Source organism: Pseudoalteromonas sp. S3260, from assembly GCF_005886925.1.
In the GTDB taxonomy this organism is placed as follows: domain Bacteria; phylum Pseudomonadota; class Gammaproteobacteria; order Enterobacterales; family Alteromonadaceae; genus Pseudoalteromonas; species Pseudoalteromonas tetraodonis.
Window position 1 is genome coordinate 1 of sequence record NZ_PNCV01000040.1, and the last position, 45,927, is coordinate 45,927.

Consider the following 45,927-nt stretch of genomic DNA (forward strand, 5'->3'; position numbering starts at 1 on the left):
TGGTTGGCCGGACGCTTACAACCGACTTAATGTCGGCTTATGTATGAAAGTGGTGGGCGCAGGACGTATCTTCTAAGAGTGAACCTCCGACCGCCTGGTTCGTAGCTTGCTACTTTCTCTTATTCACTTTATTTCAGACACAAAAAAACCGACTTTTGTCGGTTTCTTTTCTATTAACTTTAATTGTAATAGAAAGTGGTGGGCGCAGGAGGATTCGAACCTCCGACCGCCTGGTTCGTAGCCAGGTACTCTATCCAGCTGAGCTATGCGCCCACTTTCATATTTACTTATTTATACTCTAAGTGAGAGTTAAAAGTGGTGGGCGTAGGACGTATCTAATAAGAATGAACCTCCGACCGCTTGGCGTTAGCCAACACTTTACTTATTTATACTCTTAGCAGGAGTTGCAATGAAAGTGGTGGGCGCAGGAGGATTCGAACCTCCGACCGCCTGGTTCGTAGCCAGGTACTCTATCCAGCTGAGCTATGCGCCCACTTTCATTTTGCTTGTTTTAACTCTAAGCAGAGCGTTCTCTAAAAGAGAGTAAAGTATGGTGGGCGCAGGAGGATTCGAACCTCCGACCGCCTGGTTCGTAGCCAGGTACTCTATCCAGCTGAGCTATGCGCCCATACTTTATTTTACAAGATGCGCCATTTAAAAAATGGTGGAGAGGGAGGGATTCGAACCCTCGATAGAGCTACAAACTCTATACTCCCTTAGCAGGGGAGCTCCTTCGGCCACTCGGACACCTCTCCGTCTTGTGGGGCGTATAATAAAGATTTCAGAAAATATGTCAAACACTTTTCTGACAAAAGTGACTATATGGCTATAGATTGCACATATGTTTAGTTTTACAGTGAAATTAGTTCGAAATTTAATCGGGTTAGGCATTTGGCGTGCTTGAGTTTACACCCATCACTGGCACTAGTTCATCCGTAAGTTCAGCAAGGTATTGCTCTTGATAGCCTAACTTCTGAAACTCAGCAATACACGCACGATAATATGCTTGTCGCTGTTGTTCAGTGGTGTTTTCATCAGATAAAGGTTCTACTTGTTTAACTTTCATATTATTTTTCTAAGTCCTTTAGAAATTTTTATTTTTACGACTAAGAATGACAGCATATAAATTTCCGCCACATTTTAGCTAAAAAATTTACATAAATACAACACAATGTTTAAAAAACAACCATACCAAAAAGTTATATCACTGCTGTAATGTTGCTAAGCAGTGGAGTAACCATATGCGAGTGAAACTGAATTAAAGGTTAATTGCTCTTTATACCTAGACTTCATTATTAATGTGAAAACAATTAATTAAAAGACTTAATGAGCAGTTTAGGCAATGTCTCACAAACAATAGGGCAAAAAAAACGCCGCTAGTTAGCGGCGTTGATAATTTTTTAGTTTATTCCTTCAAGCTTAGTCTGCTTGTGGGCGCATATGTGGGAATAAAATAACATCTTTGATAGTTGATGAGTCAGTAAACAACATGACTAAACGGTCAATACCAATCCCTTCACCCGCTGTTGGTGGTAAACCATACTCTAACGCGCGAATGTAGTCTTCGTCGTAGTGCATTGCTTCATCATCACCTGCGTCTTTTTCTTCAACTTGGCGAGAAAAACGCTCAGCTTGATCTTGTGCATCATTAAGTTCAGAGAAACCATTTGCTAGTTCACGGCCACCAACAAAGAATTCAAAGCGGTCAGTTACAAATGGGTTTTCGTCGTTACGACGTGCAAGTGGAGACACTTCCCACGGATACCCTGTGATAAATGTAGGTTGGATAAGCATATGCTCAGCCGTTTCTTCAAATATTTCACATAAAAACTTACCCGGGCCCCATACGCAGTTTTCAGGAATTTTAACATGCACTTGTTTAGCGTACGCTTTTAATTCTTCAAAGTGGTTTTCTGGGTCGTTAAATACCGCAGCATCAAACTCAGGGTTATATTTTAAGATTGCGTCGCTCATGCTTAAACGTGTGAACGGTTGACCAAAGTCATACTCTACTGAATCAATCACTTCACCGTTTTCATCTTTAGTGGTGTTAACAACGATTGGGCTACCCAATACGTTAGTTGCAACTGTACGTAACATGTCTTCGGTGATGTTCATTAAATCAATGTAGTCAGCGTATGCTTGGTAGAACTCAATCATGGTGAATTCTGGGTTGTGACGCGTTGATAACCCTTCGTTACGGAAGTTACGGTTAATTTCGAATACACGGTCAAAACCACCTACTACTAAACGCTTTAAGTAAAGCTCAGGCGCAATACGTAAGTACATGTCGATATCAAGCGCATTATGATGAGTCACAAACGGACGCGCAGATGCACCACCAGGAATAACCTGTAGCATTGGCGTTTCTACTTCCATAAAATCGCGGTCTGCTAAAAAGCGACGAATACCTTCAACCACTTGTGAACGAATACGGAATGTTTCACGCGTTGCTTCGTTAGTAATTAAATCAACATAACGCTGACGGTATTTCGTTTCTTGATCCGACAGACCATGGAATTTTTCAGGAAGTGGACGAAGTGACTTAGTCAGTAGTTCGTACTCAGCCATATCTACGTATAAATCACCTTTACCCGATTTATTAAGTGGCCCTTTAACACCAATAATATCGCCAATATCAAGCTGGCCATATTTTGCTTTTAAATCTTTTTGAACGTCTTTTGATGCATAAACTTGTACACGGCCTTTCATATCTTGAATAGACATAAACGGACCACGCTTAGCAAGAATACGACCTGCAATCGATACTACGTGCTGTAATTCGATTAATTCTTCTTTACTCTTATCACCAAACTCAGCCTGCAAATCTGCCGTGTAATGCTCACGACGGAATTGGTTTGGATGACCGTTGGCTGGGCAATTTGCGCGAATAGCGTCTAATTTGCCGCGACGCTCAGCGATTAACTTATTTTCGTCTTGGATTTGATCAGTCATTTTTTAGCTCTTTTTTAGCTTGGTGGTTATAAGCCAGATTTTAAGCTGGCTTCAATAAATTTGTCTAAGTCGCCATCGAGTACCGCTTGAGTATTACGGTTTTCAACGCCGGTACGTAAATCTTTAATACGCGAGTCATCAAGTACGTAAGAACGAATTTGACTTCCCCAGCCAATATCAGACTTGTTGTCTTCTTGGCTTTGCTTTTCTGCATTTTGCTGTTGTAGCTCAAGCTCAAATAATTTCGCTTTTAACTGCTTCATTGCTTGGGCTTTATTTTTATGCTGCGAGCGCTCGTTTTGACACTGCACCACAGTATTAGTTGGCACGTGAGTAATACGTACCGCTGATTCAGTGGTATTTACGTGCTGACCACCCGCGCCTGATGCACGGTAAACGTCTATACGCAAGTCAGACGGATTAATGTCAATTTCAATATTGTCATCAACTTCTGGGTAAACAAACGCAGAAGCAAACGAGGTATGACGACGACCACTTGAGTCAAATGGACTTTTACGAACGAGGCGGTGTACGCCTGTTTCAGTGCGTAACCAACCATAAGCGTATTCCCCAGAAAAACGCACCGTTGCGCCTTTAATACCGGCAACATCACCATCGGTCGCTTCAACAAGCTCTACTTTAAAGCCTTTTGCTTCACCCCAGCGTAAATACATGCGAAGTAAAATATTACACCAGTCTTGCGCTTCAGTACCGCCAGAACCTGACTGTAAATCAAGGTAGGCATCGTTTGAATCGTGAGAACCTGAAAACATACGACGAAACTCAAGCCCTTCAAGCTGCTGATTTAAATCAGCCAGTTCACTTTGTGCTTCATCAAAGGTGTCTTGATCTTCGGCTTCAACAGCAAGCTCTACTAACCCTTCAACGTCGTCAGTACCCGCCACTAAGGTGTCAATGGTTTCAACAACGGCTTCTAGTGCTGACTTTTCACGACCAAGGGCTTGTGCGCGCTCAGGTTCATTCCATACGGCTGAATCTTCAAGTTCGGCGTTAACTTCTTCTAAACGTTCTTGTTTAAGAGCGTAGTCAAAGGTACCCCCGAAGCAGTTCAGTACGTTCGCGAATTTCCTTGATTTGATTAATCACAGGATTCACTTCAAACATGTACATTACTCCAAAATGGCTAGGTTATTGCGCACTTAAAAAAGAGACTGAGCGCAATTAAAAATCATCAAATAATAAAAACGCCCGATTTTAACAAAAAACCGCGCGTTTTATTAGCCTTTTATGCATGGTTTGAAGATATTTTTTAGCCCACTTTTTCAAGCTCTCTTACAATCAGTTGTAAGCTAAATTTACCTCTAAATTCATTTATATCGAGCTGGTACGCTACTTTAACAAACTGCGCCTCGGTATCTGGCCACGCTTTTACATCAATGCCAAAAGCTATGGCGTCAACTAAACGTGCAGATTGGTGTTTAAGGACTAACTTTAGGTGTTTTTCACCCACAATGCGCTGCTGTATCACTTCAAAGGTGTGTTCAAATATCGGCTCAGGAAATTGCTGCCCCCACGGGCCTGATTGCTTTAATAATTGTGCAAAATCCATGCTAAAGCAGTCGTTAGGTAGCTCACCATCGGTAAACACAATGCAACGTTTACTTTCTTCACTTAGTTGAGCGCTGACCGCACTTTCAAACGCACGTTTAAACTCAGTAAATTGCTGCTCGTTAATACTTAACCCTGCCGCCATTGCGTGGCCGCCAAATTTATTAATTAAACCAGGCTGCGCGGTGTTTAATCCCTCAAGTAAGTCGCGCATATGCAAGCCTTCAATAGAGCGACATGAGCCTTTTATTTCACCGTTTTCACCACCGGCAAATATCACCGTTGGGCGGTGGTACTTTTCTTTTAAGCGCCCAGCTAAAATACCAATTACCCCTTGGTGCCAATCGTCTTGGTACAAACAAATAGCATCAGGCACACTGTCTTCTTTAAAGGCGAGCCTATCGAGCACCGCTTGCGCTTCTACTTGCATACCTTGCTCTATTTCACGTCTGGCAAAGTTTAAACTATCAAGCTCGCCAGCTATGCGCCTAGCTTGATTTATGTCGGTACTGAGTAAGCAGGCTATACCTAAACTCATGTCATCTAAACGCCCTGCGGCATTTAAACGTGGCGCCAATGAAAAGCCAAAATCGCTGGCACTTAAACGAGCCGCATTGCGATTAGCTACTTCAATCAGTGCGGTAATGCCTGGGCGAGTTTTTCCACTGCGAATACGTGCCAAGCCTTGATGTACTAACGTACGGTTATTTGCATCCAGTGCCACCACATCGGCCACCGTACCTAGCGCTACAATATCAAGCAAATCAGCAATATTCGGCATAGGATGTTGGTTAAAGTAGCCTTGTTCACGCAGCGCACTTCTCAGTGCGATAAGTAAATAAAACGCCACACCAACACCGGCTATCGACTTAGAGGGAAAATCACAGTCATGGCGGTTAGGATTAACAATAGCATCGGCATTAGGCAGTTGCTCGCCTTGTAAATGATGATCTGTAACCAGCACTTTTATGCCTGCGGCTTTAACAATATCAATCCCTGCAACACACGAAATCCCGTTATCTACGGTGATCACTAAATCAGGCTGCATAGTGACTATTTGCTCAGCCAATGCTGGGCTTAAGCCATAACCTAAACTAAAGCGGTCTGGCACTAAGTAATCTAAGTGGGTAAAGCCAAACATGGCCAGCCCTTGCATTAAGGTGGCGGTGCTGGTTGCGCCATCGGCGTCAAAGTCGCCCACAATAAGTATTTTGCTTTGTGCGTGTAGGGCTTCAATTAACAGTTGGCTGGCTTTGTCTATATCTTTAAAAAGTTTGAAGTCGTGGAGTGTAGCGGCGCTATTGTTTAGCTCATCGGCATGGGAAACATTTCGCGTGGCATAAATTTGCTTAATAACAGGGTGAAGATGGCTCGGCAGATGAGAGTCGTCAACGGGTTCTCGCGCGATGATCATTTTTTTCATGCTGGTTTTTAACTTATGATGTTCATAACAAAAAGACAAAAAAAGGCCATAAAGGCCTTTTTAAACAGTTACTCAGGTTTTTAATTAACCTGCTTTGTTGGCCTCAAGCGCAGCGCTTAATGCGGCTGCTGGTTGGTAGCCTGGGATCATGGTGCCATCTTCTAAAATAATAGCCGGTGTACCACTAATACCAAAACTTTGGCCTAATTGGTAATGCTCTGCTACAGGGGCGCTACAGCCTTTTACAATTTGTGTATCTGCACCCGATTTAGCTTCAGTAAGTGCTCCTTGCTGATCTTTAGCACACCATACATTCATTAAATCAGCATAACCTGACCCTTGTAGGCCACCACGTGGAAACGCTAGGTATTTAACCGTAATGCCCGATTCAAGTAGGTCATCAAGCTCACGGTGTAATTTACGACAGTAACCACAGCTAATATCGGTAAACACGGTAATGCTGTGTTTTTCTTCTGGCGCTTTATACACGATCATTGAATCTTCGTATTCTTTTAACCCTGATTGGCGCACACCGTTAAGTGCTTGCTCGGTCAAATTACTACGGTTGTTTAAATCGATTAGTGTACCTTGCATTAAAAATTGACCGTCTGGGCTTGCATATAGTACCCCTTTATTAGTGATCAATTCTTTTAAGCCTGCAACTGGGCTTGGGTTAATTTGTTTAACAGTTACCCCTAGCGCGGCAAATTTTGTCACAATAGGATCATTGGCATCGGGTGTTACTGCAACGCCATTAGCAAAGGCGCTCAAACTAGTGCACAACATGGCACCTGCTAACATTAATTTTTTCATAACGGGTTCTCTATCTTAAAAATACTTATCTTATCGTGTCTATATGACCGGCTTAGTGACAAAAAAATTCGCTTAAGCACGAGGATGATGCTCAGCATGTACCGATTTTAATCGTTCATTCGCTACATGCGTATAAATTTGGGTAGTTGATAGGTCGCTGTGGCCAAGCATCATCTGCACCACACGCAAGTCAGCCCCATGATTTAATAAATGCGTTGCAAATGCATGTCGCAAGGTATGGGGTGATAACGGCGACTCAACGGATGCCAAAATAGCATAGTGTTTGATCCGATGCCAAAAAGTTTGTCGTGTCATGCCTACCCCTCGTTTAGAAGGAAACACAAAATCGGTGGCATGTTTTATCATTTGTGCTCGCCCAAGCTTTAAAAATTGCTCGAGCCAGTACATGGCCTCTTCACCTAATGGCACTAATCGCTCTTTGTTACCTTTACCTTTTACAAACACCACAGCTTGGCGCAAATTTATTTGCTCCATTCTAAGCCCCACCAGCTCGGTTACCCGCAGCCCTGTTGCATACAGTAACTCCAGCATGGCTTTGTCGCGCAGACCCATTGGCTCTTCAATGTTAGGCGCACTTAATAGCGCCTCTACTTCGGCCTCAGAAAGCGTTTTTGGTAACGACTGCCCCGCTTTAGGCTGAGCAATATTAACCATAGGTGAGTCGCTAATTATTTTTTCACGCACAAAATACTGATAAAAACGTTTTAATGCACTAATACTGCGCGCAGTACTGCGTGGTTTTAACCCCAAATCAACACGGTGCGCTAAGTAACTTTCAACGTCGAGGCTGGTTACCGTCATTAAGTTTTCGCCTTTTAAAAATTGGCAAAACTTATCTAAGTCACTGCGATAAGCGCTCAGTGTGTTTTCACTTACGCCTTGCTCTAAATAGAGGCTATCAAGAAAGGTTTCTAAAAAGTCGCTATTGCTGCTTAGCTCAGTATTTTGTTCAGGTAAATCGTCAGATAGCGTTGTCACGTTGTGATCTCATGTTGGTAATACCACGGGAGAAGGTATCAATTAAAAATACCTTACGGTAAACTTGAGCCTATCATAACAGGCAATTACACAGTGATAAATACGATGCAGATTGGTTTATTTTTTGGTTCTACTACCTGCTATACCGAAATGGCGGCAGAAAAAATACGCGATATTATTGGCGCCGACATTGTCAGCTTACATAATATTAAAGACGAGCCGCTTAAAAACGCTGAGCAATATGACTTTATCATTTTTGGTATTTCTACGTGGGACTTTGGGGAAATTCAAGAAGATTGGGAATCAAAGTGGGACGACATAAAAGACGTTGACCTAAATGGTAAAACTATCGCATTATTTGGCATGGGCGATCAGCAAGGATATGGCCAGTGGTTTCAAGATGCGTTAGGTATGTTGCACGATGAAATAAATGCTCAAGCCATTACTCAACTTGGCTTTTGGCCTAACGACAGTAATTACGAATTTGAAGCGTCTAAAGCCCTTACCGAAGACGGTAAACAATTTGTAGGTTTAGCATTAGACGAAGACAGTCAGTACGAGCTAAGCGACGAGCGTATTGCCACTTGGGTAGAACAAGTGATGACAGAGTACGCTGAAACCCTATAACTCAGCGTGCAAACAGCGCTGCCATGCAGCGCTTTTTAATCCTTAACTACTCTACTTTTAACCAGTATTGGTTACGGTAAAAAAAGCCCACATAACCACGCACTTCTAACTGTTCACCATTTTGCTGCAAAGTTAGGCGCACACTGTAGGTTTTACCATTATTTGGGTCGAGTATTTCACCGTCTTCCCAACTACCGTCACCCGCATAGATCACATCTTCAATAATGGTCATACCCAACATAGGCTGATTCTTTTTATCACCATCACACTCGCTGCAAAGTGCATATTGCTTATTTTTATTGAGTATTGTTTCAATTTTGCCAGTCAGTACGCCATCTTGCTCAGTAATACGTACGTACGACTTTGCTTCTTTGGTGTCTTCATTAATGGTTTTCCAAAGCCCAACCGGTGTGGGGTTAGCTAATAACTTAAATGAGGCAAAAATACTGCCGACCAAAAATCCCATCAACAGCGAGTTAGCTCTTTTTTTATTCAATAAATTCATTGCGTTACTATATTAGCGATTAATTAAGCCATAGTAACAATAAACAACCAGATGCAAAACTGTTTAAACACCCAGAACGCGCTACATTTTTAAATAAAATTCGCGGCATAACGCCTGATACTGTGAGGTATAGCTATTATCATCGGCTCTTATACATAACTGAGTTGTACTTATTTCGCTCTGCTCATAGCTAAAGGTCATTAAGCTGCGAGTAAAAGGTTTATGCGCCGTTGCTTGTACTTGGCAAAGGCGATTTAAATACAGCCCTTGCTGCTGCGCCAAGGTTATAAATAACTGCGCCTCTTCACTTGGCAAAATTAAATTAAAACGTGCTTGTTTATGCGTTAAGCGTATAAACGCAGCAATGAGTTCTGCAAAGCTTAAACCATCAGTATGGCGAGCGGCATTTCGCGCTGCATTATCACTTTTTAAACTGTGATTAAAATAAGGCGGATTAGCTATAACGCAATCAAACTTAGTCTCAGGCGCAAACTGCTGAACGCACTGGTGATAAATATTAATGTCTGGCCAAGGGCTTTGCTGGCAGTTTTGTAAAGCTTGCTGGTAGGCGGCTTCATCAACCTCAACCGCACTCACTTTTAAATGTGGCGCTCGTTGCTTACACATTAACGCCAGTAACCCCGTGCCTGTGCCAATATCTAATAACGAACTTGCACCGTTTAAATCAGCCCATGCCCCGAGTAAAATACCATCGGTAGAGACCTTCATGGCGCACTGGTCGTGCTCAACCTTAAATTGTTTAAATGCAAAACCAGACATTTTTTCACCTTTTCATTCACCAAGTAGGTTTAAGTGCGTATAATTAACGGCAATTGTCCCCTATTTTTGACACTCTATGCAATTTTCTGAATTTGATCTTGATGATAAGCTACTTAATGCTATTAATAAAATGGGTTTTGAAACCCCCACTAGCATTCAACAACAAGCCATTCCTGAGGCGTTGCAAGGGCGCGATATTTTAGCGTCTGCACCAACAGGTACGGGTAAAACGGCGGCATTTTTAATTCCAGCAATTCAATATTTAATGGATTTCCCGCGTCGTGATCCGGGCTTTGCACGGGTATTAATTATGACCCCAACTCGCGAGCTTGCTTATCAAATTCATGAACAATGTGAGTTACTTGCAAAACAAACCCAGTTAAAAATTGGGGTGGTTACCGGCGGTATAAACTACGGTACACACAAAGAAATTTTTGAAAATAATAACGACATTTTAATCGCCACACCTGGGCGTTTAATGGAATATTTAGAAACCGAAAACTTCCACGCAGAAAACGTAGAAATGCTCATTCTTGATGAAGCCGACCGCATGCTCGACATGGGCTTTCGTAAAGAAATGCTGCGTATTTGTGATGAAGCTAAAAATCGTCGTCAGTGCTTTTTATTCTCAGCTACTCTTGAAGGTGACAGCGTAGAATTATTTGCAGAGCGTATTTTAAACGACCCGGCTCTGCTTGAAGCCGAATCATCACGCAAAGAAAAAGCTAAAATACATCAATGGGTTCATTTGGCTGACGATTACCATCACAAGCTTGAGCTATTAGTTAACACCTTAAACGGCCCTGATGTTAGTAAAGCGATTGTGTTTGTAAAAACTCGTGAGCGCCTTGAAACCCTTATTGGTGAACTAACCAATAACGGCGTTAAAGCTGCGTGGTTACGTGGTGAAATGCCACAAGACAAACGCATGAAAGCCATGGAAAACTTCCACAGTGGCAAAACCCGTATTTTAGTCGCTACCGATGTGGCGGCCCGCGGTATTGATGTAGCTGATATAAGCCACGTAATTAATTTTGATATGCCACGTACTGCAGATGTATACGTACACCGTATTGGCCGTACGGGTCGTGCGGGTAAAAAAGGTATTGCGATTTCACTCATTGAAGCGCACGACATTGGCATACTTTACAAAGTAGAACGTTACATAGAGCAAAAGCTAAAACGCCGTGTATTTAAAGGATTAGAGCCAAAGCATAAAGAAGCCAAGCCACCGGTTAAAAAACGTAAAGATCCAGTAAAAATGAAAGCGAAGAAAAAAGCCAAAGCTAAAAAGAAAAAATAGCTTTAGCTTTAACACATTTAATTGAGCCGACGTTTGTCGGCTTTTTTGTGACTTAAAAACAGTGAGTAAGCTATTCATAGTAATATGTAAAAAATACTTAGCTGAATAACCAATTAATAAAATAGTAATTTATTTCAAATAGTTAATCTTGGAATGAAACTTGTAACCCTATCGAATATACGAGTATTAAAACGCCGAGTAATGGCGTTGTTTTTTAGTAACACACTAAGGATATAGTTATGAGTCGCATTAAATTTACTATCGGTTTTATTTCGTTTTGTTGTTTATTTTTATTAGTCTCTGCTTTTAAAGTCAGTGCAGCAACGCATTTAGCTGTAGTTAGCAGTGTGGCTACACAACCTAATTTACAACAATCTATTACTCATGAGTTGCGCACTAACCCAAATTTAAAGTTAGAAAAACTAAACGTACACGTTAATGACGGTAACGTTGAACTTAAAGGTGAAGCCAATAACGGTTTTGAACGCGCTCTCGCACAAAAGTTTTTAGAAAATATGGATGGGGTTAAAATCATTCATAACAAAATTAGTGTCATTTAATATAACTTTTTCTTAACTAATACACTTAACTTATCCCTCAGCGCTGCTTGTTTCTCCAACACAAGCGGCGCTTTTTTATAGTTTGCACAATATAATTCACTGCAGAGCATATTCCCAAGCCAGTTTAAATACTTAATTAAATGCCTTTTAGTTTACGCACCAATCGCGACGCTCATTGCAGCTGCTTATACTTTTGAAACCTTTGTTTATAAACACTTATTATAAAGCGCTTACATCAAGCTTGTGCTCTAGTTCGGTTGATTAAATAATCTATTTTGAGATGAGAAACCTTATCGATATAGTTTTCTAATTGAGGCGTTTTTAAGGCAGTTAGCGCAAGGCTTTAATTACTTCAGGTTATCAATTGGGTCTGTTGTTCTTTCAAGGTTGAATTTGCAGCAGTCTGTTTGGTATTTAGCCAAAGGTTCTGCCCAGGGACATTTACTCTTTGTTGTCTATATGAATGGTGGTAAGGAGTGTGAGCTGGACACGGAAGCTTTGCTCGGTTTTTACTTATTCTTACATGGATGTAAGCCGTAGAATAACGCAGGAGCAGTTATCGAGCCCACTAGGCAACAAACCTCGCGTCACGATTAAATAGCTCTTAGTTTGAACTAATTTTAATCCGCAAAGGTCAACAGACCCTTATATTATTTATTATAAAAAGCGCGTTTTAATTTGTAAAAACGCGCTGATAGTCAGTAACTATTTCCCAATGCTTTTACCTTCGGGGTTTTAAATTATTTACTCACCTTGGCTTGCATCAGTATTATTGTCACCCTCTTTATTTGCTGACTGCTGATTTATTTTATCGCTTATCATGGCATCGAGTTTTTCACCGCCCTTAATACCAAAATCAAGGGTACGAATAGGAAACGGAATACTTATATCAGCGGCATCAAGTGCTTGCTTTACGGCCACAACTCCTTTGTGACGCACAGTCATAAAATCAGGCTCACCGGGGTATTTGATCCAAAACCACACTAACAAGTTTATACTGCTATCACCAAAGCCTTCGGCATAAACAGCGGTTTCATTTTTGCGGATCACAAAGTCAAATTGGTTAATTTTGTCGACGATGACCTCACTGGCTTTTTCTATGTCGTCAGCGTAAGAAATACCCACCGGCACTTCTATTCGTCTTACTCCTAAGGTGCTGTAATTACGCAGTACATTTCTAAATAGTATTTTATTAGGAACCAGTATCAACTGCCCGTAAAAGCTCTCTATTAGTGTGTTGCGCAAGTTTATTGAATGCACTGAACCAAATACGTTATCGGTCTCGATAACATCACCCGCTTTGAACGGTTTACGAATACCCATAGCAATACCCGCAATTAGGTTTTCGGTCATATCTTGAAAAGCAAAACCAATGGCAAGACCAACAATACCTGCACCCGCAAGCAGTGACGTAACGGTACTTTTTAAGCCCATAAAATCAAGGGCAATAAAGACCCCCACACTCAGTACAATAACTTTAAAAATGGAGGCCATTAAGTCAGCAATTTGAGTAGAATCGAGCGAGCGACGCAATACTTTTTTCATTCCTTTGCCTGCAAGGCGGGCAATAAATGAAAATATAATCGCAATAATCACCGCGACTATAAAGTTAGGGATATGACTTATAACAACATCAAACCAACCGCCGAGCTTCTCTTCTATTAGTTTTTCGGCTTCTGTAATTGAGGGAATTGAGAGCATTTATTTTATACCTTAGTTTCTATTAATAACCTAAGGTTTGCAAAAATAGCGCCAGTATAAAAAAAGCCATGCAATGCATAGCTTTTTGGGTATGTGTTTAGCTGCAAATAGCGCTAAATTTAGCTTTGCTCTTCGCGCAAAAATACCGGTTCAAGTTCTTTAGTGGTTGCTTCTGAGCTAAAGTAATAGCCGGCCACAGTAAACTCTTTGAGTTGGCTTAATTGAGTCACTTGATTTTCAATGATGTAGCGTGCCATCATGCCGCGCGCTTTTTTAGCGTAAAAGCTAATCACTTTATATTGGCCGTTTTTACAGTCTTTAAAGTGTGGTGTAATAATGTGTGCGTTCAGCGTTTTTTTATCTACTGCTTTAAAGTATTCGTTAGAGGCTAGATTTACTAAGTATTGTGCATCTTGTGCCGCTAATACGTCGTTAAGTTTATTAGCAATAACACTGCCCCAAAACTCATATAAGTTTTTACCCCGGCTATTTTCAAGTTTTGTACCCATTTCTAACCGATAAGCCTGCATTAAATCAAGCGGCTTTAATACTCCGTATAATCCCGAAAGTATACGTAAATGGTCTTGAGCGTAATCAAGCTGCTTAGTAGTGAGGGTATTAGCATCTAACCCGCCGTATACATCGCCGTTAAAGGCAAGCACGGCCTGTTTAGCATTATCGGTAGTGAATGGTTGTGCCCACTCACTGAAACGCGCTGCGTTGAGGCCTGCGAGTTTATCGCTAATTTTCATTAAACTGCCAATTTGCGCAGGAGTTAGTTCACGGCATACTTTCATGAGCACTTCGCTGTGCTCAAGTAATTCAGGTTGAGTGAACTTATCTGTTGCGGGTGGCGTGTCGTAATCAAGATTCTTTGCTGGTGAAATAACAGTGATCATAGTTAGCTATTGACTTGTAAATTATTTAATGTCAATTTCAACATTAAATGAAACGAAAAGCACGTTTTGTTTAAAATTATCCTACCTAAAACTCAACCGTTACCGTTTTTTTATTGATAAGGACATAAGACCTATCAAGCATTGTCACACTGTTGCAGTATAGCTATATTAAGGTAGTTTAGATTTTCTTTTAACTTGCTTGGAATGAGGAAAAGCAAATGACTAGCGCTCTACAAAGGCTTAAACAACATTCTTCTATCGTGGCCGACACGGGCGATATAGAAGCCATAAAAAAACATCAACCTGAAGATGCGACTACCAATCCATCGCTACTTTTAAAAGCGAGCGAGATTGAAGCTTACAAACCTTATCTAGATAAAGCATGGCAGTATGCAAAAGAAACAGAGCAGCAGCCTGCAAAACAGCTAGAGCTGGCTTGTGATTATTTTGCTGTATTACTTGGAAAAGAAATTAGTGAAATTGTACCGGGTTATATTTCTACCGAAGTTGATGCACGTTTATCATTTGACACCCAAGCAACAATTAATAAAGCACACACGCTATTGAGCCTTTACGAAAAAGAAGGCGTAAGCAAAGACAAAATTTTAATTAAAATAGCGTCAACATGGGAAGGTATTAAAGCGGCTGAGCAATTAGAAAAAGAAGGCACTAAGTGTAACCTTACTTTATTATTCAGCGATGCCCAAGCGCGCGCCTGTGCTGATGCAAACGTATTTTTAATCTCTCCATTTGTTGGCCGTATTTTAGATTGGCACGTGGCAAACGGTATGGAAAAACCAACCGATCCGCTTCAAGATCCGGGTGTGCAATCTGTACGTAGCATTTTTGAGTTTTACAAACGTCACGACTACAAAACCGTAGTTATGGGCGCAAGCTTTCGTAATACCGGTGAAATTATTGCACTTACAGGATGCGATAAGCTAACAATTAGCCCTAATCTTTTAGAAGATTTGGGTAATTTAGAAGGTGCTGAAGAATACTTGCTAGCAAGTGATATTACTAAAGAGCCAAAACCTGAGCCACTTAGCGAAACACAGTTCCGTTGGTTACATAACCAAGATGCCATGGCGACTGAAAAACTCGCTGAAGGTATTCGCTCATTTGCAGATGCACAGGAACAATTAGAAGCACGCTTTAAAGCGATGTAACTAACCGCTGTTTTAAGAGTTTAAAAACGTCGCTTATTGCGGCGTTTTTTTATACCTGCAATTTTATTTTAAATACTCGCCTTGTCCCCATTTAAGTGCAGTTCTCATTGATCTTCATCAAAATACCACCCGTTAGTAACAGTTTCGTCACATTTATATTCTATTTTATTAATAGCTGTGGTATAGATACTGCCGAGGTTCAAAAAGTGGTCAATAGGAGATAATCAATGGATAGCCTAAACGAAATAATAGAGATATTAGAAGATTCTGATACATCGAAAAAAACCTCTCAAAAAAATAAAAAAAGAAAATGGCGCGAAATAGAAGCAATAAAAGATAAGCAACGTTTGCGCAAAGAACTACTGGAGCTTGACTATTTTGCAGATAGTGTTGCTATTGATGAGTTAGAGTTTTAACCAACATAAGCAACTAAAAAGGCTTTCATAAATGAAAGCCTTTTTTAATGCCTATTACCCTATACCTGCCAATTAATGGGCTGCGCCCCTTGCCCTATTAACAGTTCATTGGTTTTGGAAAAGTGCTGGCAACCAAAAAAGCCGCGATGCGCTGAAAGCGGCGAAGGATGAGGCCCTGCCAATACATGATGGCGCTGGCGATCAATACTTTTACCTTTTTTTTGTGCATGTGCGCCCCATAAAATAAACACCACACCTTGGCAGTGTTCATTTATATGAGCAATCACGTTATCGGTAAATTGCTCCCAACCTAAGTGTTTATGGGAATGGACTTGCCCTTGCTCTACGGTTAATACAGTATTGAGTAAAAATACACCTTGCTCTGCCCAGCCTTGTAAATAGCCGTGTTCTGGCGTGGTAAAGCCATTAATATCAGTTACTAACTCTTTATAAATGTTTTTAAGCGAAGGCGGGAGCTTTTTAACCTCAGGCAATACTGAAAAACACAAACCATGCGCTTGCCCTTCTCCATGGTAAGGGTCTTGACCTAATATAACCACTTTAATGTCGCTAAGTGGAGTTGCATCAAATGCGCTAAACACCTGTGATTTTGGCGGATATACAGCAGTGCCTTCGGCTCGTTTATTCGCAATATATTCAAGGGTTTGCTGCATATATGTTTGGCTAAGTTCATGGTTTAAAAAAGATGACCAGTTGCTCATAATTGACTCTTAATAAATTCTCTAGATATATCTACTTTGTCACACATCTGCGCTAATCCATCCAACATTCTGGGGGTAAACCGATGTAATAAATCAGCATTGACGCTAATAAACTGCTCATACTTTACCGCAGGAATTTCAGGCCACTGCTGCCAATTTACCGTAGGCATTACCCTTTTTGATTTTTCATCGGGAATAATAATAACTTGTGGCTTAGTAACTATCACGTTTTCGATGCTAATTTGTGGGTAATCTGTGTCGCTGTTTGCAAATACATTGGTTACTTGGCACGTTTCGATTAACTGATTGATCCATGTATTTTTTGATACAGTCATCATAGGCTCAGGCCACAACTGATAAAACCCCGTAAGCGTGGTTTTATCTTTCTGGGTAACTTTAATTGCGTTGAGTTTGGCTGTAAATGTCTCGGCTACTTGTTTACTTTGCTCAATATGGCCCGTTATTTGACCTAGTTTTAGTATTTCCGAGGCAACCCCTTCAATAGAACGTGGATCACTTAAATATAATTCAATTCCTAAACGCTTTATTTGTGCTAAATCTTCAGCCTGATTACCACTTTTCCACGCAATCACCATGTCAGGTTTTAGCATGAGTAACTTTTCAATAGAAATGCCATTGTAGCCACCAATACGCTCAATTTTAGTCGCCTCTTGCGGGTAATCTGCGTAATCCAGCGTGCCCACTATTAAATCACCAGCACCAATAGCATATAAATTTTCAACTATGTGTGGTGCTAAAGCCACTATACGAAGCGGCTTGTCAGCTAGGGCTTGAGGTACATTAACAGCAAACAATAACAGCCCAAAAACAATACGCTTTAACATTAGTAATCAAAGCCTTTCAATGCTTTTACGCCCGACTCAAACGCATGTTTTACATTACGTACTTCACTTACCGTATCGGCAAGCTCTATTAAGGTGCGATGCGCAGCACGACCAGTAATAATTACCGATTGCATAGGCGGTCTATTATTTACAGCAACAACCACTTCTTCAAGGTCGATATAACCATAGGTCACCATATAGGTGAGTTCATCGAGTAATACCACATCGATACTGCTGTCGCTTAGCATCCGCTTTGACTCTTGCCATGTTGCTTGCGCTGCCGCGGTATCGGCCTCTTTATTTTGCGTATCCCACGTAAACCCGGTGTTCATAACAGCAAATTCAACCCCAGCACCTTGCAGTAAATTACGCTCACCACACTCCCATGTGCCTTTAATAAACTGACATACCGCAGCTTTTTTGCCGTGCCCAACACAGCGTGCAACCACACCAAAACCAGAGGTTGATTTGCCTTTACCGTTACCAGTAATAACCTGAAAAATGCCTTTTTCTCGTTGCGCTGCGGCTACTCGCGCATCAACCTGTTCTTTTACTTTTTGTTGGCGCTGTTGGTGCTTGTCGTTAGTTGATTCAGTCATTGTTATGTCCTTGATAAATTTTAATAATTTGTTCAATATTTAAATGTGTTTGGCACATTTCAGCGAGACGTTCTAGCTGGCGCTCGCGATGCTCATTGATGCTGATACCACTAATTTCACAGTCTGGTTTTAGCCACTTTAATAGCAGTTCTGTAGCAGCTGCGTTGTCAAACAAGCCATGTAAATAAGTACCAGCAATAGCATTATCATCACTAATAAAACCATCAGTTTCAAAGCCATTTGGGTGTTTATTAAAGCGAATAAGTGGTTTGTTGAGCGCTTGACCTTTACTGATCCCAGCATGTATTTCGTAACCCTGACAAGCAACCTGTTGCTCATTTAAATTAAGTACTGCGCTCACTCGGCTTAACACTTTTTGCCCACCTAAAATGGTATCAAAATCGCTAAGCGCTAAACCCGTCACTTGCCCCAACGATGACTCCACCCCATTTGGATCACTGATAGTATTACCTAGCATTTGCATACCGCCGCAAATACCCAATACTTTGCCACCATAACGTAGATGGCGCTTAATTTGCTGATCCCAGCCTTCATTTTTTAAAAACGCGAGATCGCTGAGTACATTTTTACTGCCAGGTACAATAATTAAATCAACAGCAGGAATTGCTTGTGTATGGCGCACATAGGTTATATTTATATTCGGGTGTAATCGCAGAGCATCAAAATCGGTATGGTTACTAATATGTGGCACTAACAGTACAGCAATATTTATACTGGCATCGGCCACATTATTATCTATTGCCACAGCATCTTCTGCATCAAGTGCTAAATCATGCAAGTAAGGTAATACCCCTAATACAGGTTTACCGGTGTACTCCTCGAGCCAATCTAGCCCACCTTGTAATAAACTAATATCACCACGAAAACGGTTAATCACAAAGCCTTTTACTCGTACTTGCTCAGACTCGCTTAATAACGCCAAAGTCCCGACTAAGTGCGCAAATACTCCTCCTTTATCAATATCGGCAATAATAATAACAGGGCAATCCACTTGCTCGGCGTAACCCATATTTGCAATATCGTTTGCGCGTAAATTAATTTCGGCTGGGCTGCCAGCCCCTTCTACCAGTAATAAATCAAAGCGTTTAGCTAAACGCTTATGCGAGGTTAATACTGCATCCATAGCCACTTTTTTGTAGTCATGGTAAGCATCGGCTTCCATATTGCTGATAGCTCTACCATGAATAATAACTTGTGCGCCGGTATCACTATTGGGTTTGAGTAATATAGGGTTAAAGTCGATTTCAGGTTCAACTTTTGCGGCTATGGCTTGTAATGCTTGGGCTCTGCCAATTTCGCCACCATCGTGCGTTACGGCACTATTGAGCGCCATATTTTGTGGTTTAAACGGTGCAACATTAACCCCTTGGTTAGCAAACACTCTGCAAAGTGCTGCCACTAAGGTGCTTTTACCCGCATCGGAGGTGGTACCTTGTACCATTAATGTTTTCATTATTTACCCACCAGCTGGCGCTTACGAAAATACAAGATACTTAAAAAGAATAGACTACCAATGGCCGCCGTGATCACCCCTATTGGCAGCTCTTGGTTAGCGAGTAATGAACGTGCCAGTACATCGACCCATACCATAAATATACCCCCGACTAATCCGGTCATTAACAATCCAACACTACTGCCTTGAGAGATAAAAAAGCGCACTATGTGCGGCACCATTAAGCCAACAAAGCCAATTCCGCCACACATAGCAACCAATACGGCAGTGATCAATGAGCTTAAAATAAGCATTAAAATTCGAAAGCGATGCACCCGAACACCAAGCGTTGTTGCGCTTTCATCACCTAACAACATAGCATTAAGTTGACGTCTAAAACCTAACATAATGACTGTACATGTAATGATGACCAAGGCAGGTAATAACAGTGACGGCCATTGCGCCCTAGCAAAACTTCCCAAAGTCCAAAATATAATAGCCGCGACGGCCTGTGGTTCGCTCCAATAAAGTAACAAACTGGTAAAGGCGCTAAATAAAAATGATAAGGCCACCCCAGCCAATAACATCGACTCAACTTGGGCGTTGCGTTGACTGCCAGCAATTAAAATTAATAACCCCATTGCTACTAAACTGCCAATTAAGGCTGCTGCTGATAGCGCAATGCCTGCGCCTATTCCAACAAAAGCCATTAATACTACGACTCCTAATGATGCTCCCGACGAAATACCAAACAAATAAGGGTCAGCCAATGGATTACGAGTAACTGTTTGTAATATCAATCCAGCAATCGCTAAACCGCTGCCGGCCAAAAAAGCCAGTAACGTACGTGGCATTCTTAATTCAATAATAATGCGGCTGGTAAATGAGGCCTCGCTTGAAAAAGTTAAGCTATGGTATACATCTGCGAGCGAGGTAGGGGCAGCACCAAAGCTCAATGCCACAAATAAACTAAATACAGCGCATAACAGTGCAATAATTAACGCCACACCATGGTTAGACATAATCGTCATGTTATTGGTATCCATAATAATAGGTAATATGGGGAATAGACTCACCATTGGACGCCGTTTGAGGGTGAGTACTAACTTGCGCGCAAACACCAAAAACCTCATCAAGCATTTGCTCGGTAATCACCTTATTAGGCTTTCCCGCGCTAGCGATTTCTCCGTTTTTAATAACCACTAATTCATCGCACATAGCTGCCGCTAAATTTAAATCATGAAATGAAGCAAACACAGTAATGCCCAAAGATTTAGCCAGCTCCATTAATTGAATTTGATATTTAACGTCAAGGTGGCTTGTGGGTTCATCCATAATGAGTAGCTGTGGTTGCTGCACAATCGCTCTGGCAATAAGCGCTCGTTGCTTTTCACCGCCAGATAGTGAGTCAAATGACTGATTGCTATGAGATTCAAGCCCAACACGACTAATAGCCTGCGCTATTTTTTGTTTATCTGCTTGGGTGGTCGAGCTAAATAGCGTTTTATGCGGAGTAAGCCCTAGAGCTACAACATCGAATAACGAGAGATTAAATTGCGACGGTGTTTCTTGTAGCACTACCGCAACTTGCTTGGCATAGTCTTCGCTTTTTAGCTGCCAAATATCGGTATCGTTAAATTTAATGTCGCCTGCTGATGGCTGATTAAATCGATATAAGCACCGCAGTAAACTCGACTTTCCTGCCCCATTAGGGCCAATTAAACCAATAAATTTACCACGCTCAATGCTCACATTAATGTGCTTAAGAATTAATGTATTGTTCACTCGCCAAGAAACGTTGTTAACGGTTAAAAGCGGTAAGTTTAAAGAGGTGTGAGTGTGCAAAAAATTATCCTAGGCAGGGAAACACCCACACTCAGTACTAATATGTACCAAAAAGAAAATGAGTTAACCCGCTCGTTATATGAAGTTTTAAGGCATTTGTATTTGACTTACAGTAAAACTGATCACAATTACGGGAATAGTTGAGGAGTTCCACCTCATTCCAAATGCTTGGCTATTATGCGCAGATAAGTAAATAATTTAAAGCAAAAAAACCGCACTCAACTGAGTGCGGTTAAAAGGGAGTGTTTTAACTAAGGTTTAGTTAAAACTTATATTCCATACCTAAACCTAGGTAATCTTGGTCAACGTTGTTGTCCATATCAAAGCTTGAGTAAAAACCAAATATTTTAAGGTTTTTGTTTAGCTTATGGTCAACACCTACCGACATCGCGCTTTTATCATCGCTGTCATCAAAATCCATTGTTTGGTATTGCATTTTGAAAGTGTTGCTACCCATAAGGTAAGCTGCATTCACTAAGTAACCGTCAGCCTCAGCGCTGCCATCTACTTTTTCTTGTGTTTGGTACATAGCGCCAACTCTAAAATCTTCAATTTTACCTTGAACTGTTGCACGCACTACATCGTAACCATTGACTTCGCTATCAGCAGCAATGGCAGCATATACTGCGCTCTTTTTAAGTGCTGAGTCACCGTAGGTCACTGCCATTGAATAACCGTTATCTGCATCTACATCGTCTTCGGCAATAAATGTAGCAAGTACTTTAAAGCCTTCGTAGCTTTTAGATGTATAAGTGATCGAATCACCTAAGCGGTTTTCACCTTTAAAAACATTTTTAATATCGCCTTCAAGGTCATTAAATAAATCTAACTTACCTTGTGATTGTTTAAGCGCTGTATCGTTACGACCCACAACAACTTGACCATAGGCACCTTTTAAACCTACATACTGGTTACGTGCAGAAATATTGTCGTCATTATCACCTTTCGAGTCAGCATCAGATACATCAACTTGAAACTCAAACTTATAAACTGCTTCTAATCCATCAGTAATCTTTTCAGATCCTTTTAGGCCAAAGCGAGATGCATTACTTTTAATTTCAGTGAAAGACCCTTCACCATCATCAGATGATTGAACGGTTACATTTGCTTTACCGTAAATATCTACCTCTGCAAGTGCATTAAAAGATAAACCACTAAGTAGGGCTAAGCATAAGCTCGATTTTGCAAATTTCATGTTATTTCCTCGATAATCACAAGAGACTAATTTTTAAAACAGCGGCAGTGTGTCACTACTAAATGACAAAAATATTACAAAGGACACATTTTTGTCTTTTTAAGTTAATAAAACTGCATTAAATCTGAAATCAAAATAACATGTAAAATAAACTGCCTACTGACTACCTACTTTGTTTCAATAAACTCGGTGTCATTCGCGACAGCAAATTAACCAAGGTTTCTATCAAGTCTTTCTGTTCGTTATCTCTATGATAGGCAACAAATACATCTCTTGAAGTATTTTCTACCCCTTTAACATGAAAAAGTTCGCCTTTTTCTAAATGATCTTTAACTAATACCTGTGGAATAAACGCACTGCCGCCACATTGCAGTATTAAATCAAGCGCAATTCGTCCTGTACTGGTTCTAAAATAAGGCGGTGTTTTACCGGTAAACTGACGCGCATGCCAAAGAGAAAACGTGGTTCCCCAATCAACATACACATATTGATTATCAAAAAAGTTATCACTGGTTGCCGTATCGTAACCACTCACCGGAATAATAGGCAGTTCACAAATACGTTCAACCACAAGTTCATCAACTTTAGGGGGATCAAACAAAATGGCTAAATCAAGTGTGCGCTCCAACAATAAGCGAGTACTTTCTTGTTGCGCCTTCACTTCTGCCACCAGCGATACACCAGGCATAGCCGATACAATATTTGTAATACCAAACTGTAAAAATGCATCCCAAATATTAGGCGTACCTGCTAAACTAATTTGCTTATGCATATTATCTGCAAGTGCAACATCCACTTTGGCTCTTTGCATCCCGGTAATAATCATTTGCGCATGCGGTAACAAGCGCTCACCTGGTGCGGTGAGTTGAATATTATTACGCTGACGAATAAATAAATTTACGCCTAAGCCCTGCTCTAATTGGCGAATTCTAAAACTCACCGCAGACTGCGTTATGTATAGGTTTTCTGCCGCTTTACCAAAATGGCGAGTACGCACCACTTCAACAAATGTTTTTAATAAATCTATGTCCAATTTTTTATCCTCACGATAAAAATTTTTTGTTTAAAAAAATAGCGATTATGTCCCATACTCCAGCTAATAATTGGTATGAGGGTACAGCTATGAGCAATGATATTTCACTACTTCGTCAAGCATTCGTAAGTCAACGTCAATTTTATGATGACCAAAACTTTCCACGCGGATTTAGCCGCAGCGGACACTTTACCCTGTTAGAGGCAAGTATTTTAGAACAGCACGGTGTTGTTTTAAAAAGCCTATATAATAAAACAGTTGAGCCACAAAACGAACATCAGCAACAATTTGTAAATGCTGTCAGTGGCATAATAGAGCCAAGTAACCCAATTGAGCGAGCATGGGTTAAATATTTAAAGTTAACAACCTGCAAAACAAAATTCCATACATTATTTGGACGCTCAAAAATTTCAGGGCCAACACCAATAAGCCAAGATTATTATTCTGAGGCAGACAATCTATAAGTCACTACAATAGTTGCTTTTTGGCGTTTTAGCAGTTACAACTTGTATAAGCAAACACTTTTGCAAAATTTAAACAAGGCTGTTACGTGACGCACAGAATACTTATTGTTGAAGACACTCCGACTATTGCGCGAGTGCAAAAGCATATCGCGCAAAAAGTCGGCTACGAGGTTGATATTGCTCAATCCTTGGCTGAGACTAAAGAGCTTATAAGTAAGCACCATTATTTTTGCGCAGTGGTCGACTTTATATTACCTGACGCGCCACAAGGTGAAGCGGTTCCATGCACCGTTGCAGCAGATATTCCCACCATAGTGATGACAGGCAATATCGATAAGCATACCCGTGACACCGTTGAAAAATACCCCATTATTGATTACATCATCAAAGGCAATAAACAAGCCTACGAGTATTTAGAAAAGCAGCTTTACCGCCTGCCCCGTAATAAGCATGTAAAAGTATTGGTTGTTGATGACTCTGCGTCAACACGCCAATATATTTGTAATTTATTAACACGTCATAAATATCAAATATTACAAGCAGCCGATGGCCTAGAGGCGCTTAAAGAGCTTGAAAACACCCCCGATATTTCTGTGATTATTACCGACAAAGAAATGCCTAATATGGACGGTATTGAACTGTGTAATGAAATTAGGCGCATTTATAGTAATGACGAAAAAGCCATTATTGGTATCTCAGGCGCTACATCGTCTAATTTGTCTGCCTTATTTTTAAAAAATGGGGCAAATGACTACTTGTATAAACCTTTTAATAGTGAAGAATTTTACTGCAGGTTAAGCCAAAACGTCGATATGCTAGAGCATATCGAAACTATAAAGCGCCAAGCCAATACTGACTATTTAACTAAACTCCCTAATCGCCGTTACTTTTTTGAAGAGGCTAATAAGTCATTAAAGCAGTTTAAAAAAGCAAAAGCACCAGTCATGTTAGCTATGCTTGATATTGACCATTTTAAAGCTATTAATGATACCTATGGCCATGATGCCGGAGATGAAGTGCTTAAAGGGCTGGCGGTATGCTTTAATAAATATTTTGAAAACCAATTGGTTGCCCGTTTAGGCGGAGAAGAATTTGCGGTATTTTTTACTGAACTGACCGAACAAGAAGCGCTAAAACGACTAGAAAGCTTTCGATTATTTATTGAGCTTAATAGCCATGAGTTTAGCCAAGCACAAATCAAGTTTACGCTGTCGATAGGCTTCAGCCATAGTGAAACCTATCAAATTGACGAACTATTAAAGCAAGCCGACTTAAAGCTCTACAAAGCTAAAGAGTCGGGGCGTAATAAAGTGGTTTAGTTTAACTAAACCACACCTGAGGCGACAATGGCTGCTTTTCTGCGTTTACGCGACTGATGGTATGAATCCCAACTAAAAATAGCCAGTGCACTCCAAATACACGCAAAGGTAATTACACGCTCAGCATCAAACACTTCACCATAAAACACCACTGCTAAAATAAACATTAAGCTAGGCCCTATGTACTGAAAAAACCCAAGCGTTGTGTATTGCAATCGCTTAGCCGCGCCGGTAAAACACAGCAATGGTAGCGTAGTCACTATACCTGCACTTACTAATAGCGCATTAGTTAGCCAATCATTCGCTGGTAAATTAGACGTTTCAGTCGGCACCATTAACCACCAATAGGTCAGTGCCACCGGTAATAATATTAATGCCTCAATTAAAATCCCAGGCAGGGCATCAACCTGTAGTTTTTTACGTAATAGGCCATATAACGCAAAAGAAGTCGCTAACGAAAATGCCACAATCGGAAATGAACCAAAACTAATTAACTGTAATAAAACACCTGTAAAAGCCAAGGCAACAGCAGCTCCTTGCAACTTACGTAACCGCTCGTTTAAAAACACCATACCAAGTAATACATTTAACAAAGGATTGATATAGTAGCCTAAGCTGGCATCTAGCATGTGGTTGTTATTAATAGCCCATATAAACAACCCCCAGTTAAACCCCAATAAGGTCGAGGTAACAACTAGCATCAGAATTAATTTAGGTTGGATTAAAATGCGTTTAATTTTATCCCAGTAGTTGAGCACACTCACCACTAAAATAAGAAACATCACAGACCAAATAACACGATGCATTAAAATTTCAAATGCTGATACATGTTGGATCATCTTAAAATAAATGGGTGCTAGGCCCCACATAAAAAAGGCGAGGCAGGCAAAAATGGCGCCCTTTCGCTGCTCGGTATCAATCGACATAGTAACCACTTGATGATTTAAAAGGCCGTAAGTTTAACCCCCTCTCACTTTTTAGCCAACTAAATACGTGCCCGTTCCAAACGCTATTTGTACCGACTGCTCGTTATGTAACTCCATCCGGCACACGCACACTTTATTTCCTGAGCGAATAAGTGTGGCGCTGGCAATAAATACCTCCCCTTTACCTGGGCGTAAATAATCAGTACGTAAATCTATGGTGCCTAGTGTTGCTAACTTTTTATGCACACTGGGTAAGTCGGCATCGTCTAGTTTTCCTATTACACTTGCTGCAGCAAGCATTCCGCCTACATTGTCGAGCACCGCAGAAATCACTCCACCGTGAAGAATCTTTTGCGCCGGATTACCAATTAATACGTCTTGCCAAGGAAATGATATTTTAGCTTGTTCAGTACTAAGTGACTCTACTGCTATTTTTAAAAACTGGTTAAAGGGCATGTTATTAACAAACAGCGCCCCAACTTGATCGATCAACATTTCTTTATTCATTATTATTCTCTATGTTTTTAGTGGTACGATGAGTAAAGCACAGCTTGAGGCTATTGTAACCCCCTGCAGATTTTAGTTTATCACTACAGATGTGTGTACCAAGTAATGAAAGCTAAAGACATCCTGATAAAAAACCACTAAAATAGCGCCGATGAATACACTAACTCCTTCTCCTAATACGCTTGTGCGTAAACCCGAAACTGTACTCAAACAAGTGTTTGGTTACAGTGAATTTCGCGACGGTCAAAGTGCAGTAATTGATGCCGCCATAAATGGCCAAGATTCATTAGTATTACTGCCCACCGGTGGTGGTAAATCGGTGTGTTACCAAATACCCGCGTTGGTATTAGAGGGAGTCACCATTGTTATTTCTCCGCTGATCTCTTTAATGCAAGATCAAGTCACCCAGTTACAAGCACTGGGAGTTAAGGCCGCTTATGTCAATAACAGCCTAGCTCGCGAAGAACAACAATTAGTGTATCAGCAACTGCATCAAGGGCTGATAAAGCTACTTTATGTAGCTCCTGAAAAAGTGCTACAACGCGATTTTTTAGAACGGCTCTCTCATTTGAATGTTAGCTTGTTTGCTATTGATGAAGCACACTGTGTTTCTCATTGGGGTCACGATTTTAGACCGCATTATTTTCGTTTAAATGAGCTTAAACAACGCTTTGCACATGTGCCTATGATGGCACTCACTGCCACTGCCGATAAAGCGACTCGCTTTGATATTGTTGAGCAACTCAAGCTACAACAGCCCTACATTCATACCGGCAGTTTTGATCGCCCTAATATTCGTTACACCATAGAAGAAAAATTTAAACCTATGGTGCAATTACTGCGTTATTTAAAAGAGCAAAAAAATCAAAGTGGTATTATTTATTGCACCAGTCGTAAGCGTGTTGATGATATAGCTGAAAAGCTTGCTGATGCAGGCCTTAATGCTGCCGCTTACCATGCGGGAATGAGTAACGAGCAACGTCAGTTTGTGCAAACCGGATTTGCCCGTGACGATATTCAAATTGTGGTTGCCACCGTTGCCTTTGGTATGGGAATTAACAAGCCTAACGTACGCTTTGTTCTGCATTACGACATTCCAAAAAGTATTGAAGCTTATTACCAAGAAACAGGCCGTGCTGGACGAGATGGGCTGGCTGCAGAGGCCATCATGTATTTTGACCCTGCCGATATAGGCCGAGTTAGACGCTTTTTTGAAGATATTGACGATGAACAACGCCGCCGCGTAGAAGAGCAGCGCTTTAATGCCATGGCCAGCTTTGCCGAAGCACAAACGTGTCGTCGTCAAATATTATTGAACTACTTCAGTGAGTACCAACGCGAGCCCTGTGGGAACTGTGACATTTGCTTAAATCCACCTAAAAGTTTTGATGGCACATTAGTCGCACAGCAAGCGCTTTCATGTGTGTATCGCGCGCAACAACGATTTGGATTGGGTTACATTGTAGAGTTATTACGCGGCGCGAATACTAGCCGCATTCGTGATAACAATCATCATGAACTTAGTACCTATGGCATAGGTAAAGATAAAAGCAGTGAATTTTGGCTTAGTATTTTACGCCAACTTATTCATCAAGGGCTATTAAGCCAAGATATAACCCAAGGCGCTTCATTGCGTTTAACGGAAGCTGCACGCGCTATTTTAAAAGGTGAATATGCGCTGCAATTGGCCGAGCCTCGCTTACAAGCTAAACACGTTTATCAGGATAAGTTAGCGCAGTTTAATTACGATAAAAAACTATTCGCTCGCCTGCGTGCATTGCGTAAAGAGTTAGCCGATGCCGATGATGTGCCGCCTTATGTAGTATTTAACGATAAAACGCTAGCCGAAATGGCGCAGCTTATGCCCACTAACGACAGTGAATTTTTAAAAGTGTCGGGGGTTGGTTTTACTAAATTAAACAAGTATGGCGGTGAGTTTTTAACCGCAATTCGACATTACCTAGCAACGCAATAAGCCCCTTATGACCGAACTTGAATACGATCACACACATCAATGTATTATTATTAAACCGACAGAGCTGCCGCACGATGAAGACTTTGAATTGTGGGGAACGTTATTTTTGCACAGCGATGAAATTAGCATTAATGAGTATGCCGCTGGGGCAGATCGTCATCAACTGCGTTTTAACTATGCTAACCACACATTTAATTTAAATTTTGAGCATTACAGCCAAAGTGTGTGGATTAATGGTGAAGGGCAAGATGCCGACAACCTATTGGCAGCGTTAACATTTTATTTAACTTAAATGCATAGCTAATACCTTATAATCGCTATAAAAATAAAACTAAATCTGTCTTTTACTTACATATCAATAACAATGATGTAGGCTAAGAGTAAGTGTTTTTATTTTGCAAAATAGCGCTAAAGAGGGTCAATGCTAAATAGAAAATGGATTGCACGTAGTTGTTTTAGCCTTTCTATTTCGAGTATGTTTATGCTCAGCGTTTGCGCGCAAGAAACGCCACTAGCCCAAAGCTGCCAAAATGACGATTCATTGAAAACTTCTGAAATTAACTTGCGTCGACAAATCGAGTCTCAACCTCCACCGCTTACGATAAATAGTAACGCTAAAATTGCCTCAATTAATCTTAAACAACTTAATGTTTTTAATACCGAACTCGAAGCTGAAAACAACGCACTGTTTCGCTTTGCTAATCGTGCACATATACAAACTGAGCCTGAGGTTATTAAAAGCATTTTATTGTTTAAAGCGGGTGATACTTTTAATCAAAAAACCTTGGCTGAATCTGAACGGCTACTGCGTAAACAAAACTATTTATATGACGCACAAATTATTGCTGACGAAAATTGTGATGGAAATATTGATGTAACAGTAATTACTCGAGACTTATGGACTTTACTGCCCGAACTTAGTTTTAGCCGTAGTGGTGGTGAAAATAAATCAAGTATTGGTTTTCGCGAATCTAACTTATTTGGTTGGGGCAAACGGTTATCGTTTGCACGTAAAACAGACAGTGACCGAAATGGTTATTTATTTGTTTACGATGATCCTAATATCTTATCAACTCGCTACCGAGGGCGTTTAGAGTATGCCGACAACAGCGACGGCAAAAGTCATTTAGTTGAACTAACCTACCCGTTTTATGCCATCGATACGCCCTATAGTTATGGCGCCCTGAGTTACTCTACCCAGCGAGAAGAGGCCCTGTACCTTAGGGGCGATAAATTTAGTGAGTTTGAACAGACCACCGATCTAAATCAGGTATTTTTTGGTCACTCTAAAGCCCTTAGCCATAACTGGACACAGCGCTTGAGCCTAGGTTATATCGATGAGCAACAAACATTTAAAAGCATCGATGAAACGACTGTGCCGCTAGCTGAAAATAGGCAGCTTAGTTATCCTTATGTAAGCGGCCACTGGTTTGAAGATAACTTTATAAAAGTACGTAACTTTGACAGTATTTATCGTACTGAGGATTTAAATTTAGGCTGGAATATCAAAGCCACCCTGGGCTACTCCGATGAATCAATAAGTAACGACGATAGCCGCGCTGTGTACTCGTTTAATTTTAACAAAGCCCATTTTAGCACTAACCATACCCTTTGGCGTTTTCATGCAGATATTCAAGGCTATTGGAATAACGAGAAAAAACAGCTCGAAAACCTGCTCACTACTAGCCAAATTCAATATTATTTAAATACCAGTATTGATCAATCTTGGTATGTAAAAGCAAGGCTGCAATACGCAAAAAACCTCACTAATGATAAACAGCTCACCCTAGGGGGCGAAACTGGACTTCGTGGCTATCCTATGGAATTTCAACATGGGGATCGGAGTTTTTTAGTCAGTTTAGAAAAGCGCTATTACTGGGAATATGACTTACTACAGCTGTTTAAAGTGGGAGGGGCGGCCTTTTTAGATATCGGTCGAGCTTGGTATAACAGCGACTCGAACACTCAGTATCAAGTTGAGAACACCCCAGTGCTAAAAAATGTGGGCTTAGGTTTGCGCCTTGCGCCAAGTCGCGCCAATGCGGGTACCATGATCCACCTTGATATAGCCGCGCCACTAAATAAATATGATGATGTTGACTCGGTACAGTGGCTACTGAGCGTTAAAAATTCTTTTTAAATCACTACTGCGCACAAAGTTAACGCGTTACACTTTGCGCCTATCATTATTGTGAGAATACGTTTTGGAATTAATCTCTCTTTTAGAGCTTGTGGGCACACAATATAAGCTAATCGTAACCGTGATTGCGCTGTTGAGCTTTCCGTTATTGTTAAAGCTCACTAAAAAGTTACTCGAAAAAGCCATTAGAGGTAAAATCGATTTACACCGAAAATACCGAGCAGAGTTACTATTAAAAATAATACTCGCCTTTGTTATGTTGTGTTTAGTGTTAGTTTTTTGGGGAATAGAGCTGCGTGGTTTACTGGTATTAGGCTCTTCTTTATTTGCCATGTTAGGTGTTGCGCTGTTTGCGGCTTGGTCATTATTGAGCAACTTAACTGCTTTTTTACTGATGTTTATTCAAAATGACTGCCGTGTAGGTTATTGGGTGAGAATTGTGGATGGAGCTAACGCCATTGAAGGGCGTATTATTGAAATGGGGCTGATGAATGTCTTACTCGAACACGTTGATGGTCACAGAGTGATTTACCCTAATAACTTATTTGTTACCCGCCCGGTGTTAGTGCTTAATACGGAGCCTAAACCAACAAAAGCGCCTAAAATTAAACGCATTATTGGCCCTAAACCGCGTAGCTAAACAACACCTATTAAAAAACCGCGTTAGCTTAAAACTAAGGCGGTTTTTTATATCTACAGATAGAGTCATACCAATTCACTTAATTGAGCAAATTGGTATTAATTATTTAGTTCAGCCGTTTTCAGCTCATCATCTAAATCATTTATCTCATCAATAAACGTTTCTAACTGCTGCTCTACCAAGCTATTTGCATGTGCAAAATAAGCAATATGGAATACGGCATCGCCTTCATTTACCAGTGGCATGGTCTGCTGGCCAATAATAATACCGCTTCGAGGAGCAAGGAGTTCAAGTTCTGAATCGCCAAGCGGACTGCTAATATAAGCAAGCACTTGGCCTTTCATTACTCGCTCACCTAACGATACTTGCGCTCTTACTATGCCGTCTACTTCTGCACGCACCCAACTAGTGGAGCTTGCAATCACAGGATCAGGCAGTTTTTTAGGGCGTTTACCGCGTATCATTTTTAAATGTCGCATAACATAATCAACCCCTTGTACACCCGCTGCAATCGCAATCGGGTCAAAGCGCAACGCTTCACCTGCTTCGTAGGTAATAACGGGTATACCCAAATTAGCCGCTTCACTGCGCAATGAGCCATTGCGTAACGACGCATCAATAACCGCAGGTGTGCCAAAAGCCTTAGCCATTTGCGCTGTAGCTTCATCGGCTAAATTAGCGCGTATTTGCGGTAAGTTAGTACGATGAATTGCACCCGTATGCAAATCTATAATATGCGTACAATGCACAGCTACTTGGTTAAAAAACATATACGCCATACGACCTGCTAACGAACCACGCTCAGACCCCGGAAAACTCCGGTTCATATCACGGCGATCGGGCAAGTAACGAGATTTATGAATAAAACCAAATACATTCACAATCGGGACCGCAATTAATGTACCACGCAGCTGATTAGGGTCGATTTTAGCCAGTAACTGGCGCACAACCTCAACCCCATTTAGTTCGTCGCCGTGTATAGCCGCACACACCATCAATACAGGGCCTTCCATTACACCGTTAACCACTTCAATAGGAATATTAAGCGGTGAATGGGTGTAAAGCTTTGCAGCTTCTAGCGCGAGTGTTTTACGTTCACCTACACCAATACTTTCACCTAATAGGGTGAAAGGTCGGTTAATTTTAACCTTTGCCACGAGTTGCCGTTCCTTTACTTGCAGCATTTTTCTCGATGAAATCAATCACCATGCCCGCAATGTCTTTACCTGTTGCCACTTCAATCCCTTCAAGACCTGGCGATGAATTTACTTCCATAACCAAAGGACCACGAGATGAACGGAGTAAATCAACGCCAGCAACGTTTAAACCCATTGCTTTTGCTGCAGCAACCGCTGTTTTACGTTCTTCTGGGGTAATACGTACCAGTGTAGCGCTACCACCACGATGAAGATTAGAGCGGAACTCACCTTCTTGTGCTTGACGTTTCATTGCAGCAATCACTTTATCTCCGAGTACAAAGCAACGAATATCCGCACCACCCGCTTCTTTAATATATTCTTGTACCATGATATTGGCTTTTAAACCCATAAACGCTTCAATAACACTTTCAGCCGCTTTACGTGTTTCAGCAAGTACCACACCAATACCTTGAGTGCCCTCAAGTAGCTTAATAACGACCGGTGCGCCACCTACCATTTCGAGTAAGTCTTTTACGTCATCTGGCTTGCTAGCAAAGCCTGTTACTGGCATGCCTACGCCTTTGCGTGATAATAATTGTAGAGAACGTAATTTATCGCGCGAACGAGAAATAGCCACAGATTCATTAACCGGATAAACACCCATCATTTCAAACTGGCGTAATACAGAACAGCCATAAAAAGTAACTGATGCGCCAATACGCGGAACAATGGCATCAAAATCTTTTAGGTTTTCACCACGATAATGAATTTCAGGCTGCTCTGAGTTTATATTCATATAACAACGTAGCGCGTTAATCACTTTTACTTCATGACCACGTTGCTCAGCCGCTTCAATTAAACGACGCGTTGAATATAAATTTTTGTTGCGAGATAAAATACCAATTTTCATAGTTAAAACCTTAACTAAATTATGTTGAGCAAGCACATATAAGTACGTTTGCTACTCAACGAATTCTTATAATAAATGTGATAAAGCCGGATCAACGACTATACGATTTTCCATAGCTGTGCGTCCTAATAACATTCTAAACTTCATTGACGCACGACTTGTTAATGTAATTTCTATTGGCCAACTAAATTCGCCGGCATGTAATGTAGTTTCAATAAAGTAACGCAATTCTTTTTGGCCACTAGAGCTGGTAACGTACTTCATCTTTTTAACTTTGGCATTGCAGGTAATTTGCGTTTGCTCGTCTTCTTGCAATGGTTGGGCTGTAAATTTAACCCATTTTTCGCCATCGACTTCGTATTCTTCAATATTAATTGCATGAATACAGGAAGTACGCGCACCAGTGTCTATTTTTGCTTTAATTTGCTCGATGCCTAGCTCGGGTAAACTTAACCACTCACGCCAACCAACTGTTATTTTTGTCGTCATAAATGTGCCCTTAGTAAAAAAAGTGTTTTATACGCTACAGCCAACAAAACACCAACAAAATAAATTCATCTACTCGATAAGCCGATTTGATTGACCTTTTAAGTTAACTCGTTTAACAATGCACCCCTAACGTATGTACTTAACCATAGGCTAAAAAACAATTTTTTGTTGATTAACTCTACAAAGTAAAGCTAAGTTAAATACACTACAGTCAACTGTATTAAAAATATACTATCTATGAGAAATTATTATGATCAATGGCTTACTTCATGCGCTTATTCTTGATGAACAAGGCGGGGCTCGCCCAATAGAAAACAGTAAACAGTTACACCAATGGCAACCTACTGATGGAAAGCTGTGGGTGCATATGGATTACAGTCAAAAAGAAGCCGTAGATTGGTTAAAAAACTGCGGTCAATTAAACGACTACGAACTTGAATCACTCACAGCAGATGAAACACGTCCTCGCATTACTCCTACAATGAATGGCCATATGCTGTTTTTACGTGGAATCAATTTAAACCCAGCGCAAAGCCCTGAAGACATGGTGTCTATTCGCCTATTTATTAATAAAGACGTGGTGATCACTACCCGTAAGCGCCGATTATTATCAGTGCAAGATATTCTAACCTCGTTAAATAATAATGAGGGGCCAAGCAGTATTTCTGAACTAGTATGTAGCTTAGCGCAAAAGCTCACTTCACGTATGCAAACGGTAATAGATGAACTAGATGAAAGCTTAGATGATTTTGAAGAAGAAATTGATGAGCCTAGTAAAAAGTTTGATAACCAAGGCTTGTCGCAACTTCGCCGCCAAACAATCGCGCTAAAACGTTACTTAAAACCGCAAAAAGAAGCGCTCAGCAACATGGTTAATAATCATTACCCATGGCTGTTTGACGATGATAAAGCCAAGCTAAATGAAACCACCAATTTACTTATTCGCTATTTAGAAGAGCTCGATAGTTCAATAGAACGTGCACTCGTTATTCAGCAAACCATTACTAACCAAGTGTCTGAGCAATTAAATCAGCGTATGTATGTGATGTCGGTGGTGGCTGCTTTATTTTTACCACTGGGCTTTTTAACTGGGTTATTGGGGGTCAATGTCGGCGGTATACCTGGAACAGAAAGCCCCTATGCATTCACTGCATTTGTGGTGTTTTTAATTGTTTTGACTGGTGGGATTGGTATTTACTTTAAAAATAAAAAGTGGCTGTAATTACAATACAGATCCAACAAGGCACAAAAAAGGCGAACATATTGTTCGCCTTTTGCATTGGTAATCCTTACTCTTGAAAGTAAGTGCCCCAACCGTCGTATTCAACATCGCATTCAACAGCAAGCTGTGCAAGTTTATCAACGTCTTCCATTATCACGTCGACATCTAATTCGGCTTCAACAACAATGTCAAAACTCCAAATTTTTTCACCGTCTTCAAGCTCAAGTTCTGCTGGCTCTTCTACATCGTAACCTAGTTTAAACGCAGCCAATGCCGCTTGTTCTAACTTAGTAAAGTCTTCACATACAAAGTGGTGTTCTACTTCATAAAGAATTTCTGGATCGGAACCATCTTCAAGTAGTGAAGTTACGATGTCTTCACTTATTTCACGCCAGTTTTCCATTATTTCTCTCTCACTTGAGCATCTAATTCTGTTATTTTAGCAGCCATAATACTGTGCACACTTTTAGCATGTTCACGGGCACTGATACTGTTATCAAGTGCTATAGGGGCTAACATTTCAATGTAAATTGTACCATTATCCCAGCGATTTAGTTTAATGGTTTTATCGGTTGTGTTCATACATACTGGCACAACAGGCACCTCTGCACTCATTGCGGTATGAAATGCACCGGTTTTAAAGGGGAGTAAACCACGACCATAACTACGCGTCCCCTCAGGGAACATCCACACCGATAAGCCTTTTTGTTTTATTTTAGCCGCTGCTTTTGAGATTGTGCCAGCCGCTTTTGAACGATTTGAACGGTCGATTAAAATATTACCCGACAACCAATAAAGCTGCCCAAAAAATGGGATCCATTTAAGACTTTTTTTGCCAACGCTCACACAATTTTTTGGTACCATGGCTGGAATAGTAAATAAATCGTAGCTATTTTGATGATTCGCTACATACACAGCAGGCCCCACCTTAAGCGCATCGGGATGATATTTTAGTTCTAATTTAACCCCAAGCATTTTAGCCATTGAGCCAAACCAACTTGCAATAACGTGCACATTATTAGGATGAAATGGTCTAAATATTGATAACAACAAACCAAAAAAACAACTTAATAATATAAACAACAGCATTATTAAAATACGTATAACAGCTAGCAAGTGCGCCTCTCCAATATAACCACAATCATGTATTGCTTTATTATAACGTTATTTTGTTGCGCAGACGAGAAAATAGCGCACAAGCGTGCGCTGAAATAAAACAGTCATAAAAAAACGGCTTACCTAAGTAAGCCGTTATCTAATTTAGTCTAATTTTCTGAGTGTTTTAACTTTGCTCAGTATCTGAATTTGGCTCATCCACTTGCTGAGGTGTTAACTCTACCACGGCTTCATCTACGCGCTGTAAACCACGAGGTAACTTATTCCCTCTGCGGCCTCGCTCGCCATGGTAATGCTCAAGGTCGCTTGGTTTAAGCGTCAATTTACGCTTACCTGCATGCAGCGTAACACTGCTGCCTTGCGGCACAACAGCTAATACTTTTACAAACTCTTCGCGCGCTTGTACTTTAGCGCCCGGAATAGAAATAATCTTATTGCCCTTGCCTTTACCTAGCTTAGGTAAATCACGCAGTGGGAATAACAACATTCGCCCCTCGTTAGAAATTGCCATACAGTAATCACTGGCAACGTCATTAACGCGAATTGGCGAAAGTAACACACCACCTTTTGGCACACTCACTAAGGCTTTACCGTTTTTGTTTTTACTGACTAAATCTTTAAAGTCAGTAATAAAGCCATAACCGGCATCAGAAGCCATTAGCAATACCTGAGCGTCTTCACCCATAACTACGTGCTCAAAGCTTGCGCCTGAGGTTAAGTTAAAGCGCCCTGTCATAGGCTCGCCTTGGCTTCTTGCAGAAGGAAGGCTGTGGGCATCGGTCGCAAATGCACGCCCAGCTGAATCTAAAAATACCGCAGGTTGATTACTTTTACCTCGCGCTGATGCTCTATAGCCATCACCGGCACGGTAATTTAACCCTTCTACATCTAAGTCATGACCCTTACCAACACGTGCCCAGCCTTTATCAGATAGAACAACAGTCACAGACTCTGAAGGGATTAAATCTTTTTCGCTCAGAGCTTTGGCTTCCACACGCTCAATAACAGGTGAGCGACGATCGTCGCCATACATTTCTGCGGCTTCTTGAATTTCTTTTTTAAGCAACGTCGACATGCGACGGTCTGAGCCTAATGTTTGCTCTAATTTGTCACGCTCTTTGGCTAATTCGTCTTGCTCACCACGAATTTTAAACTCTTCAAGTTTTGCCAAATGGCGAAGTTTTAATTCTAAAATGGCTTCTGCTTGAATATCGGTTAAATCAAAGCGCTCCATCAATATTGGTTTGGGCTTATCTTCAGAGCGGATAATTTCTATAACTTCATCAATATTTAAAAAGGCAGCCAGTAAACCTTCTAAAATATGTAATCGAGCCAGTACTTTATCAAGTCGATATTGCAAGCGACGACGCACTGTTTCACGTCTAAAGGTTAACCATTCAGTTAAAATACTACGTAAATCTTTAACCTGTGGACGGCCATCTAAGCCCAGCATGTTTAAGTTTACGCGGTAATTTTTTTCAAGATCGGTGGTGGCAAATAAGTGCGCCATTAATGGCTCAGCTTTAATTCGGTTTGAACGCGGCACAATCACAATACGGGTTGGATTTTCGTGATCAGACTCATCACGTAAGTCAGCCACCATTGGTAACTTTTTAGCGTTCATTTGCGCTGCAATTTGCTCAAGTACTTTTGCACCCGAACATTGGTGCGGTAACGCAGTAATAACGATATCGCCCTGCTCTTCACAATACACAGCGCGCATTTTAATTGAGCCACGACCGGTTTTATAAATTTTGTGAATATCAGCTTTAGGCGTAATTATTTCAGCATCAGTTGGATAATCAGGCGCATGTACTAAATCCAATAACTCTTCGAGTTCTGTTTTTGGTTTATCAAGTAATAAACAACAGGCACTGGCTACTTCACGCACATTATGCGGCGGTATATCGGTTGCCATACCCACAGCAATACCGGTGACACCATTAAGTAATATATGCGGTAAGCGCGATGGCAATACTAATGGTTCATCCATGGTGCCGTCGAAGTTTGGCGTCCAATCAACAGTCCCTTGGCCTAACTCTTTAAGTAATACTTCAGAGAATTTAGATAAACGCGCTTCGGTATAACGCATTGCCGCAAACGACTTCGGATCATCTGCTGCACCCCAGTTACCTTGACCATCAACTAACGGGTAGCGATAAGAAAACGGCTGCGCCATAAGTACCATGGCTTCATAACAGGCACTATCACCATGAGGATGGTATTTACCTAATACGTCACCCACGGTACGGGCTGATTTTTTGTATTTAGCACTTGCCGATAATCCCAACTCACTCATCGCATAAATAATACGACGCTGAACGGGTTTTAGGCCGTCACCAACGTGCGGTAAGGCACGATCCATGATCACGTACATTGAATAATTTAAATAGGCGTCTTCGGTAAAACGCCCCATTGTTTGCTGTTCAATTCCTTGCATTAGCAAGGTATCTGTATCACTCATTAAAGCTTACCTAGTTTTTCTTATAGCTTACGCGGTAAATTACGTTTGCGTAATCATCGCTTACCAATAGACTGCCATCATTTAATTGTGCAAATGCAACAGGGCGTCCAAATGTCGTTTCGTCTTGCATAAAGCCGGTGATCAGTGGCGTATACTTTGTTACCTTGGCATTTTCTATAGTTGCCACTGCCACTTTATAACCGACCTTTTTAGAGCGGTTCCATGAACCATGCTCAGCTACAAATAACTGTTGTTTATAGCTATCAGGGAACTGCTTGCCGGTATAAAAATGAATACCTAATGGCGCAACATGCGCACCTAATGCCAATGCAGGTTGAGTGTAGTCAGCAATGTTTTTGCCTTCACCAAACTCCGGATCAACAATAACGCCGCCATGCACGTATGGAAAACCAAAATGTTCTTCTTCTTTAGTGATGCGGTTTAGCTCATCGGGTGGAATATCATCCCCCATCATGTCACGGCCATTATCGCTAAACCATAGCATTTGCGTGCTAGGGTGAAAGTCAAAGCCTACAGTATTGCGCACACCTTTGGCTAAAGTGGTTATTTCTTTGGTGTCGGTGTTTAACGAAAAAATACGACCAAACCGAGCATCTTCCTCACAAATATTACAGGGAACACCCACCGGAATAATCAGCTCGCCGTTTGGCGCAAAGCGTAAAAACTTCCAGCCATGGTGGCGCTCTGACGGTAAATCGCTATAAAACACTTCATACTCAGGGTTTTTGAGGTGCTTATCGATATTTTTAAAACGAATAATACGGTGCACTTCACCGACATATAAGTCACCGTCTTTAATCGCTAAACCCGAGGGCATATTCAGTCCCTCTGCAATCACTATTTTTTTATCTGCAACGCCGTCGCTGTTATGATCAATCAATGCATACACATTACCCGCATTACGCGAACCTGCATACACTATACCTCGGCTTGATACTGCAATTTGCCGAGCATTTTCAACATCATCAGCAAATAAGCTTATTTCAAACCCTGGGGCAGCCGTCAGCTTGTCGAGAATATTTTTCGCCATCACTGGCGATGACATAAAGCCGACTAACAACAGTGTGCTAAATAGTCTTTTCATTTGCCTCTCCTGTAGCCCAAAGGCTTATTAAACTTGTGCTTTGTTACCGTGATCTTCAAGCCATTGGCGGCGATCTGATGAACGCTTTTTAGCAAGTAACATATCCATCATTTCCATTGTTTGTTCTTCTTCATCAAGTGTTAGCTGCACTAAACGACGGGTATTTGGATCCATGGTTGTTTCACGCAATTGTAGCGGGTTCATTTCACCCAAGCCTTTAAAGCGTTGCACGTTTACCTTACCGCGTTTTTTCTCTGCTTCTATACGCGCTAAAATGCCCGTTTTTTCATCTTCATCAAGCGCGTAATAAACATCTTTACCAATATCAATTCTAAACAGCGGTGGCATAGCAACATACACATGCCCAGTTTTTACCAATTGTGGGAAGTGGCGCACAAATAAGGCACACAATAAAGTGGCAATGTGCAGTCCATCCGAGTCAGCATCCGCTAATATACATATTTTATTGTAACGCAGCCCTGATAAATCACTTGAATCGGGGTCAATACCCAATGCCACTGAAATATCATGCACTTCTTGAGAGGCCAAAATTTGCCCTGATTCTACTTCCCAAGTATTTAAAATTTTACCTCTTAGTGGCATGATTGCTTGGAACTCACGATCTCGCGCTTGTTTAGCTGAGCCACCCGCTGAATCACCCTCTACTAAAAACAATTCCGTGCGGTCATTATCAGCAGCACTACAATCGGTCAGTTTGCCTGGTAATGCAGGGCCTGAAGTAACACGTTTACGAACTACTTTTTTAGCCGCGCGTAAGCGACGCTGTGCATTTGAAATACACAATTCAGAAAGTAACTCTGCAGTGTCAGTGTGCTCATTTAGCCATAAGCTAAAAGCATCTTTTACGACACCCGATACAAACGCAGCACATGAACGTGATGAGAGTTTTTCTTTGGTTTGCCCTGCAAATTGTGGGTCTTGCATTTTTACCGACAATACATAACTACAACGTTCCCAAATATCATCTGGGGTGAGCTTTACACCACGTGGTAATAAGTTTCTAAATTCACAAAATTCACGCATCGCCTCTAAAAGCCCTTGGCGCAGGCCATTTACGTGGGTGCCACCTTGTGCGGTAGGAATTAAGTTTACATAACTTTCGGCTGTTGACTCACCGCCTTCAAGCATCCATACAACGGCCCAATCAGCGCCTTCAATAGAACTTGAAAACTCACCTACAAATGGGTCTTTAGGCAGTATCTCATAGCCTTTAACTGCTTCTACTAAGTAATCTTTTAAGCCGGTTTCATAAAACCACTCTTGGGTTTCTTTCGTTTGTTTATTTACAAACTTAATACGCAAACCTGGGCATAGTACCGCTTTGGCTTTTAATAAATGGTTAAGCTTAGTCAGTGAAAAGTTAGCAGAATCAAAATAGCTGGTATCTGGCCAAAAGCGCACGGTAGTACCGGTATTGCGTTTACCCACTGAGCCAATAACATTTAAATCTTCAACTTTATCGCCATGCTCAAAAGCCATTCTAAATTGCTGTGCGTCACGGCGAACCGTTACTTCCACGCGGGTAGATAGCGCATTAACGACCGAGATACCTACCCCATGCAAACCACCAGAGAACTGGTAATTTTTATTTGAAAATTTACCACCTGCGTGTAATTTGGTGAATATTAGTTCAACCCCAGGAATACCTTCTTCAGGGTGAATATCTATCGGCATCCCCCGACCATCATCGCTCACTTCAAGTGAGTTATCTTCATGCAAAATGACATCAATACGCGTCGCATGCCCGGCCATTGCTTCATCAACACTGTTATCAATAACCTCTTGGCCTAAATGATTGGGGCGCGATGTGTCTGTATACATGCCTGGGCGGCGTTTTACCGGCTCTAATCCATTAAGTACTTCAATAGCTTCGGCGTTATAATTTTGTTGAGTCATAGTTTTTATCTTTATATACGCTAATATCTGATTTTAAGAAAATCGACAATGCTTGAAAAAGCTCGCTCAAAGCCATTAAAGCTATGATCGCCGCCAAATTCAATTAACTGTTTACATTGTGAGTAATACTTTATTGCGTGCTGAAAATTTAACACTTCATCCCCTGTTTGCTGTAATAAATACAACAGCTCAGGGTGTTTTAACTCTGTCACCGTTAATGCTTTTAACGCATCTATATGACGAGATTGTAATTGGTAATTATAATCTTGATACGGATTATAATTAGGCCCAAGTATAGGCTCTAATAATGTATATGGGGCAACGGCAGGATTAATTACCACCGCAGGAATTTGATAACGCTGCGATAAATACGTAGCAAAAAAGCCACCTAACGAGCTGCCCAATAATACGGTATTCGGTGTTAATAGTTGTTCAAGCGCTATAATCGCCTCTATAGGTTCATGGTTTAAGCGTGGCACACAATAATCAACATCATAGTGTGCCATAAGCTCACCAAAGCGCACAGCTTTATATGATTTTTCAGAGCTATTAAAACCGTGAATATAGATTACTCGTTTAACCATATCACGTCCGTGCGTATATGCACCTTTTGTTGCTCAGCATTTAAGTGCAGCATACGATAAGCCGCCCCTTTATCTTCTTGCTGCCAAGTAGCACTGTGCTTTGTAAACTGCACGGAACTGGCCGGTGTCGCGTAAATATCAAGCTCTCTAAATTGCTGTTGGTAGTCATTGTGAACATGCCCATGAAACAGCGCATCAACTCGGCCATTATTAACTAATAAATTTAATAGCTGCGGCCCATTTTCTAGTATGTGTTTATCTAGGTAGCCATTAATAGGCAATGGGTTATGATGGCAAAATACAATATGACGATTATCTGAATCGACTAAACACGCCATAATTTCCTCTAAATGCGAGGGCGTCACCCACCCAGCAGGGGTATTTCCTTTAGAATTAAGTAATAAAAGCTCAAACCCTTGCGCCACAATATGTTTAGCGCGTTGTATTTGCCCGCCACTAATTAAATTGAGCTGTTCAATTTCATCATGATTGCCGGGAACCCAAAATACGGGGCAATTTAGTTCACTATTATGAATCAGTTCAGCAAATAATAAATAGGAATCAAAGCTGTGATCTTGGGTTAAATCGCCACCAAATATCAAGGCATCAGGCTGCTGTTTTGCTATATCTGTAAGTGCCCTAATAAAATGTTCTGCGGTGTTAACCCCAAAATACTCGCCCTGCTTATCGCTAAAAAGATGACAATCCGTTATATGGGCTATACGAAGCTGGGCTTGCTCAAAATAATACGTATCATCAAACCAAGCCATTATTTACATCCCAATTAAGTGTTGATTGACCTCGCTCTACACAGGCAACCAACCAATCATATAAAAAAGCATTCAACTGATACTTTTCATCTTTTTGATGCATCTTAGGATTAGGGTAGCCATAGGAAGGTTTGATTCGTTGGTGGTAATCATGATGGACAATTTCGGCTACTTTAGCATCATTATATAAGCGCACTGTTAAATACAAAGGCGAAATACCACTTACCATTCCTGATAACTGTTTAATAGAGACATCAAGGGTGTACTTGGCATTGTCATCTATGTTGATGGCAAATTCACTGTGGCCCAGTTTGATTTCTCTAACACTGCCAATCGCTCGTTCACTAGGTAGTAATTTTAAAAGGCGTACGTAATTATGCTCACAAAGTGTTAAATACTTTGGAAGGCTTTGAATGTATCGATTAGTCGTTAAAAGTGCTGTCAAAATACCGCCATTACTATTAAAAAATTAAAAACTATGCCCACTTCTTACGTATTCTGTCGCGATTTAGTGCTAACCATTGCAAGCAAATTACCGTAGCCGCATTATCTATCTCGCCACGATTGAGTCGCTCAAATGCTTCATCTAAATCCATAATATGCGTTTTAATATCTTCACCTTCGGTGTCTAAGCCATATATACCGGTATTAATTTGGCTTAAGTCGGCGTGAGCTAAATATAAAAACAAACGCTCTGTAGTACCGCCGGGGCTTGAAAGGTAAGACAACATAAACTCAAGTTCTGTTAAATTAAGTCCCGCTTCTTCAAACGCTTCTTTTTTAACAACCGACTCGTAATCTTCACTGCCATCGGTCATGCCCGCTATACATTCTAACAGCCAAGGCGTGTGTTTGCTTTTAATTGCGCCAATTCGAATTTGTTCAATTAGCAGCACTTGCTCAGTTACTGGGTCATAAGGTAAAACTGCGACCGCATCTCCGCGTTCAAGAATTTCTCGACGAATTACCTCAGACTCTCCACCCGCAAATAAGGCATGCTTAAATTGATAAAGGTTTATTTTAAAAAAACCATCATACAAATTTTCAATTGGTTTTAATCTCACATCGTCATGGGTAAATTTAATACGACTTTTATTCGCCATCTATTCTTTCCTTTTTGAGGGTGCAAATACATCAACGTCATTTAGGTATATATTCTGTTACACTTGAGAACGCTGTTTTACTAATTTTTTTTTTAGTTATTAGTTAAAACAGGTTAACATGCTACTAGTACAAAAATTGTCTAAGGACCGAACATCACATGAAAAAGAACATCCTTGCTGCACTGGTTAGTTTATCATGCGCATTGGGCTCAACCGTAGCCAATGCAGAAGATTTACTTCAAGTTTTTGAAATCGCAACAGCCAACGATCCTACCGTTTTAAAAGCAAAAGCCCAAGCTGATGCACAATCATACCAAAGCGATCGCGCTATGAGCGCACTATTACCGCAAATTGGTTTAAGCATGAGTTATGAAAAAAGTGACTCGACCTCTTTTCAAAGCATAGGCGATTTATCAAACCAAGTTAAAGTCGAAAGTGAAACGGACCAATTCAGACGTGGTATTAGCTTAAGCCAAACGCTATTTGATTTGGGCGCGTGGAATTCACTCGGCATTGCTGACAAACAAGCACTGCAAGCTAGTGGCCAGTACGATTTTGCTAAACAAGATTTAATAGTACGTGTGGCTGAAGGCTATTTTAACGTATTAAGCGCTATTGATAACCTTGAATTTGTACAAGCTGAAAAACGTGCCATTGAGCGCCAACTTGAACAAACTAAACAACGTTACGCTGTAGGTTTAACGGCTATTACCGATGTACATGAAGCACAAGCACAATTTGATAACTCAGTAGCGCAAGAAATCATTGCTAATAATGCGGTAGAAACAGCCCGTGAGCAACTACGTGAGATCACCGGTAAATACCATGCAAAGCTAGATATGTTAAACACCGAAACGTTTTCTACTGTTAAGCCAAGTACGCCTGCAACTGATTTAGTTAAAATAGCTAAAGACAAAAACTTAAATCTGCAAGTATCAAAAATAACGGTTGATATAGCTAAAGAACAAATTGAACTCGCAAAAGCAGGTCATTACCCAAAACTAACGTTAAATGCTAGCTACGGCGACTCATTAACAGATAGTGAGTTAAATGGCGTTAGTTTTGACGATCAACCTCGTTCAGATTCAAGCTCTATTGGACTAAACTTTAGCGTACCACTTTACTCAGGTGGCGCAACGGTTGCTGCAACAGATCAAGCACGTGCATTTTACGTTGCTGCGAGCCAAGATTTTGAAACGGATTATCGCGCAGTAACTCGCTCTGTTATTACTTCTTATAACCAAGTGGTATCTGATATTGCGACCTATAAAGCGCTTGAACAAGCGGTTATTTCAGCACAAAGCGCTTTAAAAGCCACGGAAGCGGGTTTTGAAGTGGGTACACGTACCATTGTTGATGTGCTCGTCAGTACGCAAAATTTATACAATGCAAAGCGTAATCTTGCTGATGTGCGTTATCGCTATGTTGTGTCAACGCTTCGTCTAAAACAAGCAACAGGCACATTAAGCCGCGAAGACTTAGTGGGTATAAACCAAGGGTTAAATACCGTTAACTAAACACACGACTTCATTATAAATAATTACTAAAGCCAGCTTTTTGTTGGCTTTTTGTATTTTTGAGCGCATAGCGTTAAACTAGGGTCTGTTGACCTTTCAAGGTTAAATTTGCAGCAGCCTGTTTGGTATTTAGGCAAGGCAGAGTCTATCTATACCCAAGTTGCCTCAATCTGCGAGTTTCAGTTGGGATTAAAAGCTATTTTGACAAG

General features: G+C 40.9%; 45 protein-coding genes and 4 tRNA genes. 13 read left to right on the forward strand and 36 right to left on the reverse strand.

The genetic code is table 11. The features are described from left to right. Window positions 1-196: 196 nt before the first annotated feature. The 10 genes from CWC14_RS07780 to xerD all read right to left on the reverse strand — a co-directional run bounded on the left by CWC14_RS07780 (window position 197) and on the right by xerD (window position 7,759). A tRNA-Arg gene (locus CWC14_RS07780) sits at window positions 197-273 on the reverse strand. Window positions 274-416: 143 nt separating this feature from the next. Then, window positions 417-493: transfer RNA gene (locus CWC14_RS07785), tRNA-Arg, on the reverse strand. A gap of 58 nt (window positions 494-551) precedes the next feature. Further along, window positions 552-628, reverse strand: a tRNA-Arg gene (locus tag CWC14_RS07790). 34 nt (window positions 629-662) lie between these two features. After that, a tRNA-Ser gene (locus CWC14_RS07795) sits at window positions 663-755 on the reverse strand. A 128-nt stretch (window positions 756-883) separates the two neighbouring features. Next, the gene (locus CWC14_RS07800) at window positions 884-1,066 is read right to left on the reverse strand and encodes a hypothetical protein (protein WP_036980126.1); all 183 of its coding nucleotides are present in this window, start codon (window positions 1,064-1,066) and stop codon (window positions 884-886) included. Between the two features lie 353 nt (window positions 1,067-1,419). Next, a complete protein-coding gene (gene lysS / locus CWC14_RS07805) occupies window positions 1,420-2,955 on the reverse strand; it encodes a lysine--tRNA ligase (protein WP_008467803.1) in 1,536 nt (511 codons plus the stop codon). A gap of 26 nt (window positions 2,956-2,981) precedes the next feature. Then, window positions 2,982-4,080, reverse strand: a protein-coding gene (gene prfB, locus CWC14_RS07810) for a peptide chain release factor 2 (protein ID WP_096038752.1) whose coding sequence is annotated in 2 segments (ribosomal slippage) — window positions 2,982-4,004 and window positions 4,006-4,080 — 1,098 coding nt in all. Because the reading frame shifts where the segments join, the coding sequence is not laid out codon by codon here. A 145-nt stretch (window positions 4,081-4,225) separates the two neighbouring features. Continuing rightward, entirely contained in the window at window positions 4,226-5,947 is a 1,722-nt protein-coding gene (gene recJ, locus CWC14_RS07815) for a single-stranded-DNA-specific exonuclease RecJ (RefSeq protein WP_138562211.1), read from the reverse strand. An 84-nt stretch (window positions 5,948-6,031) separates the two neighbouring features. Next, window positions 6,032-6,760 carry a bifunctional protein-disulfide isomerase/oxidoreductase DsbC gene (gene dsbC, locus CWC14_RS07820; protein WP_138562213.1) on the reverse strand — a complete coding sequence of 243 codons (729 nt, stop codon included), beginning with the start codon at window positions 6,758-6,760 and terminating at the stop codon, window positions 6,032-6,034. A gap of 72 nt (window positions 6,761-6,832) precedes the next feature. Continuing rightward, window positions 6,833-7,759 carry a site-specific tyrosine recombinase XerD gene (gene xerD / locus CWC14_RS07825; protein WP_008110662.1) on the reverse strand — a complete coding sequence of 309 codons (927 nt, stop codon included), beginning with the start codon at window positions 7,757-7,759 and terminating at the stop codon, window positions 6,833-6,835. 105 nt (window positions 7,760-7,864) lie between these two features. Here xerD and fldB point away from each other — a divergent pair, with 105 nt between their 5' ends. Continuing rightward, window positions 7,865-8,386, forward strand: coding sequence for a flavodoxin FldB (fldB, locus tag CWC14_RS07830; RefSeq protein ID WP_008467792.1), 522 nt, complete (start codon window positions 7,865-7,867; stop codon window positions 8,384-8,386). Between the two features lie 46 nt (window positions 8,387-8,432). Here fldB and CWC14_RS07835 read toward each other — a convergent pair whose 3' ends face one another. Together CWC14_RS07835 and CWC14_RS07840 are read right to left on the reverse strand one after the other, a co-directional pair. Next, window positions 8,433-8,891 (reverse strand): DUF2147 domain-containing protein, encoded by a 459-nt coding sequence (locus CWC14_RS07835; protein ID WP_138562215.1) that lies wholly within the window; start codon window positions 8,889-8,891, stop codon window positions 8,433-8,435. 81 nt (window positions 8,892-8,972) lie between these two features. After that, window positions 8,973-9,671 (reverse strand): tRNA1(Val) (adenine(37)-N6)-methyltransferase, encoded by a 699-nt coding sequence (locus CWC14_RS07840; RefSeq protein WP_138562217.1) that lies wholly within the window; start codon window positions 9,669-9,671, stop codon window positions 8,973-8,975. A gap of 76 nt (window positions 9,672-9,747) precedes the next feature. Here CWC14_RS07840 and srmB point away from each other — a divergent pair, with 76 nt between their 5' ends. Next, window positions 9,748-10,974, forward strand: coding sequence for an ATP-dependent RNA helicase SrmB (gene srmB / locus CWC14_RS07845; RefSeq protein WP_138562219.1), 1,227 nt, complete (start codon window positions 9,748-9,750; stop codon window positions 10,972-10,974). A 239-nt stretch (window positions 10,975-11,213) separates the two neighbouring features. Continuing rightward, entirely contained in the window at window positions 11,214-11,534 is a 321-nt protein-coding gene (locus CWC14_RS07850; protein WP_013465811.1) for a BON domain-containing protein, read from the forward strand. 744 nt (window positions 11,535-12,278) lie between these two features. Here the strand turns inward: CWC14_RS07850 and CWC14_RS07855 are convergent. Together CWC14_RS07855 and yaaA are read right to left on the reverse strand one after the other, a co-directional pair. Next, window positions 12,279-13,235, reverse strand: a complete 957-nt coding sequence (locus CWC14_RS07855) for a mechanosensitive ion channel family protein (RefSeq protein ID WP_138562221.1) — start codon at window positions 13,233-13,235, stop codon at window positions 12,279-12,281. Between the two features lie 119 nt (window positions 13,236-13,354). After that, a complete protein-coding gene (yaaA, locus tag CWC14_RS07860; RefSeq protein WP_138562223.1) occupies window positions 13,355-14,134 on the reverse strand; it encodes a peroxide stress protein YaaA in 780 nt (259 codons plus the stop codon). A gap of 218 nt (window positions 14,135-14,352) precedes the next feature. On the opposite strand from yaaA, the gene tal reads away from it, so the two are divergent. Both tal and CWC14_RS07870 read left to right on the forward strand, forming a co-directional pair. Next, the gene (gene tal, locus CWC14_RS07865) at window positions 14,353-15,303 is read left to right on the forward strand and encodes a transaldolase (protein ID WP_076922089.1); all 951 of its coding nucleotides are present in this window, start codon (window positions 14,353-14,355) and stop codon (window positions 15,301-15,303) included. 227 nt (window positions 15,304-15,530) lie between these two features. Continuing rightward, window positions 15,531-15,719, forward strand: a complete 189-nt coding sequence (locus CWC14_RS07870; protein ID WP_013465815.1) for a DUF3545 family protein — start codon at window positions 15,531-15,533, stop codon at window positions 15,717-15,719. Window positions 15,720-15,778: 59 nt separating this feature from the next. Here the strand turns inward: CWC14_RS07870 and ung are convergent, their stop codons facing one another. The 8 genes from ung to CWC14_RS07910 form a co-directional block, all read right to left on the reverse strand. After that, complete coding sequence (ung, locus tag CWC14_RS07875) at window positions 15,779-16,441, reverse strand: uracil-DNA glycosylase (RefSeq protein ID WP_076922090.1); 663 nt, start codon at window positions 16,439-16,441, stop codon at window positions 15,779-15,781. Continuing rightward, window positions 16,438-17,286 (reverse strand): cobalamin-binding protein, encoded by an 849-nt coding sequence (locus tag CWC14_RS07880; RefSeq protein ID WP_064663499.1) that lies wholly within the window; start codon window positions 17,284-17,286, stop codon window positions 16,438-16,440. Before CWC14_RS07880 ends, ung begins: the two co-directional genes overlap by 4 nt. Beyond that, entirely contained in the window at window positions 17,286-17,885 is a 600-nt protein-coding gene (gene cobO, locus CWC14_RS07885) for a cob(I)yrinic acid a,c-diamide adenosyltransferase (RefSeq protein WP_028835663.1), read from the reverse strand. Before cobO ends, CWC14_RS07880 begins: the two co-directional genes overlap by 1 nt. Then, window positions 17,878-19,359: a cobyric acid synthase gene (locus tag CWC14_RS07890; RefSeq protein ID WP_138562225.1), complete on the reverse strand. Its 1,482-nt coding sequence runs from the start codon at window positions 19,357-19,359 to the stop codon at window positions 17,878-17,880. The genes cobO and CWC14_RS07890 overlap by 8 nt, the downstream gene beginning before the upstream one ends. Next, window positions 19,359-20,369, reverse strand: a complete 1,011-nt coding sequence (locus tag CWC14_RS07895) for a FecCD family ABC transporter permease (protein WP_138562227.1) — start codon at window positions 20,367-20,369, stop codon at window positions 19,359-19,361. The genes CWC14_RS07890 and CWC14_RS07895 overlap by 1 nt, the downstream gene beginning before the upstream one ends. A gap of 1 nt (window position 20,370) precedes the next feature. Next, window positions 20,371-21,183, reverse strand: a complete 813-nt coding sequence (locus CWC14_RS07900; RefSeq protein ID WP_036980149.1) for an ABC transporter ATP-binding protein — start codon at window positions 21,181-21,183, stop codon at window positions 20,371-20,373. A gap of 262 nt (window positions 21,184-21,445) precedes the next feature. Continuing rightward, window positions 21,446-22,378, reverse strand: coding sequence for a porin (locus CWC14_RS07905; RefSeq protein WP_138562229.1), 933 nt, complete (start codon window positions 22,376-22,378; stop codon window positions 21,446-21,448). 163 nt (window positions 22,379-22,541) lie between these two features. After that, the gene (locus tag CWC14_RS07910; protein WP_024600797.1) at window positions 22,542-23,411 is read right to left on the reverse strand and encodes a LysR family transcriptional regulator; all 870 of its coding nucleotides are present in this window, start codon (window positions 23,409-23,411) and stop codon (window positions 22,542-22,544) included. Window positions 23,412-23,500: 89 nt separating this feature from the next. Between CWC14_RS07910 and CWC14_RS07915 the strand changes: the two genes are divergently transcribed. Together CWC14_RS07915 and CWC14_RS07920 are read left to right on the forward strand one after the other, a co-directional pair. Further along, entirely contained in the window at window positions 23,501-23,875 is a 375-nt protein-coding gene (locus tag CWC14_RS07915; protein WP_008110628.1) for a MaoP family protein, read from the forward strand. Window positions 23,876-23,961: 86 nt separating this feature from the next. Beyond that, on the forward strand, window positions 23,962-25,194 hold the full coding sequence (locus tag CWC14_RS07920; protein WP_138562231.1) for a response regulator: 1,233 nt from the start codon (window positions 23,962-23,964) through the stop codon (window positions 25,192-25,194). A gap of 5 nt (window positions 25,195-25,199) precedes the next feature. Here CWC14_RS07920 and rarD read toward each other — a convergent pair whose 3' ends face one another. Next, the gene (gene rarD / locus CWC14_RS07925; RefSeq protein ID WP_028835657.1) at window positions 25,200-26,120 is read right to left on the reverse strand and encodes an EamA family transporter RarD; all 921 of its coding nucleotides are present in this window, start codon (window positions 26,118-26,120) and stop codon (window positions 25,200-25,202) included. A 51-nt stretch (window positions 26,121-26,171) separates the two neighbouring features. After that, window positions 26,172-26,627, reverse strand: coding sequence for a thioesterase family protein (locus tag CWC14_RS07930; protein WP_028835656.1), 456 nt, complete (start codon window positions 26,625-26,627; stop codon window positions 26,172-26,174). Window positions 26,628-26,778: 151 nt separating this feature from the next. Between CWC14_RS07930 and recQ the strand changes: the two genes are divergently transcribed. The 4 genes from recQ to CWC14_RS07950 all read left to right on the forward strand — a co-directional run bounded on the left by recQ (window position 26,779) and on the right by CWC14_RS07950 (window position 31,382). After that, window positions 26,779-28,602, forward strand: coding sequence for a DNA helicase RecQ (gene recQ, locus CWC14_RS07935; protein ID WP_028835655.1), 1,824 nt, complete (start codon window positions 26,779-26,781; stop codon window positions 28,600-28,602). A gap of 7 nt (window positions 28,603-28,609) precedes the next feature. Next, window positions 28,610-28,894 (forward strand): DUF3630 family protein, encoded by a 285-nt coding sequence (locus CWC14_RS07940; protein ID WP_008110618.1) that lies wholly within the window; start codon window positions 28,610-28,612, stop codon window positions 28,892-28,894. A gap of 129 nt (window positions 28,895-29,023) precedes the next feature. Then, window positions 29,024-30,742, forward strand: coding sequence for a POTRA domain-containing protein (locus CWC14_RS07945; RefSeq protein ID WP_076922098.1), 1,719 nt, complete (start codon window positions 29,024-29,026; stop codon window positions 30,740-30,742). Between the two features lie 64 nt (window positions 30,743-30,806). After that, the gene (locus tag CWC14_RS07950; protein ID WP_024600801.1) at window positions 30,807-31,382 is read left to right on the forward strand and encodes a mechanosensitive ion channel domain-containing protein; all 576 of its coding nucleotides are present in this window, start codon (window positions 30,807-30,809) and stop codon (window positions 31,380-31,382) included. Window positions 31,383-31,480: 98 nt separating this feature from the next. Here CWC14_RS07950 and CWC14_RS07955 read toward each other — a convergent pair whose 3' ends face one another. The 3 genes from CWC14_RS07955 to CWC14_RS07965 form a co-directional block, all read right to left on the reverse strand. After that, window positions 31,481-32,539 carry a succinylglutamate desuccinylase/aspartoacylase family protein gene (locus CWC14_RS07955; protein ID WP_008110612.1) on the reverse strand — a complete coding sequence of 353 codons (1,059 nt, stop codon included), beginning with the start codon at window positions 32,537-32,539 and terminating at the stop codon, window positions 31,481-31,483. Further along, window positions 32,526-33,431, reverse strand: coding sequence for a 30S ribosomal protein S6--L-glutamate ligase (rimK, locus tag CWC14_RS07960; RefSeq protein WP_024600802.1), 906 nt, complete (start codon window positions 33,429-33,431; stop codon window positions 32,526-32,528). The genes CWC14_RS07955 and rimK overlap by 14 nt, the downstream gene beginning before the upstream one ends. A gap of 66 nt (window positions 33,432-33,497) precedes the next feature. Beyond that, entirely contained in the window at window positions 33,498-33,920 is a 423-nt protein-coding gene (locus CWC14_RS07965; RefSeq protein WP_010391555.1) for an ATP-dependent zinc protease family protein, read from the reverse strand. Window positions 33,921-34,170: 250 nt separating this feature from the next. On the opposite strand from CWC14_RS07965, the gene CWC14_RS07970 reads away from it, so the two are divergent. Beyond that, on the forward strand, window positions 34,171-35,142 hold the full coding sequence (locus tag CWC14_RS07970) for a zinc transporter ZntB (protein ID WP_138562233.1): 972 nt from the start codon (window positions 34,171-34,173) through the stop codon (window positions 35,140-35,142). Window positions 35,143-35,209: 67 nt separating this feature from the next. Here the strand turns inward: CWC14_RS07970 and rraB are convergent, their stop codons facing one another. The 9 genes from rraB to CWC14_RS08015 all read right to left on the reverse strand — a co-directional run bounded on the left by rraB (window position 35,210) and on the right by CWC14_RS08015 (window position 44,201). Further along, window positions 35,210-35,545 (reverse strand): ribonuclease E inhibitor RraB, encoded by a 336-nt coding sequence (gene rraB / locus CWC14_RS07975; protein WP_008110603.1) that lies wholly within the window; start codon window positions 35,543-35,545, stop codon window positions 35,210-35,212. Next, window positions 35,545-36,258: a 1-acylglycerol-3-phosphate O-acyltransferase gene (locus CWC14_RS07980; RefSeq protein ID WP_029610024.1), complete on the reverse strand. Its 714-nt coding sequence runs from the start codon at window positions 36,256-36,258 to the stop codon at window positions 35,545-35,547. Before CWC14_RS07980 ends, rraB begins: the two co-directional genes overlap by 1 nt. 166 nt (window positions 36,259-36,424) lie before the next feature. After that, window positions 36,425-38,722: a DNA topoisomerase IV subunit A gene (gene parC, locus CWC14_RS07985; protein WP_016900568.1), complete on the reverse strand. Its 2,298-nt coding sequence runs from the start codon at window positions 38,720-38,722 to the stop codon at window positions 36,425-36,427. A 10-nt stretch (window positions 38,723-38,732) separates the two neighbouring features. Next, window positions 38,733-39,827: a PQQ-dependent sugar dehydrogenase gene (locus CWC14_RS07990; RefSeq protein WP_138562235.1), complete on the reverse strand. Its 1,095-nt coding sequence runs from the start codon at window positions 39,825-39,827 to the stop codon at window positions 38,733-38,735. 27 nt (window positions 39,828-39,854) lie between these two features. Further along, window positions 39,855-41,744 (reverse strand): DNA topoisomerase IV subunit B, encoded by a 1,890-nt coding sequence (parE, locus tag CWC14_RS07995; protein ID WP_138562237.1) that lies wholly within the window; start codon window positions 41,742-41,744, stop codon window positions 39,855-39,857. A gap of 20 nt (window positions 41,745-41,764) precedes the next feature. Then, window positions 41,765-42,328 carry a YqiA/YcfP family alpha/beta fold hydrolase gene (locus tag CWC14_RS08000; protein ID WP_008110593.1) on the reverse strand — a complete coding sequence of 188 codons (564 nt, stop codon included), beginning with the start codon at window positions 42,326-42,328 and terminating at the stop codon, window positions 41,765-41,767. Beyond that, a complete protein-coding gene (locus tag CWC14_RS08005; RefSeq protein ID WP_138562239.1) occupies window positions 42,313-43,098 on the reverse strand; it encodes a metallophosphoesterase in 786 nt (261 codons plus the stop codon). Before CWC14_RS08005 ends, CWC14_RS08000 begins: the two co-directional genes overlap by 16 nt. Continuing rightward, complete coding sequence (locus CWC14_RS08010; RefSeq protein WP_013465838.1) at window positions 43,085-43,543, reverse strand: DUF1249 domain-containing protein; 459 nt, start codon at window positions 43,541-43,543, stop codon at window positions 43,085-43,087. The genes CWC14_RS08005 and CWC14_RS08010 overlap by 14 nt, the downstream gene beginning before the upstream one ends. Before the next feature lie 31 nt (window positions 43,544-43,574). Further along, window positions 43,575-44,201 carry an NUDIX domain-containing protein gene (locus CWC14_RS08015; RefSeq protein ID WP_016900572.1) on the reverse strand — a complete coding sequence of 209 codons (627 nt, stop codon included), beginning with the start codon at window positions 44,199-44,201 and terminating at the stop codon, window positions 43,575-43,577. A gap of 158 nt (window positions 44,202-44,359) precedes the next feature. Here CWC14_RS08015 and tolC point away from each other — a divergent pair, with 158 nt between their 5' ends. Next, window positions 44,360-45,718, forward strand: coding sequence for an outer membrane channel protein TolC (gene tolC / locus CWC14_RS08020; protein ID WP_138562241.1), 1,359 nt, complete (start codon window positions 44,360-44,362; stop codon window positions 45,716-45,718). Window positions 45,719-45,927 lie beyond the last annotated feature (209 nt).

Bases quoted from the DNA above. Each gene is read 5' to 3' on its own strand.
- rarD (WP_028835657.1), bottom strand. From the start codon at position 26,120: ATGTCGATTGATACCGAGCAGCGAAAGGGCGCCATTTTTGCCTGCCTC.
- CWC14_RS07970 (WP_138562233.1), top strand. From the start codon at position 34,171: ATGATCAATGGCTTACTTCATGCGCTTATTCTTGATGAACAAGGCGGG.
- CWC14_RS07855 (WP_138562221.1), bottom strand. From the start codon at position 13,235: ATGCTCTCAATTCCCTCAATTACAGAAGCCGAAAAACTAATAGAAGAG.
- CWC14_RS07905 (WP_138562229.1), bottom strand. From the start codon at position 22,378: ATGAAATTTGCAAAATCGAGCTTATGCTTAGCCCTACTTAGTGGTTTA.
- parE (WP_138562237.1), bottom strand. From the start codon at position 41,744: ATGACTCAACAAAATTATAACGCCGAAGCTATTGAAGTACTTAATGGA.
- CWC14_RS08000 (WP_008110593.1), bottom strand. From the start codon at position 42,328: ATGGTTAAACGAGTAATCTATATTCACGGTTTTAATAGCTCTGAAAAA.
- recJ (WP_138562211.1), bottom strand. From the start codon at position 5,947: ATGAAAAAAATGATCATCGCGCGAGAACCCGTTGACGACTCTCATCTG.
- CWC14_RS07850 (WP_013465811.1), top strand. From the start codon at position 11,214: ATGAGTCGCATTAAATTTACTATCGGTTTTATTTCGTTTTGTTGTTTA.
- lysS (WP_008467803.1), bottom strand. From the start codon at position 2,955: ATGACTGATCAAATCCAAGACGAAAATAAGTTAATCGCTGAGCGTCGC.
- tolC (WP_138562241.1), top strand. From the start codon at position 44,360: ATGAAAAAGAACATCCTTGCTGCACTGGTTAGTTTATCATGCGCATTG.
- CWC14_RS07915 (WP_008110628.1), top strand. From the start codon at position 23,501: ATGAGCAATGATATTTCACTACTTCGTCAAGCATTCGTAAGTCAACGT.
- CWC14_RS07965 (WP_010391555.1), bottom strand. From the start codon at position 33,920: ATGACGACAAAAATAACAGTTGGTTGGCGTGAGTGGTTAAGTTTACCC.
- parC (WP_016900568.1), bottom strand. From the start codon at position 38,722: ATGAGTGATACAGATACCTTGCTAATGCAAGGAATTGAACAGCAAACA.
- CWC14_RS08005 (WP_138562239.1), bottom strand. From the start codon at position 43,098: ATGGCTTGGTTTGATGATACGTATTATTTTGAGCAAGCCCAGCTTCGT.
- CWC14_RS07880 (WP_064663499.1), bottom strand. From the start codon at position 17,286: ATGTTAAAGCGTATTGTTTTTGGGCTGTTATTGTTTGCTGTTAATGTA.
- CWC14_RS07930 (WP_028835656.1), bottom strand. From the start codon at position 26,627: ATGAATAAAGAAATGTTGATCGATCAAGTTGGGGCGCTGTTTGTTAAT.
- dsbC (WP_138562213.1), bottom strand. From the start codon at position 6,760: ATGAAAAAATTAATGTTAGCAGGTGCCATGTTGTGCACTAGTTTGAGC.
- srmB (WP_138562219.1), top strand. From the start codon at position 9,748: ATGCAATTTTCTGAATTTGATCTTGATGATAAGCTACTTAATGCTATT.
- CWC14_RS08015 (WP_016900572.1), bottom strand. From the start codon at position 44,201: ATGGCGAATAAAAGTCGTATTAAATTTACCCATGACGATGTGAGATTA.
- CWC14_RS07895 (WP_138562227.1), bottom strand. From the start codon at position 20,369: ATGACGATTATGTCTAACCATGGTGTGGCGTTAATTATTGCACTGTTA.
- CWC14_RS07840 (WP_138562217.1), bottom strand. From the start codon at position 9,671: ATGTCTGGTTTTGCATTTAAACAATTTAAGGTTGAGCACGACCAGTGC.
- CWC14_RS07990 (WP_138562235.1), bottom strand. From the start codon at position 39,827: ATGAAAAGACTATTTAGCACACTGTTGTTAGTCGGCTTTATGTCATCG.
- CWC14_RS07800 (WP_036980126.1), bottom strand. From the start codon at position 1,066: ATGAAAGTTAAACAAGTAGAACCTTTATCTGATGAAAACACCACTGAA.
- fldB (WP_008467792.1), top strand. From the start codon at position 7,865: ATGCAGATTGGTTTATTTTTTGGTTCTACTACCTGCTATACCGAAATG.
- CWC14_RS07940 (WP_008110618.1), top strand. From the start codon at position 28,610: ATGACCGAACTTGAATACGATCACACACATCAATGTATTATTATTAAA.
- CWC14_RS07890 (WP_138562225.1), bottom strand. From the start codon at position 19,359: ATGAAAACATTAATGGTACAAGGTACCACCTCCGATGCGGGTAAAAGC.
- ung (WP_076922090.1), bottom strand. From the start codon at position 16,441: ATGAGCAACTGGTCATCTTTTTTAAACCATGAACTTAGCCAAACATAT.
- CWC14_RS07835 (WP_138562215.1), bottom strand. From the start codon at position 8,891: ATGAATTTATTGAATAAAAAAAGAGCTAACTCGCTGTTGATGGGATTT.
- rraB (WP_008110603.1), bottom strand. From the start codon at position 35,545: ATGGAAAACTGGCGTGAAATAAGTGAAGACATCGTAACTTCACTACTT.
- tal (WP_076922089.1), top strand. From the start codon at position 14,353: ATGACTAGCGCTCTACAAAGGCTTAAACAACATTCTTCTATCGTGGCC.
- cobO (WP_028835663.1), bottom strand. From the start codon at position 17,885: ATGACTGAATCAACTAACGACAAGCACCAACAGCGCCAACAAAAAGTA.
- CWC14_RS07945 (WP_076922098.1), top strand. From the start codon at position 29,024: ATGCTAAATAGAAAATGGATTGCACGTAGTTGTTTTAGCCTTTCTATT.
- yaaA (WP_138562223.1), bottom strand. From the start codon at position 14,134: ATGATCACTGTTATTTCACCAGCAAAGAATCTTGATTACGACACGCCA.
- CWC14_RS07870 (WP_013465815.1), top strand. From the start codon at position 15,531: ATGGATAGCCTAAACGAAATAATAGAGATATTAGAAGATTCTGATACA.
- rimK (WP_024600802.1), bottom strand. From the start codon at position 33,431: ATGAAAATTGGTATTTTATCTCGCAACAAAAATTTATATTCAACGCGT.
- recQ (WP_028835655.1), top strand. From the start codon at position 26,779: ATGAATACACTAACTCCTTCTCCTAATACGCTTGTGCGTAAACCCGAA.